Annotated in this window: 58 protein-coding genes (1 of these 58 running past the window's edge); 38 read left to right on the top strand and 20 right to left on the bottom strand. The window is 68.7% G+C overall.

Annotated features, from left to right (window positions below):
• The 3 genes from BST28_RS03975 to BST28_RS03985 form a co-directional block, all read left to right on the top strand.
• A partial coding sequence (locus BST28_RS03975) for an NlpC/P60 family protein (RefSeq protein ID WP_207570034.1) occupies positions 1-403 on the top strand: 403 nt, incomplete at its 5' end.
• Positions 404-434: 31 nt separating this feature from the next.
• The gene (locus tag BST28_RS03980) at positions 435-1,226 is read left to right on the top strand and encodes a hypothetical protein (protein ID WP_420093423.1); all 792 of its coding nucleotides are present in this window, start codon (positions 435-437) and stop codon (positions 1,224-1,226) included.
• Between the two features lie 10 nt (positions 1,227-1,236).
• The gene (locus BST28_RS03985; RefSeq protein ID WP_083080056.1) at positions 1,237-2,379 is read left to right on the top strand and encodes a glycosyltransferase family 4 protein; all 1,143 of its coding nucleotides are present in this window, start codon (positions 1,237-1,239) and stop codon (positions 2,377-2,379) included.
• Positions 2,380-2,384: 5 nt separating this feature from the next.
• On the opposite strand, the gene BST28_RS03990 is transcribed toward BST28_RS03985, so the two are convergent.
• The gene (locus tag BST28_RS03990; RefSeq protein ID WP_083080058.1) at positions 2,385-4,187 is read right to left on the bottom strand and encodes an AMP-dependent synthetase/ligase; all 1,803 of its coding nucleotides are present in this window, start codon (positions 4,185-4,187) and stop codon (positions 2,385-2,387) included.
• A 149-nt stretch (positions 4,188-4,336) separates the two neighbouring features.
• On the opposite strand from BST28_RS03990, the gene BST28_RS03995 reads away from it, so the two are divergent.
• From BST28_RS03995 to BST28_RS04015, 5 genes are all read left to right on the top strand, one after another.
• Positions 4,337-4,732: a hypothetical protein gene (locus BST28_RS03995; RefSeq protein WP_019737147.1), complete on the top strand. Its 396-nt coding sequence runs from the start codon at positions 4,337-4,339 to the stop codon at positions 4,730-4,732.
• A gap of 92 nt (positions 4,733-4,824) precedes the next feature.
• The gene (locus BST28_RS04000) at positions 4,825-5,262 is read left to right on the top strand and encodes an SRPBCC family protein (protein WP_019737148.1); all 438 of its coding nucleotides are present in this window, start codon (positions 4,825-4,827) and stop codon (positions 5,260-5,262) included.
• Entirely contained in the window at positions 5,259-6,545 is a 1,287-nt protein-coding gene (locus BST28_RS04005; RefSeq protein ID WP_083080059.1) for an ArsA family ATPase, read from the top strand. The genes BST28_RS04000 and BST28_RS04005 overlap by 4 nt, the downstream gene beginning before the upstream one ends.
• The gene (locus tag BST28_RS04010; protein WP_019737150.1) at positions 6,542-6,913 is read left to right on the top strand and encodes a hypothetical protein; all 372 of its coding nucleotides are present in this window, start codon (positions 6,542-6,544) and stop codon (positions 6,911-6,913) included. The genes BST28_RS04005 and BST28_RS04010 overlap by 4 nt, the downstream gene beginning before the upstream one ends.
• Before the next feature lie 142 nt (positions 6,914-7,055).
• Entirely contained in the window at positions 7,056-7,790 is a 735-nt protein-coding gene (locus BST28_RS04015) for a lysophospholipid acyltransferase family protein (protein WP_019737151.1), read from the top strand.
• Here BST28_RS04015 and BST28_RS04020 read toward each other — a convergent pair.
• Entirely contained in the window at positions 7,751-9,043 is a 1,293-nt protein-coding gene (locus BST28_RS04020) for a glycosyltransferase 87 family protein (protein WP_019737152.1), read from the bottom strand. The two genes, BST28_RS04015 and BST28_RS04020, sit on opposite strands and share 40 nt — an antisense overlap.
• Before the next feature lie 92 nt (positions 9,044-9,135).
• On the opposite strand from BST28_RS04020, the gene BST28_RS04025 reads away from it, so the two are divergent.
• The 3 genes from BST28_RS04025 to BST28_RS04035 are packed head-to-tail and all read left to right on the top strand — an operon-like array spanning position 9,136 to position 12,021.
• Positions 9,136-10,116 (top strand): hypothetical protein, encoded by a 981-nt coding sequence (locus BST28_RS04025; protein ID WP_083080061.1) that lies wholly within the window; start codon positions 9,136-9,138, stop codon positions 10,114-10,116.
• Positions 10,113-10,601, top strand: coding sequence for a polyadenylate-specific 3'-exoribonuclease AS (locus tag BST28_RS04030; RefSeq protein WP_029249217.1), 489 nt, complete (start codon positions 10,113-10,115; stop codon positions 10,599-10,601). Before BST28_RS04025 ends, BST28_RS04030 begins: the two co-directional genes overlap by 4 nt.
• Before the next feature lie 34 nt (positions 10,602-10,635).
• Positions 10,636-12,021, top strand: coding sequence for a class II 3-deoxy-7-phosphoheptulonate synthase (locus tag BST28_RS04035; protein ID WP_019737155.1), 1,386 nt, complete (start codon positions 10,636-10,638; stop codon positions 12,019-12,021).
• Positions 12,022-12,111: 90 nt separating this feature from the next.
• Here BST28_RS04035 and BST28_RS04040 read toward each other — a convergent pair whose 3' ends face one another.
• On the bottom strand, positions 12,112-13,281 hold the full coding sequence (locus tag BST28_RS04040) for a protein kinase domain-containing protein (RefSeq protein ID WP_019737156.1): 1,170 nt from the start codon (positions 13,279-13,281) through the stop codon (positions 12,112-12,114).
• Between the two features lie 53 nt (positions 13,282-13,334).
• Between BST28_RS04040 and BST28_RS04045 the strand changes: the two genes are divergently transcribed.
• Positions 13,335-13,739 (top strand): Rv2175c family DNA-binding protein, encoded by a 405-nt coding sequence (locus BST28_RS04045; protein ID WP_019737157.1) that lies wholly within the window; start codon positions 13,335-13,337, stop codon positions 13,737-13,739.
• 10 nt (positions 13,740-13,749) lie between these two features.
• On the opposite strand, the gene BST28_RS04050 is transcribed toward BST28_RS04045, so the two are convergent.
• Entirely contained in the window at positions 13,750-15,258 is a 1,509-nt protein-coding gene (locus tag BST28_RS04050; RefSeq protein WP_083080062.1) for an alpha-(1->6)-mannopyranosyltransferase A, read from the bottom strand.
• Positions 15,259-15,274: 16 nt separating this feature from the next.
• Positions 15,275-16,324, bottom strand: a complete 1,050-nt coding sequence (gene idsA2, locus BST28_RS04055; protein WP_019738349.1) for a bifunctional (2E,6E)-farnesyl/geranyl diphosphate synthase — start codon at positions 16,322-16,324, stop codon at positions 15,275-15,277.
• A 269-nt stretch (positions 16,325-16,593) separates the two neighbouring features.
• Here idsA2 and BST28_RS04060 point away from each other — a divergent pair, with 269 nt between their 5' ends.
• Positions 16,594-17,487, top strand: coding sequence for a mycobacterial-type methylenetetrahydrofolate reductase (locus BST28_RS04060; RefSeq protein ID WP_019738350.1), 894 nt, complete (start codon positions 16,594-16,596; stop codon positions 17,485-17,487).
• A gap of 11 nt (positions 17,488-17,498) precedes the next feature.
• On the opposite strand, the gene BST28_RS04065 is transcribed toward BST28_RS04060, so the two are convergent.
• Entirely contained in the window at positions 17,499-18,209 is a 711-nt protein-coding gene (locus tag BST28_RS04065) for an LppM family (lipo)protein (RefSeq protein WP_019738351.1), read from the bottom strand.
• Positions 18,206-18,847 carry a GNAT family N-acetyltransferase gene (locus BST28_RS04070; RefSeq protein WP_020425506.1) on the bottom strand — a complete coding sequence of 214 codons (642 nt, stop codon included), beginning with the start codon at positions 18,845-18,847 and terminating at the stop codon, positions 18,206-18,208. Before BST28_RS04070 ends, BST28_RS04065 begins: the two co-directional genes overlap by 4 nt.
• Positions 18,848-19,077: 230 nt before the next feature.
• Here BST28_RS04070 and BST28_RS04075 point away from each other — a divergent pair, with 230 nt between their 5' ends.
• The 17 genes from BST28_RS04075 (at position 19,078) to BST28_RS04155 (ending at position 38,536) form a co-directional block, all read left to right on the top strand.
• Positions 19,078-19,479, top strand: a complete 402-nt coding sequence (locus BST28_RS04075) for an SCO2097 family morphological protein (protein ID WP_019738353.1) — start codon at positions 19,078-19,080, stop codon at positions 19,477-19,479.
• Positions 19,480-19,777: 298 nt separating this feature from the next.
• A complete protein-coding gene (mraZ, locus tag BST28_RS04080; RefSeq protein WP_019738354.1) occupies positions 19,778-20,209 on the top strand; it encodes a division/cell wall cluster transcriptional repressor MraZ in 432 nt (143 codons plus the stop codon).
• Positions 20,184-21,389 (top strand): 16S rRNA (cytosine(1402)-N(4))-methyltransferase RsmH, encoded by a 1,206-nt coding sequence (gene rsmH / locus BST28_RS04085; protein WP_083080064.1) that lies wholly within the window; start codon positions 20,184-20,186, stop codon positions 21,387-21,389. Before mraZ ends, rsmH begins: the two co-directional genes overlap by 26 nt.
• A complete protein-coding gene (gene ftsL / locus BST28_RS04090; RefSeq protein ID WP_083080066.1) occupies positions 21,389-22,411 on the top strand; it encodes a cell division protein FtsL in 1,023 nt (340 codons plus the stop codon). Before rsmH ends, ftsL begins: the two co-directional genes overlap by 1 nt.
• The gene (locus BST28_RS04095; protein WP_083080067.1) at positions 22,408-24,411 is read left to right on the top strand and encodes a peptidoglycan D,D-transpeptidase FtsI family protein; all 2,004 of its coding nucleotides are present in this window, start codon (positions 22,408-22,410) and stop codon (positions 24,409-24,411) included. The genes ftsL and BST28_RS04095 overlap by 4 nt, the downstream gene beginning before the upstream one ends.
• A 132-nt stretch (positions 24,412-24,543) precedes the next feature.
• Positions 24,544-26,085, top strand: a complete 1,542-nt coding sequence (locus BST28_RS04100) for a UDP-N-acetylmuramoyl-L-alanyl-D-glutamate--2,6-diaminopimelate ligase (protein ID WP_083080069.1) — start codon at positions 24,544-24,546, stop codon at positions 26,083-26,085.
• Positions 26,082-27,587 carry a UDP-N-acetylmuramoyl-tripeptide--D-alanyl-D-alanine ligase gene (locus BST28_RS04105; RefSeq protein WP_083080070.1) on the top strand — a complete coding sequence of 502 codons (1,506 nt, stop codon included), beginning with the start codon at positions 26,082-26,084 and terminating at the stop codon, positions 27,585-27,587. The genes BST28_RS04100 and BST28_RS04105 overlap by 4 nt, the downstream gene beginning before the upstream one ends.
• Complete coding sequence (gene mraY, locus BST28_RS04110) at positions 27,587-28,666, top strand: phospho-N-acetylmuramoyl-pentapeptide-transferase (RefSeq protein ID WP_019738668.1); 1,080 nt, start codon at positions 27,587-27,589, stop codon at positions 28,664-28,666. Before BST28_RS04105 ends, mraY begins: the two co-directional genes overlap by 1 nt.
• A gap of 2 nt (positions 28,667-28,668) precedes the next feature.
• Entirely contained in the window at positions 28,669-30,123 is a 1,455-nt protein-coding gene (murD, locus tag BST28_RS04115) for a UDP-N-acetylmuramoyl-L-alanine--D-glutamate ligase (RefSeq protein WP_207570040.1), read from the top strand.
• Between the two features lie 5 nt (positions 30,124-30,128).
• Complete coding sequence (gene ftsW, locus BST28_RS04120; RefSeq protein WP_083080171.1) at positions 30,129-31,643, top strand: putative lipid II flippase FtsW; 1,515 nt, start codon at positions 30,129-30,131, stop codon at positions 31,641-31,643.
• Between the two features lie 4 nt (positions 31,644-31,647).
• Complete coding sequence (gene murG / locus BST28_RS04125) at positions 31,648-32,802, top strand: undecaprenyldiphospho-muramoylpentapeptide beta-N-acetylglucosaminyltransferase (RefSeq protein WP_083080072.1); 1,155 nt, start codon at positions 31,648-31,650, stop codon at positions 32,800-32,802.
• Positions 32,799-34,283, top strand: a complete 1,485-nt coding sequence (gene murC, locus BST28_RS04130) for a UDP-N-acetylmuramate--L-alanine ligase (protein ID WP_019738215.1) — start codon at positions 32,799-32,801, stop codon at positions 34,281-34,283. Before murG ends, murC begins: the two co-directional genes overlap by 4 nt.
• A complete protein-coding gene (locus BST28_RS04135; protein ID WP_083080073.1) occupies positions 34,280-35,227 on the top strand; it encodes a cell division protein FtsQ/DivIB in 948 nt (315 codons plus the stop codon). The genes murC and BST28_RS04135 overlap by 4 nt, the downstream gene beginning before the upstream one ends.
• Before the next feature lie 283 nt (positions 35,228-35,510).
• Positions 35,511-36,674 (top strand): cell division protein FtsZ, encoded by a 1,164-nt coding sequence (gene ftsZ, locus BST28_RS04140; protein WP_019735023.1) that lies wholly within the window; start codon positions 35,511-35,513, stop codon positions 36,672-36,674.
• A gap of 17 nt (positions 36,675-36,691) precedes the next feature.
• Positions 36,692-37,399 (top strand): peptidoglycan editing factor PgeF, encoded by a 708-nt coding sequence (gene pgeF, locus BST28_RS04145; protein WP_019735024.1) that lies wholly within the window; start codon positions 36,692-36,694, stop codon positions 37,397-37,399.
• A 120-nt stretch (positions 37,400-37,519) separates the two neighbouring features.
• Complete coding sequence (locus tag BST28_RS04150; RefSeq protein WP_029248770.1) at positions 37,520-38,173, top strand: cell division protein SepF; 654 nt, start codon at positions 37,520-37,522, stop codon at positions 38,171-38,173.
• Between the two features lie 72 nt (positions 38,174-38,245).
• Positions 38,246-38,536: a YggT family protein gene (locus BST28_RS04155; protein ID WP_019735026.1), complete on the top strand. Its 291-nt coding sequence runs from the start codon at positions 38,246-38,248 to the stop codon at positions 38,534-38,536.
• Between the two features lie 61 nt (positions 38,537-38,597).
• Here BST28_RS04155 and BST28_RS04160 read toward each other — a convergent pair whose 3' ends face one another.
• On the bottom strand, positions 38,598-39,392 hold the full coding sequence (locus tag BST28_RS04160) for a DUF2249 domain-containing protein (RefSeq protein ID WP_019735027.1): 795 nt from the start codon (positions 39,390-39,392) through the stop codon (positions 38,598-38,600).
• Between the two features lie 498 nt (positions 39,393-39,890).
• Here BST28_RS04160 and wag31 point away from each other — a divergent pair, with 498 nt between their 5' ends.
• Together wag31 and BST28_RS04170 are read left to right on the top strand one after the other, a co-directional pair.
• Positions 39,891-40,694: a DivIVA-like cell division protein Wag31 gene (gene wag31, locus BST28_RS04165; protein WP_083080075.1), complete on the top strand. Its 804-nt coding sequence runs from the start codon at positions 39,891-39,893 to the stop codon at positions 40,692-40,694.
• Between the two features lie 65 nt (positions 40,695-40,759).
• Positions 40,760-41,128, top strand: coding sequence for a hypothetical protein (locus BST28_RS04170; RefSeq protein ID WP_083080172.1), 369 nt, complete (start codon positions 40,760-40,762; stop codon positions 41,126-41,128).
• Here the strand turns inward: BST28_RS04170 and BST28_RS04175 are convergent.
• The 4 genes from BST28_RS04175 to BST28_RS04190 all read right to left on the bottom strand — a co-directional run bounded on the left by BST28_RS04175 (position 41,125) and on the right by BST28_RS04190 (position 43,797).
• The gene (locus BST28_RS04175) at positions 41,125-41,808 is read right to left on the bottom strand and encodes a phosphoribosyltransferase (protein WP_083080076.1); all 684 of its coding nucleotides are present in this window, start codon (positions 41,806-41,808) and stop codon (positions 41,125-41,127) included. The genes BST28_RS04170 and BST28_RS04175 overlap by 4 nt on opposite strands.
• A gap of 77 nt (positions 41,809-41,885) precedes the next feature.
• Positions 41,886-42,512: an NADPH-dependent F420 reductase gene (locus BST28_RS04180; protein WP_083080078.1), complete on the bottom strand. Its 627-nt coding sequence runs from the start codon at positions 42,510-42,512 to the stop codon at positions 41,886-41,888.
• A gap of 75 nt (positions 42,513-42,587) precedes the next feature.
• Complete coding sequence (locus BST28_RS04185; protein WP_083080080.1) at positions 42,588-43,013, bottom strand: nuclear transport factor 2 family protein; 426 nt, start codon at positions 43,011-43,013, stop codon at positions 42,588-42,590.
• Positions 43,014-43,062: 49 nt separating this feature from the next.
• Positions 43,063-43,797: an SDR family NAD(P)-dependent oxidoreductase gene (locus BST28_RS04190; protein ID WP_083080174.1), complete on the bottom strand. Its 735-nt coding sequence runs from the start codon at positions 43,795-43,797 to the stop codon at positions 43,063-43,065.
• Positions 43,798-43,939: 142 nt separating this feature from the next.
• Here BST28_RS04190 and BST28_RS04195 point away from each other — a divergent pair, with 142 nt between their 5' ends.
• Complete coding sequence (locus BST28_RS04195; RefSeq protein ID WP_083080081.1) at positions 43,940-44,539, top strand: TetR/AcrR family transcriptional regulator; 600 nt, start codon at positions 43,940-43,942, stop codon at positions 44,537-44,539.
• A 44-nt stretch (positions 44,540-44,583) separates the two neighbouring features.
• Here the strand turns inward: BST28_RS04195 and BST28_RS04200 are convergent, their stop codons facing one another.
• Together BST28_RS04200 and BST28_RS04205 are read right to left on the bottom strand one after the other, a co-directional pair.
• Positions 44,584-45,216, bottom strand: a complete 633-nt coding sequence (locus tag BST28_RS04200; protein WP_109560642.1) for a mycothiol-dependent nitroreductase Rv2466c family protein — start codon at positions 45,214-45,216, stop codon at positions 44,584-44,586.
• Positions 45,217-45,317: 101 nt separating this feature from the next.
• The gene (locus tag BST28_RS04205) at positions 45,318-45,950 is read right to left on the bottom strand and encodes a TetR/AcrR family transcriptional regulator (RefSeq protein ID WP_207570042.1); all 633 of its coding nucleotides are present in this window, start codon (positions 45,948-45,950) and stop codon (positions 45,318-45,320) included.
• 103 nt (positions 45,951-46,053) lie between these two features.
• Here BST28_RS04205 and BST28_RS04210 point away from each other — a divergent pair, with 103 nt between their 5' ends.
• Genes BST28_RS04210 through BST28_RS04225 form a run of 4 tightly spaced genes read left to right on the top strand, consistent with a single transcriptional unit; the run spans position 46,054 to position 48,322 of the window.
• Complete coding sequence (locus BST28_RS04210; RefSeq protein ID WP_083080084.1) at positions 46,054-46,593, top strand: carboxymuconolactone decarboxylase family protein; 540 nt, start codon at positions 46,054-46,056, stop codon at positions 46,591-46,593.
• Positions 46,594-46,646: 53 nt separating this feature from the next.
• Positions 46,647-47,294 (top strand): nitroreductase family protein, encoded by a 648-nt coding sequence (locus BST28_RS04215; protein WP_083080086.1) that lies wholly within the window; start codon positions 46,647-46,649, stop codon positions 47,292-47,294.
• A gap of 51 nt (positions 47,295-47,345) precedes the next feature.
• Complete coding sequence (locus BST28_RS04220) at positions 47,346-47,855, top strand: YkgB family protein (RefSeq protein WP_083080088.1); 510 nt, start codon at positions 47,346-47,348, stop codon at positions 47,853-47,855.
• Positions 47,856-47,884: 29 nt separating this feature from the next.
• Positions 47,885-48,322: a cupin domain-containing protein gene (locus BST28_RS04225; RefSeq protein ID WP_083080177.1), complete on the top strand. Its 438-nt coding sequence runs from the start codon at positions 47,885-47,887 to the stop codon at positions 48,320-48,322.
• Positions 48,323-48,546: 224 nt separating this feature from the next.
• Here BST28_RS04225 and BST28_RS23625 read toward each other — a convergent pair whose 3' ends face one another.
• The 6 genes from BST28_RS23625 to BST28_RS04255 all read right to left on the bottom strand — a co-directional run bounded on the left by BST28_RS23625 (position 48,547) and on the right by BST28_RS04255 (position 55,661).
• Positions 48,547-49,590: a hypothetical protein gene (locus BST28_RS23625; RefSeq protein ID WP_133054279.1), complete on the bottom strand. Its 1,044-nt coding sequence runs from the start codon at positions 49,588-49,590 to the stop codon at positions 48,547-48,549.
• Between the two features lie 353 nt (positions 49,591-49,943).
• Positions 49,944-50,687 carry a hypothetical protein gene (locus BST28_RS04235; RefSeq protein WP_083080091.1) on the bottom strand — a complete coding sequence of 248 codons (744 nt, stop codon included), beginning with the start codon at positions 50,685-50,687 and terminating at the stop codon, positions 49,944-49,946.
• Positions 50,684-51,265 (bottom strand): hypothetical protein, encoded by a 582-nt coding sequence (locus tag BST28_RS24565; protein ID WP_083080092.1) that lies wholly within the window; start codon positions 51,263-51,265, stop codon positions 50,684-50,686. Before BST28_RS24565 ends, BST28_RS04235 begins: the two co-directional genes overlap by 4 nt.
• A 1,191-nt stretch (positions 51,266-52,456) precedes the next feature.
• Positions 52,457-53,035, bottom strand: a complete 579-nt coding sequence (locus BST28_RS04245) for a carboxymuconolactone decarboxylase family protein (RefSeq protein WP_014382408.1) — start codon at positions 53,033-53,035, stop codon at positions 52,457-52,459.
• Between the two features lie 35 nt (positions 53,036-53,070).
• Positions 53,071-54,171, bottom strand: coding sequence for a zinc-dependent alcohol dehydrogenase (locus BST28_RS04250; protein WP_017205332.1), 1,101 nt, complete (start codon positions 54,169-54,171; stop codon positions 53,071-53,073).
• Positions 54,168-55,661, bottom strand: coding sequence for an acetyl-CoA acetyltransferase (locus BST28_RS04255; RefSeq protein ID WP_024445489.1), 1,494 nt, complete (start codon positions 55,659-55,661; stop codon positions 54,168-54,170). Before BST28_RS04255 ends, BST28_RS04250 begins: the two co-directional genes overlap by 4 nt.
• Before the next feature lie 84 nt (positions 55,662-55,745).
• Here BST28_RS04255 and BST28_RS04260 point away from each other — a divergent pair, with 84 nt between their 5' ends.
• Positions 55,746-55,877 carry the beginning of a TetR/AcrR family transcriptional regulator gene (locus BST28_RS04260; RefSeq protein WP_370474583.1) on the top strand. The gene runs 522 nt beyond the window's last position, so only the first 132 of its 654 coding nucleotides appear in the window; it begins with the start codon at positions 55,746-55,748; its stop codon lies off the right edge, out of view.

Below are 55,877 nucleotides of genomic sequence, written 5' to 3' on the forward strand. Positions count from 1 at the left end.
CCCCGGATTCCCGCCCCCCGGATTCCTGGCCCCCGAGGCTCCCGGTGGCGGAGGCGGTGGTGCGGCGACCGCGGTCCAGGCCGCGTTGACCCAGGTCGGGACGCCCTATGTGTGGGGCGGGGCCGCACCGGGCGGCTTCGACTGTTCGGGGCTGGTGATGTGGGCGTTCCACCAGGCCGGCATCAACCTGCCGCACTCCAGCCAGGCGCAGGCCAATGGCGGACAGCCGGTGGCGCTCTCGGACCTGCAGCCCGGTGACGTCCTGACCTTCTACTCGGATGCCTCGCACTCGGGCATCTACGTCGGTGACGGCATGATGATCCACTCGTCCACGTACGGTCAGCCGGTCCGGGTGGTGCCGATGACCTCCTCGGGCCCGATCCACAACGCTCGCCGTTACTGAGCCCCGGTGCCTTCGCCGGCTGCTCGCCGGCCTGCTGGCAACCGAGCTGATCGCCGCCGCCGCGGTGCTGATCGCCGCAGCCCCGCGGCCGGCCGATGCACCGGTGGTGGTGGGCGATCACCGCAGCGTGGTGACGGAGAATCACGACGGCCCGCGTGGTGATGCGCTGCTGGCCCGCGTCGAGGCCAACATCGGCGACGCCGTCGAGGCGGTCGAGGCGTTCTGGGGGACCGACTGGGCGCACCGTATCCCGCTGCTGGCCACCGGCTCGGACCGGCAGTTCGCCGCCGTGGCCGGCGGCGACACCGCGGCGGCCGATGCCGCGCAGTGGTCCGACGTCGCCGCGGTCGCGGTGGCCGACCGGGTGGATCCGGAACGCCGGCTGGTCACCGGCCAGCGGATCGTTTTCGCCCCGGGCGCAGACGCGATGAGCACCCCGGCGCTGCGAATCGTGTTGACCCATGAACTTTTCCACTTTGCGGCCCGAGCCGACACCGCCATCGACGCGCCGCGCTGGCTCACCGAGGGGGTCGCGGATTTCGTGGCTCGCCCGGCCCCGGCTTCGGCCAGCGCCCCTGCGGTCCCGCCGGCCTTGCCCTCCGACGCCGACCTGGACGCGCCGGGACCGCGGCGGGCGCAGGCCTATGACCGGGCGTGGGAGTTCGCGCGTTTCGTCGCCGACCGGTTCGGCGTCGCCAAGCTGCGCGAGCTCTATGCGTCCGCGTGCGGCCCCGGACATGTCGAGCCTGCCGTGGCGGTGGCCCTGGTGCTCGGCGTGGATCTACCGGACCTGCTCGCCAGGTGGCAGCAGTGGCGGGGCTAGCATCCCTGCAGTGAGCCGGGTCCTGCTGGTTACCAACGATTTTCCGCCGCGTCCCGGCGGTATTCAGTGCTATCTGGAAGAACTGGTGCGCCGCATCGCCGGATCCGGGCGCCACGACGTGACGGTGTATGCGCCGCAATGGAAGGGCGCCGACGCGTTCGACGACGCGGCGACATCCGCCGGCTATCAGGTGGTGCGTCACCCCGGAACGCTGATGCTGCCGGGCCGTGCCGTCGACGCCCGGATGCGCCGGCTCATCGCCGAGCAGGCCGTCGACACCGTCTGGTTCGGCGCGGCCGCGCCGCTGGCGCTGCTGGCGCAGCGGGCGCGCGCCGCCGGCGCCAGCCGGGTGCTGGCCAGCACCCACGGACACGAGGTCGGCTGGTCGATGCTGCCGGGGGCCCGCTCGGTGCTGCGCCGGATCGGGGAGACCTGCGACACCGTCACCTTCGTCAGCCACTACACCCGTGGCCGGTTCGCGTCGGCGTTCGGCCCGAACGCCGCGCTGGAACACCTGCCGCCCGGGGTGGACACCGACCGGTTCCGGCCCGACCCCGCCGCTCGCGCCGAACTGCGGGTCCGACACGGCCTCGGTGGGCGGCCCACCGTGGTGTGCGTGTCGCGGCTGGTGCCGCGCAAGGGCCAGGACATGCTGATCAGGGCGCTACCGGCGATCCGGCAGCGGGTGGAGGGGGCCGCGCTGGTGATCGTCGGCGGCGGCCCCTATGCCGAGACGCTGCACAAGCTGGCGGCAGAGCACGGGGTGGCCGACGCGGTGACGTTCACCGGCGGCGTCCCGGCCGCCGAGCTGCCGGCCTACTACCTGCTCGGCGACGTCTTCGCGATGCCGTGCCGCACCCGCGGCGCCGGACTCGACGTCGAGGGCCTGGGCATCGTGTTCCTGGAGGCCTCGGCGGCCGGGGTCCCGGTGGTCGCCGGCCGCTCGGGAGGCGCGCCCGAAACCGTGCTGGACGGCCGGACCGGGCGGGTGGTCGACGGCCGATCCGTCGCGGCGATCGCCGACGCCGTCAGTGCACTGCTCGCCGACCCGGACCGTGCCGCCGCGATGGGCGCCGCGGGGCGTGAATGGGTGATGGCCCAGTGGCGCTGGGACACGCTGGCCGGACGCATGGCCGACCTGCTGCAGGCCTGAGCCGTTCAGTCTTTGGTGTAGATCGACTCGATCGCGTCGGCGAACTTCTCGGCCACCACCTTGCGCTTGACCTTCATGGTCGGCGTCAGCTCACCGGTGGCCTCGGTGAAGTCGACCGGCAGGATCCGGAACTCGCGGATCGACTCGGCGTTCGACACCGCCAGGTTCGCCTGCTTGACCGCCGCCTCCACCTCGGCCAACAGGTCGGGGTCGGTGGTCAGGTCCGCGATGGTGGCGGTGTCGGCCTTGCTGTTGCGCTGCTTCCAGCCCTCGATGGCTTCCGGGTCGATGGTGATCAGCGCCCCGATGAACGGCTTGGCGTCACCGACGACCATCGCCTGGCTGATCAGCGGGTGGGCGCGCAATTGGTCCTCGAGCACCGCGGGGGCGACGTTCTTGCCGCCGGCGGTGACGATGATCTCCTTCTTGCGGCCGGTGATCTTCAGGTAGCCGTCGTCGTCGATGTCGGCCAGGTCGCCGGTCTTGAACCAGCCGTCGGTGAACGCCTCGGCGGTGGCCTGCTCGTTGCGCCAGTAGCCGCTGAACACCACCCCGCCGCGCACCAGCAGCTCGCCGTCATCGGCGATGCGCATGCTGTTGCCCGGCACCAGTTTTCCGACGGTTCCGACCTTCATGCCGCCCACCGGGTTGACGGTGATGGCGGCGGTCGTCTCGGTCAGGCCGTAGCCCTCGTAGATGGACAGCCCGACGCCGCGGTAGAAGTGGCCCAGCCGTTCGCCCAGGGGCGCACCGCCGGACACCGAGGCGCGGCAGTCACCGCCGAGCGCCGCGCGCAGCTTGTGATAGACCAGCTTGTCGAACAGGGCGTGCTTGGCGCGCAGCAGCAGCCCGGGTCCACCGCGGTCGGCAGCCTCGCTCCAGTCCACCGCGGTCTGCGCGGCCATCTCGAAGATCCGGCCCTTGCCGTCGTTGGCGGCGTTGCCGGCCGCGGTGTTGTAGACCTTTTCGAACACCCGCGGCACCGACACCACCACGGTCGGCTTGAACACCGAGAACATCGGCACCAGATTCTTGATGTCGCTGGTGAACCCGACCGTGACCCGGTTGGCGAAGGCCGCCAGCGTCAGGGCGCGGGCCAGCACGTGGGCCAGCGGCAAGAAGATCAGCAGGCGCTGGCCGGGGCAGAGCAGCGTCGGCAGCGCGGCCTTGGTGCCGAGCACCTCGTAGATCAGGTTGGAGTGGGTGAGCTCGCAGCCCTTGGGCCGACCGGTGGTGCCCGAGGTGTAGATCAGGGTGGCCGGGTCGGTGGCCCTCAGCGCCTCCACGCGTGCGGCCAGCTGCGCCGGGTCCTCGCCGGCGCCGGCCTCGGCGAGTTCGTCGAGCGCCTTGGCTCCCGACCCGTCGATGGTCAGCACCCGCCGCAGCGCGGGCAGGTCACCGGCGAGTTCGTCGACCATCTGGGAGTGGGCGTCGGTTTCGGCGAATGCGAGCACCGCGCTGGAGTCCTCCAGCACCCAGCGCACCTGCTCCGCCGACGACGTCTCATAGATCGGCACTGTCACCGCGCCGATCGACAGGATCGCGAAGTCCAGGATCGTCCACTCGTAGCGCGTCGCCGAGAAGATCACCACGCGGTCACCGGCCGCCACCCCGAGGGCGAGCAGACCCAGCGCCGCCGAACGGATGTGCGCGGCCGCGGTGGCGCAGGTGACGTCGGTCCACACCCCGTCGACGAGGCGCTGGAAGATGACGTAGTCGGGATGGTCGCGCTCGTGTTCGAAGACTAATGCGGCGACGTTGTCGTGCTCCTCGACGGTGAACGGCGCGGGAACACTGAACTCACGCATGCGATGACCTCTCTTGGCAGCCTGTCTCTATCCGCCCAGCCTAGTAGGCGCGCGGCGACCGATGTGACGGTGGTCACTGCCGGTGCAGCCGCGGCCGTTGCGCACCCGGTGCGTTCCGCGCCGAAGGCGTCATATGTGAAGCTGGGGCGATGAACAGTATCCAGGTTGCCGATGAGACGTTCATCGCCGCATCCGGGGCGCAGGTCGGCGCCGTCGTCGGGGACCGCTCGAGTTGGCGGCGCTGGTGGCCCGACCTGCAACTCCAGGTGGTCGAGGACCGCGCCGAAAAAGGCGTCCGATGGACTGTCGGCGGGCCGCTGACCGGAACCATGGAGATCTGGCTGGATCCGATGCTCGACGGGGTGATGCTGCACTATTTCCTGCACGCCGAGCCCACCGGCGTGACCGGCCGCCAGCTGGCCCGGCTGAACCTGCCCAAGATGGTCCACGCGCGCCGGGTTGCCGGCAAGCGGATGGCCTTCGAGGTGAAAGCCCGCGTCGAGCGGTCCCGGCCGGTGGGTGTCGCACCGGCCGCCGTGGGCTGACCCGGACTAAACAGGCGGACGCCCGGCGCGGCGAGGTACCGTCTCTGCCGAGGGCCGGTCGGCGGGCGCGAACGAGTTAGGGAAGTAACCAGGTGGCGGACAAGACAGCTCAGACCATCTTCATCGCGGCGGATCCGGGCACCGTGATGAAGGTGATCGCCGACATCGGCGCCTACCCCGAATGGGTCTCGGAGTACACCGAGGCCGAAGTGCTCGAAACCGACTCCGACGGCTACCCGAAGGTGGCCCGGCTGGTGCTGGACGCGACGGTGCTCAAAGACACCATGGTGCTGGAGTACGACTGGGCGCCGGACCGCCGCTCGGTGCGCTGGTGGCTGGTCTCCAGTTCGCTGCTGAAAGCACTCGACGGGGAATACCGCTTGACGGCCAAGGGATCCGGAACCGAAGTCGTGTACGAGCTGTCGGTCGACCTGATGATTCCGATGATCGGTCTGCTCAAGCGCAAAGCGGAGCGGCGACTGACCGACACCGCGCTGAAGGACCTGAAGAAACGAGCCGAGGCTGAGTGAGGCCGCCTGAACCAGCGCCCACAGCGCTCCCAGCGGCGCCGATCGGTCTGTTCGTCGGCAAAGGCGGCGTCGGCAAGTCCACGCTGGCCGCGGCTACCGCTGTCGCCGAGGCGCTCGCCGGCAACCGGGTGCTGCTGATCTCCACCGACCAGGCGCATTCGGTCGGCGATGTGCTCGGCGTGACGGTGGCGCCCAGCGGTGCCCGCGATCCCGTTTCGGTGGCGCTCGACGACGCCGGACCGGGCAGGCTCGACGTGCTCGCGCTGGACACCCTGGCCCTGCTCGAGGCGCACTGGAGTGAAGTGGTCGCGGTTCTGTCCGGGCGATTTCCGGAATCGGATCTGGGAAGCGTTGCGCCTGAGGAACTTTCGGCGCTGCCCGGTGTCCAGGAGGTGCTCGGCCTGCACGAGGTCGGCGAGCTGGCCGCCAGCGGCCGGTGGGATCGGGTCGTCGTCGACTGCGCATCCACCGCCGACGCGATGCGGATGCTGACACTGCCCGCCACGGTGGCGCTGTATGCCGAGCGAGCCTGGCCGCGACACCGCAGACTCAGCACGGCCGACGACCGATCGGCCGCCCTGGTCGCGCTGATCGAGCGGATCAGCCGGGCTGCCGAGCGCCTAGCCGCGCTGCTGACCGACGAGGCGCTGGTCGGGGCGCACCTGGTGCTGACCGCCGAGCGCGTGGTGGCGGCCGAAGCCGTCCGGACCCTGGGGACGCTGGCCCTGACGGGTGTGCGCGTTGATGAGCTGATCGTCAATCAGATTTTGTTGCAAGATGATTCGTACGTCTACACCGACCTGCCCGCCCATCCGGCGTTCGACTGGTACGCCGAACGGATCCGCGAGCAGCACGGCGTCCTCGAAGAACTGGATCGCACCATCGGCGACGTGGCGATGGTGCTGGTGCCGCACCTGGCGGGGGAGCCGATCGGGCCCAAGGCGCTGGCCGAGCTTCTCGAGGGCGCCCGCCGCCGGGACGGGTCGGCGCCGCCGGGGCCGGTACGCCCGGTGGTCGACCGGGAGTCGGGTTCCGGACTGGGGGCGGTGTACCGACTGCGGCTAGAGTTGCCCCAGGTCGATTCCGGTGCGCTGAGTCTGGGGCGGGCCGGCGACGACTTGATCATCGGTTCCGGCGGCACCCGACGCCGGGTCCGGCTGGCGTCGGTGCTGCGGCGATGCACGGTTGTGGACGCAACGTTGCGTGGCAGCGAATTGACGGTGCGTTTCCGGCCGGACCCGCAGCTCTGGCCGGTGAGCAATGACGAGGAGGTGCGACGTTGAGCGCTGGCGCGCACCCCGACCTGGGTGAGCTGGGGCCCGAGCTGCGCAAGCTCGCCCAGGCCATCCTGGACCGCCTCGACCCGGCGGTGCGGGCGGCGGCGCTGCTGGCGGCCTCCGGTGACGGTCCGGGCAAGTGCCAGCAGGTGTGGTGCCCGGTGTGTGCGTTGGCGGCGTTGGTGACCGGAGAGGAACATCCGTTGCTCGCCGTCATCGCCGAACACAGCGTGGCGTTGTTCGAGGTGATCCGGGCGGTGGTCGGTGAGACCGGTGCGGCACCGGGCCCGCCCGACGGCCCGACACCCGGCGGGGACGGCGGCGCGCCGGCCCGGCCCGGCTACCAGCACATCCCGGTCACCATAGAGAATTGAGGGCACTAAGCCCTTAAAACAAAGCAACCTAAGGAATTCCGGGGAATCGTCCGTGTGACGAATCACCGTGTGGCCGCGGCCACCCATGGTCGGTAAAGTTGGCGCGAACACGGCCGATGTTCGTGGGTAGGAGGGAGGGGCCATGTGGTATTGGCTGTTCAAGTACGTACTCTTGGGGCCCCTGCTGGCCCTGATCGGCCGTCCCAAAGTCGAGGGTTTGGAGAACATTCCCGAGGAGGGGGCGGCGATCCTGGCCAGTAATCATCTGGCCGTCATGGACAGCTTCTACCTGCCGCTGGTGGTCCGCCGGCGGATCACCTTCCTGGCCAAGTCCGAATACTTCACCGGCACCGGCATCAAGGGCTGGTTCACCCGCTGGTTCTACACCGCCGTCGGGCAGGTGCCCATCGACCGCACCGATTCCGACGCGGCGCAGGCTGCCCTGCACACCGCCGAGCGGATCCTCAAAGACGGCAAGCTGCTGGGCATCTACCCGGAGGGCACCCGTTCACCCGACGGCAGACTGTACAAGGGCAAGACCGGCCTGGCCCGGCTCGCGTTGCACACCGGCGTCCCGGTGATTCCGGTCGCCATGATCGGAACCGATGTGGTCAACCCGCCGGGGACCAAGATGCTGCGGTTCGGCCGGGTCACGGTCCGATTCGGCAAGCCGATGGACTTCTCCCGCTTCGACGGGATGGCCGACAACCGCTTCATCGAGCGGGCCGTGACCGACGAGGTGATCTACGAACTGATGGGCTTGTCCGGTCAGGAGTACGTCGACATCTACGCGGCCAGTCTCAAAAACGGTGCCCCGCAACAAGAGGGGGCGACGGCTCAGCCGGTCGCCCGATTTCCGGAAACCGCTGCAGGCTGATCCGGGCTCGTCCGGCGGCCGTGATTGAGACTCGCGCCGGCCGCGACGATCACCGCCACCGCCCACCACACATACGATGTCCCGGCCAGTTGACGCCACCACGCCGCGCCGGATTCGTGATGCTCGGGCAGTAATTCGATCGGGCTTCGCATCATTAGCGCCAAGCCGAGTGCGCTGAGTACACCCAGCGCGATCGCCCGGTGGCGGTAAGCCAGGACACCGGTCACCACCACCGTCGGCAGCATCCACACCCAGTGGTGTGACCACGACACCGGGGACACCACCAGCCCGAACAGTGCCACGCAGATCAGCGCCAGGATCGGCTCCCCGGCGCTGCACACCCGGCGGGCCGCCCACACCGTCAGTGCCAGTACCAGCAGGCAGCCCAGCAGCCACAGCGCCGAACGCAGCTGCTCGCTCAGCGGCAGCCGGGCCAACGCCCCGGCCAGGTTCTGGTTGGTGTTCAGCGTCGCCCCGCCGATGCGGTCGGTGTTGCGAACGGTATGCGTCCAGTACTGCCAGGAGTCGCTCCAGGCCAGCACGAAGCCCACCATGGTCGCCGCCAGAAACGATGCCACCGCGGTCACCGCGGCGCGGGTATCGCGGCGCAGCAGGAAATAGAGCAGGAACACCGCCGGCGTCAGCTTCAGCGCCACCGCCACCCCCAGCAGCGTGCCACGCGGCCAGGTGGTGCGGCGCGGCACGCAGTCGGCGATCACCAGCGTCATCAGCACCGCGTTGATCTGGCCGAAGTCGAAGTTGGCCCAGATCGGTTCGGCGTCGAGCCAGATTGCCGCCGCGACGATCGCCACGGCCACCACCGCCCGCCGCCACCAGGCCGGGCCGCTGCCGCGGCCGACGTCCCCGATGTCCAGGCCGGTGAGCAGGATGGTGATGGACACCACCAGCAGCAGCGCCGAGATGATCGTCAGCGCGGCGGTGCCCACCCCCAGCGACACCCAGGTGAGTGGGGCGAAGAGCACCGCGGCGATCGGGGGATAGGTGAACGGCAGCACCGTTCCATCGATCTGGGTGGCGAACCAGTCGTCGCCGTACAGCGGATGTCCGTCGCGCCAGGCCTGCGCAGCCATCCGGTAGACATCGACGTCGATGTGATAGGGCGTGCTGCCGAGCGCTCGCCACGTGGTGTAGCCCAGGGCCCCGATCGCCAGCAGGGTGAAGACCCACCAAACGGCCCAACCGCTGATGCCCCCGTGCCGACGGCCCGGGTCGGGCGGCCGAGATGTACTCATGTCGCCGCACAGCCTATCGGGTGGCCCGTTTCACCAAGCCGTACCGGCGGTGATCCGGGCGTTGTGTGCCGCGAGGGCGTACGTTGCAGTAGATGCTCGAATGGTTCCGCGATGACATCGTCAACCGCGGCAGACTGCCGTTGTTGTGTTGCCTGCTCGCGTTCCTGGTGACGTTCGTGGTGACCCGCTCCGTGGTCCGCTATATCCGCAGCACCGCCGGGCGCGTCGACACACCCCGGTGGTGGCGGCCGCGCAACGTGCACATCGGTTCCAAGCACATCCACCACGTGGTCTTCGGGGTCGTGCTGGTGATGATCGCCGGGGTCACCCTGGTGGCCGCGGGGCCCAACCAGCACCAGCCGATGTTCAGTGTCGCCGCGATCGGGTTCGGGATCGGCGCCGCATTGGTGCTCGACGAGTACGCGCTGATCCTGCACCTGTCCGATGTGTACTGGGAGGAGGACGGGCGCGCCTCGGTGGATGCGGTGTTCGCCGCCACCGCGGTCACCGGGCTGCTGGTGCTGGGGTTTCACCCGTTGACGTTCCTGCTGTCGCTGTGGCATGACACGTCCTCGCCGCTGATCCGCGCCGGGGTGTTCTTCAGCATGGTGATGGCGCTGCCGCTGGCGGTGGTGGTGCTGCTGAAGGGCAAGGTGTGGACCGGGCTGGTCGGGATGTTCTTCTTCCCGCTTTTGGTGATCGGCGCGATCCGGCTGTCGCGGCCGCACGCGCCGTGGGCCCGGTGGCGTTACCTGGCCCACCGTGAGCAGATGCGCCGCGCGCTGGACCGGGAACGCCAGCTGCGGCGCCCGGTGGTGCAGGCCAAGCTGTGGCTGCAGGACGCCATCGCGGGCCGGCCTCAGCTGCCCGATGACCGCGTCGTCGACGCCGAACTCGACCGTGAGGTGCGGGCCGCCTCGGCGCCGACGGAACCGATCATGATCGGACGGCCGAGAGTGCCCACCGGGCGGGCGCCCCAGCGCCCGGCGCCCAACCGTGCGGTCGCGGACCCCGCCGCGCCGACGGTGCCCTTTTCGGTCCGGCCGCCGAGAACCGGTGGTCCGTGGCGGTGAGGTACTTCTACGACACCGAGTTCATCGAGGACGGCCGCACCATCGAGCTGGTCTCGATCGGCGTGGTTGCCGAGGACGGGCGCGAATATTACGCGGTGTCCACCGAATTCGATCCGGCGCGCGCGGGGCCGTGGGTGCGCACCCACGTGCTGCCCAAGCTACCTTCCCCGGCATCGCAGGCGTGGCGCTCGCGCGCCCGGATCCGCACCGACCTCGAGGAGTTCCTGCGGGTCGACCGCGGCGATCCGATCGAGTTGTGGGCCTGGGTGGCCGCCTATGACCACGTGGTGCTCTGCCAGCTGTGGGGGACCATGCCCGATCTGCCGGCGCCGATCCCGCGTTTCACCCGTGAGCTGCGTCAATTGTGGGAGGACCGGGGTAAGCCGCGCCTGCCGCCGCGGTCGGCGGGTAGCCACGACGCGCTGGTGGACGCCCGTGACCAGTTGCGTCGATTCCGGGTGATCACTCAGACCGAACTGGCCTGATCAGTGCGGGTCCGCACCCGGCTACCATGGTCGGGTGAACTGGACCGTTGACGTACCCATCGACCAGCTGCCGGCGCTGCCGCCGCTGCCCGCGGACCTGCGCGAGCGTCTCGACGACGCGCTGGCCCGGCCGGCCGTTCAGCAGCCGAGCTGGCCCGCTGACCAGGCCAAGGCGATGCGCACGGTCCTGGAGAGCGTCCCGCCGATCACGGTGGCATCCGAGATCGTGCGGCTCAAGGGCCTGCTGGCCCAGGTCGCCCGCGGGGAAGCCTTCCTGCTGCAGGGCGGCGACTGCGCCGAGACCTTCACCGACAACACCGAGCCGCACATCAAGGGCAACATCCGCACCCTGCTGCAGATGGCGGTGGTGCTGACCTACGGCGCGTCGGTGCCGGTGGTGAAGGTGGCCCGCATCGCCGGCCAGTACGCCAAGCCCCGCTCGGCCGACGTCGACGCACTGGGGCTGAAGTCCTACCGCGGCGACATGGTCAACGGCCTGGCCCCCGATGCCGCGGTGCGCGAGCACGACCCGTCGCGGCTGGTGCGGGCCTACGCCAACGCCAGCGCCGCGATGAACCTGGTTCGGGCGCTGACCTCGTCGGGGCTGGCGTCGCTGGAACTGGTGCACGACTGGAACCGGGAGTTCGTCCGTACCTCTCCGGCGGGCGCACGCTATGAGGCGCTGGCCGGTGAGATCGACCGCGGACTGAAGTTCATGAGCGCCTGCGGGGTCGCCGACCGGGAACTGCAGACCGCCGAGATCTACGCCAGCCATGAGGCGCTGGTCCTCGACTACGAGCGGGCCATGCTGCGCATGGCCGACATCGAGGGCGAGCCGCAGCTCTACGACCTTTCGGCGCACTTCGTCTGGATCGGGGAGCGGACCCGTCAGCTCGACGGCGCCCACGTCGGGCTGGCCGAGGTGATCGCCAACCCGATCGGCATCAAGCTCGGGCCGACGACCTCGCCCGAGCTGGCGGTCGAATACGTCGAGCGGCTCGACCCGAAGAACGAGCCCGGCCGGCTCACGCTGGTCAGCCGGATGGGGAATAACAAGGTGCGCGACCTGCTCCCGGGGATCATCGAGAAGGTGCAGGCCACCGGTCACCAGGTGATCTGGCAGTGCGACCCGATGCACGGCAACACCCACGAGGCCTCCACCGGGCACAAGACCCGGCACTTCGACCGGATCGTCGACGAGGTGCAGGGCTTCTTCGAGGTGCATCACGCGTTGGGCACCCATCCCGGCGGCATCCACCTGGAGTTCACTGGGGAGGACGTCACCGAGTGTCTCGGTGGCGCCCAAGACATTTCGGACGCCGATCTGGGTGGCCGTTACGAGACGGCGTGCGACCCGCGGCTCAACACCCAGCAGAGCCTGGAGTTGTCGTTCCTGGTCGCCGAGATGCTCCGCGGCTGAAGGGCCGAGTCCCACCGCGAGCAGACATAGAATCGCACAGTTTGCCTGTAGGCGGTGCGACTCTGTGTCTGCTCGGCGAAGGGGAGGGGCCTACAGCATCGCGCCGACGTTGTTGCCCAGCGTCCAGGCGACCGCCGCCACCAGCCCGGTGAGCGCGAACACGACCGCCAGCCAGATCAGCACCATCCGGCGGGCGTGCTGGCGCTCCAGCACGAACCGGCTCAACTCGATCCCGGCGAATTGCCCTGTCACCAACTGATATCGGGTGTCGGTGTCGGTCACATCCGGCGCCTCGCGGGCCATGTGCAGCGTCGGGCGCGGGGGCGGTCCGCCGCGGTGGTGCGGCGCCGAGACGTGCTGGGCTGAGTTACGCGGCGCCGGGACCCGAAACGCCGGCAGCTCCAACCGCTCGGCGATCGCCTCCACCGCACGGGCCATCTCGAAACCGTCGGCGTACCGGTCGGTCGGGTCCAGCGCCGTGGCGTGGGCTATCAGATCATCGAATTCCCTTGGGACGCCGTCGATTGCCAAGCTGGGCGGCGGTACTTCGTGGTCCAGCCGCTGATAGGCCACGGCCAACGCCGAGTCGCCGGAGAACGGCGTATGACCGGTCAGCAGCTCATAGGTGAGCACGCCGACCCCGTAGACGTCGCTGGGCGGGCCGGCGTTTCCGTCGCGGACCTGCTCGGGCGACAGGTAGGCCGCCGTCCCCAGAATCACGTTCGTGGAGGTGATCCCGGCCGCCGCGATGGCCCGGACCAGCCCGAAGTCGACCACCTTCACGTCGCCGCCGTCGGAGATCAAGATGTTCTCCGGTTTGACGTCGCGGTGCACCAGCCCGGCGCGGTGCGCGATTCCCAGTGCCCCCAGCACCGGGCGCAGCACCGCGACGACGGCGTGCGGCGGCATCGGGCCCCGCTCGTTGAGCAGTTCCCGCAGCGTGCCGCCCTCGACGAGCTCCATCACCAGAAACGGCTGCCCGGGATCGTGCGGTGTCCCGAAACCCTGGTCGTACACCGCCACCAGCCCCGGGTCCTTCAGTCGGGCCACCGCCCGCGCCTCGAGCTGGAAGCGGGTCAGGAACTGCTGATCGCCGGCGTAGCGCAGGTCCATCACCTTCACCGCGACCGGGCGGTCCAGGCGCTCGTCGAGGCCGCGGTAGACCGTGGACGTGCCGCCGGTGGCGATGCGGGTCCCGACCCGGTACCGGCGGTCCAGCAGGGCGCCTTCCAGTGCGTCCGGGCCCCAGGCTGCAGTCACCTGGTCATGGTATGTGGGCGGGGGACTGCTCCGGCGGTTCTAAACTCAATGTCGTGAGCAGCATTCCGGCCGCCGACGACGTCCTAGAACCCGACGAACCGACCTTCGACCTGCCCCGGGTCGCCGAAATGCTTGGGGTGGCGGTCACCAAGGTGCATCAGTATCTGCGCGACAACCATCTGGTGGCGGTGCGACGCGGCGGTGCGCTGGTGGTCCCGCAGGTGTTCTTCAACGCCGACGGGGACATCGTCAAGAGCCTGCCGGGGCTGCTGGCCGTGCTGCACGACGGCGGCTATCAGCAGACCGACATCGTGCGCTGGCTGTTCACCCCAGATCCGTCGCTGTCGCTGACCCGCGACGGTGTGCGCGAGGCGGTCCCCAACGCCCGCCCGATCGACGCGCTGCACGCGCACCAAGCGCGTGAGGTGATGCGCCGGGCGCAGGCGATGGCGTACTGACCCCGGGTGGCTAGGCCTGGGCCGGTGTTTTGACGGCCCTCGACAGCCGGTACCACGCGAACAGCGCGCAGGCCGTCGCGGCGGCCACATGCAGCCACGAGTACATGCCGTGCGAGCCGTCCGGTTTGAAGATCACCATGATCCAGGTCGAGGCTGCGGCGATCGCGGCGATCGCCGCCGGTGAGCGGACCAGGGTGGCCGCCACCGCCAACGGCCAGGTGTAGTACCAGGGCAGCGCCGCCGGAACGAACAGCACCACGATGAGCATGGCCCAGGCGATCCCCGCCACCGCCGTGCGGTCGTCGCGGCGAGACCGCCACCACAGCCACGGCAGCACCAGCGCGATCACCACGATCCCGGTGATCCGCGTGATGTGCAGCACCGCATAGAAGTTCACCGGTGCGAACACCCCGCCCACGGCGTGGATCAGGTTGGCGGCCGCGGTCGGCACAGTGAGCCAGTTGATGATCTTGACGTTGCCCGCCAACAGCGCCGTCAGCCAGCCCAGACCCACGCCCGCCAGACTCGACAGCACCGCGAAGACGGCCACGACGATCAGCGTGGAGATGGCTGCTGCGGTGGTGAACGCCCGGGCCGCCGGGTAGCCGCGTTGTTCCCGCAACCGGCGCATCCACACCCACACCAGGAACGGCAATGCGATGACGGCGGTGGCCTTCACCGCCGCGGCCAGGGCCACCAGCGTGATGCCGGCCAGGTGGCGGCGCTCCAGGGTCAGGGCGATCCCGGCGATCACCAGGCCCACCATCAGCATCTCGTTGTGGACCCCACCCATCAGGTGGATGATCACCAGCGGGTTGAGCACCGCGAGAAACAGCGCCGCCGGGGCCGTGCCCCCGACCCGGCGGGCCACCCGCGGCGCGGCCCAGATCAACAGCGCCAGACCGGGCAGCATGCACAGCCGCAACAGCATGGTGCCGACCACGACGTTGTCGCCGACGAGGATCGTCACCAGCTTGGCGACCAGGATGAACGCCGGTCCGTAGGGGGCCGTCGTCGCCGACCAGATCGGACTGACGTCGTCGAGCAGCGGGTTGGGATTGAAGACCGGGCCGACCTGGTAGGGGTCGAATCCGTCGCGCAGCAGCGCGCCCTGGGCCAGGTAGGAGTAGGTGTCACGGCTGAATACCGGGACCGAGGCCAGCAGCGGCGCCAGCCAGAACCCGGTGGTGGCGATCAGCGTGTATTCGGTCACGGTGCCGTTGATCACCCGGCGGCCCAGGCCCAGCCACGCCGCCAGCATCACCGCGACTCCGGTCCACAGCAGCACCGAGGACAGCACCAGGCCGTGGCCGAAGCGCAGCCAGGACAGATGCAGCGACTCCAATACCGGGTCTTGGATCCGGGTGCTGCCGGCGCCCAGCCCGCCCAGGGTGATCAGCATGGCGCCCAGGCAGCCGCGCCACGCCGCCCCGGCCTGCTCGCTGGCGGCGAACCGCCACAGCCGGGAGCGGGCGTCGGTGGGCACGGCCGGGGCCGGTGGGGTGGTGGGCGTGGACATCGGCGCTCCGGGGTCCTCAGGCGGACCGGTCGGAGACCAGGCGGGCCAGGTCGGTCAGTCCGGCTTTGGCGACCTCGTCGATCGGCGCGGCCACCAGGGCGCTCATGGCGCGGCGGGTCAGCAGATCGATCCGGTCCTCGACGGCGGCCAGCGCGCCCACCGCCTCGATCACGTCGCACAACTCGCGGACCTGGGCGTCGGTCAGCGCGGTGCCCAGCGACGTGCGTAACCGATTGGCCGCCACCGCATCCGATTTGTCGGCCAGTTCCACGGCTTCGGCCACCAGCACGGTGCGCTTGCCCGAGCGCAGGTCGTCACCCGACGGTTTGCCGGTGACCGCGGGGTCGCCGAACACGCCCAGCACGTCGTCGCGCAGCTGGAAGGCCACCCCGAGGTCGGTGCCCAGTTCGTGGAACAGCGCCTGGATGTCGGGCCGGTCGGCCGCGGCTGCGACACCCAGTTGCAGCGGCCGCACCACCGTGTAGGAGGCGGTCTTGTAGGTGTTGACCGCCATCGCCGACGCGATCGACTCGACACCGCTGGCCTCGGCGACGATGTCGAGGTACTGCCCGCCCAGCACCTCGGTGCGGATGTCCGACCAGATCCGCCGCACCCGGCGCTGGGCTTCAGCGGGCAGGTCGGCGCCGGCGACGATGTCGTCGGCCCAGACCAGCGCCAGGTCACCGAGCAGAATGGCCGCCGATATCCCGAATTGTTCGGGCGCTCCGCGCCATCCGCGGCTGCGGTGCAACTCGGCGAACTTGTAGTGGGTGGTCGGGCTGCCGCGGCGGGTCGCCGACGCGTCGATCACGTCGTCGTGTACCAGCGCGCAGGCGTGCAGCAGTTCCAGCGCCGAGAACAGCAGCAGCTCGTCGTCGGTGGCATCGCGGCCGGTGATGGCTCGCCAGCCCCAATAGGCGAATGCCGGACGCAGCCGCTTACCGCCGCTGAGCACGAACTCCTCCAGGCCGGTGATCAGACCCTGGTAGTCGTCGCCCATGTAGGCGGTGTCGGTACGGCGGGTGCGCAAGTAGGAGCGCAGCTGCTCGGTTACCGCGCCGGCCAACTCCGGGGCCGACGGTGCGGTTGCTGCTGGTGCCTTGAAGCTCAGCGCGGCGCCCCTTTCTCGCTCGACCCGGGCCGGGACCCCCGGCGTGTGTTCAGCGTAGAGTGTGCCACCACGCCCGGGGGGGACTCAGGCAGGCGGCGCTCGCGCGATGTCGATAGGCTCAACGTTTGCGCCCATGTCGGCCGCACTGCCGCTCCTGTCCCCTCTGCAGAGGGCCGGCGAAGCCGGCCGCGGCCCGTTGACCGCCTTCGATGAGGAGCACCCTGGTGACCTTGAATACCGTCGCACTCGAGCTTGTCCCGCCGAATCTGGACCGCGGGCCCGAGCAGACGTGCGAGGAGGCACACAAGGTTCTGCGGTTCGCGGCCGAAGCCGGTATCGAAGGCCGGATCCGGCACATCTTGATGCCGAGCATGATCGCCGAGGACGACGACCGCCCGATCGAGATGAAGCCCAAGCTCGACGTGCTGGACTTCTGGAGGGCACTCAAGCCGGAGCTGCCGGGCATGGCCGGACTGTGCACCCAGGTCACCGCGTTCTCCGACGAAGCGGCGCTGCGTGGTCGGCTCGATGATCTGACCGTGGCTGGCATCGAGGGTGTCGTGTTCGTCGGCGTGCCCCGCACCATGGCCGACGGCGAGGGCTCCGGCGTACCGCCCACCGACGCGCTGGCGATTTTCCGCGACGAGGTGCCCAACCGCGGTGTCATCCTGATTCCGACCCGCACCGACGAGATCGGCCGGTTCAGCTTCAAGTGCGACCGCGGCGCGACGTTCGGGTTGACCCAACTGTTGTACTCCGACGCGATCGTGCCGTTCCTGGCCGAGTTCGCGCAACACAGCGACGCGCGCCCGGAGATCTTGCTGTCCTTCGGTTTCGTGCCGACGGTGGAGAACAAGGTCGGGCTGATCGACTGGCTGATCCAGGACCCCGGCAATGCGGCGGTGGCGGCCGAGCAGGCGTTCGTCAAGACACTGTCCGGCAGCGAACCCGAACAGCGGCGCAAGCTGATGCTCGATCTGTACAAGCGGGTCGTCGACGGTGTCGTCGATCTCGGCTTCCCGCTGAGCATTCACTTCGAGGCGACGTACGGGGTGTCGGCGGCCGCGTTCACGACCTTCGCGCAGATGCTCGACTACTGGTCGCCGGAGACGCCCTGAGCCGACCCGCCTCAGCCCGCGTCGTCGTGCGGGGTGCGCACGCGCGGTGAGCGGTCCCGGCCCGTCCAGGCGATCAGCGCCACCGCTCCGGCGGTGACGAACGTCGACAGCACCAGCCACAGGGCGGCGCGCGCGAATGAGCGGCTGCTGGGATCGGTGTAGCGCGCCTGCGCGGTCATGGTGCTCACCACGCCCGGCTTGAGGCGCCACTGCACCGTGTCGTCGCCGAGGCGTTCGCCGTTGGTGGAGGTCACCTCGCCGGGGAACGCGACGCTCAATTCGACGTCGGCCCCCGGGTCGCTGAGCGACGTGAGATCCACCCGGCCCTCCAGGATCACCAGATTGCCGGCGCGGCGCAGCGTCAGGTTCACCCCGGCCGCCTCGCGGTTCATCTCGGCCAACTGCGGCAGCTCGGCGAAGGTCAGGTCGGAGAACACCGCCTGCGAACCGACGTAGCCGTCCCGGTTGTAGCCGGAGATCGCGATCTTCTGGGCGAACGGCAGGTCGGCGTTGAGCCTGGGGCCGGTGTCGTTGTCGTTGCGGGGCTTGGCCGCCGCGATGATCTGACCCGAGACCTTGTCGTCGGGGGAGACGGTGATATTGGCCTTGATGCGCACGCACCCGACGGTGAGCGGGGCGGTGATCAGCAGCAGCCCCACCAGGGCCAGCAGTCGGCGGTAGGGGCTGAACCGGGATGAACGCCGAACATGCACGGACGTCATCGTGCCAGACCGGCCCGGCTCTGCGCTGCGGATGCCTGCTCCAAGGGCAGCGAACGCCCGAGGATCGCGAACGGCCGAGGGTCACCGGCGAAGTGGTGACCGCGGATGACGTCGACGAAACCCAGCCTGCGGTACAACCGCCAAGCGCGGTTGCCCTCGCCGCTGATCTCCGGTGTGGACAGCAGCACGTTGGCCTCGGCGCGGCCCGCGAGCAGCCGCCGCGCCAGCGCCTCACCGAGGCCGTTGCCCTGCGAGTGCGGCATCACGTGCAACTCGGTCAGTTCGAAGTAGCTGGTCATCAGGCGCGAGATGTCCGGGCGGGGCAGCCCGCGGCGCTGCAGGCCCAGCACTACCTGCTGCTGCCACCACTGGTCGGGTGCCCCGCAGTAGCCGTAGGCGATACCGAGCAGCTCGGCGCCGCTGGACTGCGCCGCCGCCGGGTCGCCGTCGGCGACCTCCGCGCACTCCAGGGCGGCCACCGCCTGCCAACCGCGGCGGCGGGTGTGATCCAGCCACATCGCGGCACGTTGATTCTCGGTGCCTGGCGGGTAGCCCATCGCGGTGACGTACACACGCAGCGCCTCGCCGAGACGGTTCGCCATGTCGTGCGGCGACAGGTCGATGAGCAATGTCGCCAACGTGCAGGTTCCTCTCCCGGTCGGTGGTGGGGGCGCGCCGCACCCATTATCCGGTTTCGGTTTCCCGGACGTCGGCGGTTGTGGATCGGCATCGCCGGAGCGCCGCTACAATCAGCTGACGAAGCCTGTGGTACACCGCAGGTCGACCTCGTATTATCAGTACTAGTTGCCCGCACAGTCCGTAGCCAGCCGTGGGCAGTGATTGAGCGGCCGTCGGCAAGGAGGGACGAATGCCACTCTCCGATCATGAACAGCGCATGCTCGATGAGATCGAGAGCGCCCTCTACGCCGAGGACCCGAAGTTCGCCTCCAGCGTTCGCGGTGCTGCTCTGCGTACCCCGACCACCCGGCGACGGGTGCAAGGAATGGCACTGTTCTTGGTCGGGCTGGTGATGCTGGTCTCGGGAATTCCGTTCTACGCGACCGTCAATCCCGGATTCCTGATCCTGAGCGTGTTGGGGTTCGTGGTCATGTTCGGCGGCGCGGTCTTCGCGATCACCGGCAACCACGCCGCCGGGGGCCGTGATGGTGTGGCCAAGGCCGGCGGGGGCCAGCAGCGTCGGGTCAAGGGCGGCAGCGGTACGTTCGCCAGCCGCATGGAGGACCGGTTCCGTCGTCGCTTCGAGCCGTAACACGCCACGTGTGAGGTGAAAGGGCAGCCGATCGGCTGCCCTTTTTTCATGGGCGCACCGCACCGGCGGGCGCTGCCGGGCCGCCGGCGGAGGCGGTCTGCCCCACTTCGCCCCACCCCGCTTTTGCGTCCATGACCAGGGCATTTCCCGGCGAGACGGGCTGTAGCCGCGCCCGTACCGCCGAAAAGCCACCCGTCGAGTGGGGAATGGGGGCCATTGCCGCCCTAGAAATGGTGCAGAGTGGGGGATTGTGGGGTATTGTGGGCTAACGTTGGTCGAGCGTGGTGGGAGGTAGCCGATGTTTCTCGGCACCTACACGCCCAAGCTCGACGACAAGGGGCGGCTCACACTGCCCGCGAAATTTCGCGACGCGCTGGCAGGAGGGTTGATGGTCACCAAGAGCCAGGACCACAGCCTGGCCGTGTACCCGCGGGCAGAGTTCGAGCAGCTGGCCCGCCGCGCGGCCAAGGCGTCGCGCAGCAATCCGGAGGCGCGGGCGTTCCTGCGCAATCTGGCCGCCGCCACTGATGAACAGCATCCCGACGGCCAGGGCCGGATCACCTTGTCACCGGATCACCGGCGCTACGCCAACCTGTCCAAGGACTGCGTGGTCATCGGCTCGGTCGACTACCTCGAGATCTGGGACGCGCAGGCATGGAGCGACTACCAGCAAACCCATGAAGAGAACTTCTCCGCGGCCAGCGATGAAGCACTCAGCGACATCATCTGAGGCCCGTGCCTCGTGGCCTCTGTCCGAACCGACCCTGACGTACTTCCCCAACGTCAGGTTCGCGCCGTCGGGCAGGGACCTCGAGGCAGGGACCCGGCGATCGCACGCGAAGCGGAGCCGAGTGCAGGTGTTCGACGGCAGGCTGCGCTGCCACTCGAGGGGAGGTGCCGCAGTGGCCGAGCAGGGCGAATTCGGGCATGTGCCGGTGCTGCTGGAGCGCTGCGTGGAACTGCTGGCCCCGGCGCTCACCCGGAAATCACCCGACGGTAGCGGCGCCGTCCTGGTCGATGCGACCCTCGGGGCCGGCGGGCACACCGAACGCTTTCTGACCGAGTTCCCCGGTCTGCGGGTCATCGGCCTGGACCGGGACACCACTGCGCTCGGCATCGCCGGTGCCCGGTTGGCGGGTTTCTCCGATCGGCTGAGCATGGTCCACACCCGTTACGACGGGATCAGCGCCGCGCTGGCCGAAACGGGTTTGGCCACAACGGCCTCTGTTGACGGGGTGCTGTTCGACCTGGGCGTATCGTCGATGCAGCTCGACCGGGCGGAGCGCGGTTTCTCCTACGCTCAGGACGCCCCACTGGACATGCGGATGGACCCGGAGGCCGAACTGACGGCCGCGGACATCGTCAACACCTATGACGCGGCAGCGCTCACCGACATCCTGCGCCGATTCGGCGAGGAACGCTTCGCCTCCCGGATCGCCTCGCACATCGTCCGCCGCCGGGCGCAGACTCCGTTCACCTCGACGGGGGAGCTGACCGCCCTTCTCTACGAGGCGATTCCGGCGCCGGCCCGGCGCACCGGGGGGCATCCGGCCAAGCGGACCTTCCAGGCCCTGCGCATCGCGGTCAACGCGGAGTTGGATTCGCTGCGCGGTGCCCTTCCGGCGGCCCTGGACGCCCTGGCGGTGGGCGGGCGAATCGCGGTGATGTCCTACCAGTCACTGGAGGACCGCATCGTCAAGCAGTCGTTCGCCGCGGTGACCACCTCGCGCACGCCGGTCGACCTTCCGGTCGAGTTGCCCGGCGACAAACCGAGTTTCATCACGTTGACGCGGGGAGCCGAACGCGCCCAACCGGATGAGATCGAACGCAACCCGCGGGCGGGTTCGGTCCGGTTGCGGGCCGTGCAGCGGGTTGCGGACGGGCCTGTTGCGGCATCGAGGGGGGATTGATGGCGACCAAGCGCACGCCTGCGGCGCGGCAGGGCGACCGCCGCCGCAGCCCCGAGGGCAAGACCCGTGCCGGGTCGCGGCGCGCGAACGAGGCGCCGCAGTCCCGGCGGACGCGCCGGCAGCATGCGACCGCGACCGCACCGGGGCGTGAGTCGCGGCCGCGGTCGGGGCCGCAGAAGGCGGCGCAACCGCGCCCCGACGCCCGGCCGGTACCGCCGAAGAACACCAAGCAGGCCAAGGCGCGGGCGAAGGCGCGCAAGGCCAAGGCGCCCAAGGTTGTACGGGTCCCGCTACGCGAACGGCTGATCACTCGGCTGGCCGCGATCGACCTGCGTCCGCGCACGCTGGCGGCCAAGGTTCCGTTCGTCGTGTTGATCATCGGTTCGCTGGGAATCGGGCTGGGCACCACGCTGTGGCTGTCGACGGATGCCGCCGAGCGCTCTTACCAACTGGGCAATATCCGGGAACGCAACCGGGTCCTGATGCAGCAGAAGGAAGCGCTCGAGCGGGACGTGCTGACCGCCGAATCCGCGCCGGCGCTGGCCGAGGCGGCTCGCGAGCTGGGCATGATCCCGACCCGAGACACCGCGCATCTGGTCCAGGACCCGGTCGGCAACTGGGTGGTGGTCGGCGTGCCCAAGCCGGCCGACGGTGTGCCGCCGCCCCCGCTGAACACCAAGCTGCCCGACGATCAGCCGGCCGCGCCGCCGGTCGAGGTTCCGGTCCGGGTGCCGCCCGCCGGGCCGAAGCTGGATCGCCGGCACCTGCCCGGCGCCGGTCTGCCCGCTCCGGCCGCACCTGCTCCGGCTGCACCCGGTGCGCCGCTGATCATTCCGGGCCTGCCGGGAATGCCCGGTCTGCCCGGTGCGACGCTGTCCGGGCCGCCACCGGGTCCGGCGCTCGACCTTCCGCCGGTCGCCCTGCCGCCGGAGGCCGCCCAGCCGCCGATCACGTTGCCGCCGCCGGATGTGCTGCCGCCGGAAGCCCCGCTGCCCCCGGCGGTTCCGGGAGCGGCGCGATGAAACGGCCGACGCGACGGACCGGCCCGGCGCGGCGCCCGGACGGCTCCATCAAGGCCGGCAGCCGCAAGACGGGCCGGGTAACCAAACCCGCGAAGCCGGCCAAACCGGCCAAAACCGGTAAGTCACCCAAAGTGACTCAGGCACCGGGACATTCGGCCCACGACCGTCGGACCCGGCCGGCCACGGAACTGGGCCTGCGCAGTGCGTCGTTCGTCTTCCGGCACCGCACCGGCAACGCCGTCATCTTCCTGGTGCTGGCCCTTGCCGCGGCGCAGCTGTTCTATCTGCAGGTGCCGCGGGCGTCGGGGCTGCGGGCCGAGGCCGCCGGACAACTCAAGGTCACCGATGTCCAACAAGCCATGCGCGGCGACATCATCGACCGCACCGGCGACAAGCTGGCGTTCACTATCGAGGCCCGGGCCCTGACCTTCCAGCCGATCAAGGTCGGCAAGCAACTCGAAGAAGCCAAGAAGAAGAATCCCGCCGCACCCGATCCGCAGCACCGGCTGCAGGAGATCGCCAAGGAGATCGCCGGTCGGCTCGGCAACAAGCCGGACGCGGCGACGCTGCTGAAGAAGCTGCGCAGCAACGAGACTTTCGTCTACCTGGCGCGTGCCGTCGAGCCGGCGCTGGCCGAGGCGATCACCGAGAAATGCCCGGAGGTGGGCAGCGAGCGCCAGGACCTGCGGCAGTATCCGGGTGGGTCGTTGGCGGCCAACATCATCGGCGGCATCGATTGGGACGGCCACGGCCTGTTGGGCCTGGAGGACTCGATGGACGCCGTGCTGGCCGGCACGGACGGTTCGATCACCTACGACCGCGGTTCCGACGGGGTGGTGATCCCGGGCAGTTACCGCAACCGGCACCGGGCCGTCAACGGCTCGACGATCCAGCTCACCCTCGACGACGACATCCAGTTCCATGTCCAGCAACAGGTTCAGCAGGCCAAGAACGTCTCCGGCGCCCGCAACGTCAGCGCGGTGGTGCTCGACGCCAAAAGCGGCGAGGTACTGGCTATGGCCGGCGACAACACCTTCGACCCGTCTCAAGACATCGGGCGCCAGGAGGACCGGCAGCTGGGCAATCCGGCGGTGTCGACGCCGTTCGAGCCCGGCTCGGTGAACAAGATCATCACCGCCGCTTCGGTCATCGAGTACGGGCTGAGCAACCCCGATGAGGTGCTGCAGGTCCCCGGATCGATCAACATCGCCGATGTCACCGTCAGCGACGCCTGGGAACACGGCGTCGCGCCCTACACCACGACCGGAATCTTCGGAAAGTCCTCCAACGTCGGCACCCTGATGCTGGCACAGCGGGTGGGGCCGGAGCGGTGGTTCCAGATGCTGGAAAAGTTCGGTCTGGGGCAGCGCACCGGCGTCGCGCTGCCGGGTGAGAGTGCCGGGGTGGTTCCGCCGGTCGATCAGTGGTCGGGCAGCTCGTTCGCCAATCTGCCTATCGGGCAAGGCCTGTCGATGACACTGCTGCAGATGGCCGGCATGTATCAGGCCATCGCCAATGACGGGCTGCGGATCCCGCCGCGGATCATCAAAGCGACCATCGCCCCCGACGGCACCCGCACCGAGGAACCCCGGCCAGAAGGCGTGCGCGTCGTCTCCGAGCAGACCGCGGCGACCGTGCGCAACATGCTGCGTTCGGTGGTGCAGCGCGACCCGACCGGCGTCCAACAAGGCACCGGGTGGCAGGCCGCGGTCGACGGTTACCAGATCGCCGGAAAGACCGGAACCGCCCAGCAGATCAACTCCGCCTGCGGCTGCTACTACGACGACGTCTACTGGATCACGTTCGCCGGGATAGCGCCCGCGGACAACCCGCGCTACGTCATCGGCCTGATGCTGGACAACCCGCATCGCGCCGCGGACGGATCACCGGGCACCTCGGGCGCACCGCTGTTCCATAACATCGCCGCCTGGCTGTTGCAGCGCCACAACGTCCCGCTATCGCCGGATCCCGGGCCTCCGCTCCTTCTGCAGGCGATGTAGCCGCCGTTGACCCGCAGGCGCGGCCAGAATGCGGATCGGCCACCCCGCGGTCCCCGCCCACCTGGGTAGTCTCAGGTCCGGTCCTGACGACCCGGCCGCAGCGGATGGAGGTGATCGGCGGTGTCTGCCGCAATGCGCCCTGACGTCGGCGCAGGAACGCCGCTGGCGGCGCTGGCCGCCCGGATCGGGGCGGTCGCGGCAACCGGTGATGTGGTGCCGGAGCTGGCGATCACCGGGCTGACCCTGCGCGCCCAGGACGTCCAGCCCGGCGACCTGTTCGCGGCGCTGCCCGGTGCGACGACCCACGGTGCGCGGTTCGTGGCCGAGGCGATCGCCCGCGGGGCGGCCGCGGTGCTCTCCGACGGGTCCGGGGCCGCCGAGATCGCGGACAGTGCAACGGCGCCCGACACCCCGGTGCTGGTGCATCCGGCTCCCCGCAGCGTGCTCGGCGACCTGGCGGCAGAGGTCTACCGGCATCCCTGCGAGCGGCTCACGGTCATCGGGGTCACCGGGACGGCCGGAAAGACCACCACCAGCTATCTGGTCGAGGCCGGGTTGCGGGCCGCCGGCCGGACCTGCGGCCTCATCGGCACGGTGGGTGTGCGCATCGACGGCGCCGACCTGCCCAGCGCGCTGACCACCCCGGAGGCGCCGGCGCTGCAGGCGCTGCTGGCGGTGATGGCCGAGCGCGGGGTGGACACCGTGGTGATGGAGGTGTCCAGCCACGCGCTGACGCTGGGCCGCGTCGACGGGACCCGCTTCGCGGTCGGCGCGTTCACCAACCTGTCCCGGGACCACCTGGACTTCCACCCGACCATGGCGGACTACTTCGAGGCCAAGGCGCGGCTGTTCGACCCGGCCTCCCCCTTGCACGCGGCCACGGCGGTGATCTGTGTCGACGACGAGGCCGGCGAGGCGATGGCGGCGCGTGCGACGGCGCCGATCACGGTCAGCGCGACCGGCCGGCCGGCGCAGTGGGGCATCGAGCAGGCAGACAGCGGGACCGGCGGCCTGGCCGGCCGACAGTTCGTCGCGGTCGACCCGGCGGGGGTGCGCCATCCGGTCGGCATGGGGTTGCCCGGCGACTACAACGTCGCGAACTGTCTTGTGGCGCTGGCGATCCTCGACGCGGTAGGGGTGTCACCGGCGCAGGCCGCACCCGGTCTGCGTGATGCCCGGGTGCCGGGCCGAACCGAGCCGGTCGACCGCGGCCAGGACTTCTTGGCGCTGGTCGATTACGCGCACAAGCCGGGCGCGTTGGCCGCGGTGCTGGCGACCCTGCGCGCCGATCTGCGCGACACGGCCGGGCGGCTGGCGGTGGTGTTCGGGGCCGGCGGCGACCGCGACCACGGCAAGCGCGGCCCGATGGGCCGGATCGCCGCGCAGTGGGCCGACCTGGTCGTCGTCACCGACGACAACCCGCGCGGAGAGGACCCGGCCGATATCCGGCGCGCGATTCTGGCCGGCGCCGCCGAGGGTGCCGCCGAGGTGGTCGAGATCGGTGACCGGCGGGCCGCGATCGAGCACGCGGTGCGCTGGGCGCGCCCGGGCGACGTCGTGCTCGTCGCCGGCAAAGGCCACGAAACCGGGCAGACCGCCGGCGGGCGGACCCAGCCCTTCGACGACCGGGTCGAGCTGGCCCAGGCGCTGCAAGCGCGCGAGGAGCACCGGTGATCGCGCTGACCCTCGCGGAGATCGCCGCGATCGTCGGCGGCCGCCTCGCCGACATCTCACCAGAGCAGGCCGCCCGCACCACCGTGACCGGCACGGTGGAGTTCGACTCCCGACGCGTCACCGCCGGCTCGCTGTTCCTGGCGTTACCCGGGGCGCGCGCCGACGGCCACGACCACGCCGCCGCGGCGGTGGCCGCCGGTGCGGTGGCGGTGCTGGCGGCCCGTCCGGTCGGGGTGCCGGCGATCGTGGTGAGCCCCGCGGAACCGGTATCGGCCAGCCGGTCGGGCGCGCTCGAGCACGACGACGCCGTCGGGTCCGGTGCCGCGGTGCTGGGTGCGCTGGCCGACCTCGCTGCGGCGGTGTCGGCGACGTTGGTGGCCAAGGGATTGACGATCATCGGTGTCACCGGCTCGTCGGGCAAGACCTCCACCAAGGACATGCTGGCCGCGGTGCTGGCGCCGCTGGGGCAGGTGGTGGCGCCACCCGGTTCGTTCAACAACGAGCTGGGACATCCCTGGACGGTGCTGCGGGCCGATGAGAACACCGACTTCCTGGTGCTGGAACTTTCGGCGCGGCACCGGGGCAACATCGCGGCGTTGGCCGCCATCGCCCCGCCGCAGGTGGCGGTGGTGCTCAACGTCGGGACCGCGCATCTGGGCGAGTTCGGCTCCCGCGAGGCGATCGCCGAGACCAAAGCCGAGCTGGCGCAAGCAGTTCCGGAATCCGGCGTGGTGATCCTCAACGTCGACGATCCGGCGGTGGCCGCGATGGCCGACAAGACCGCAGCCCGGGTGGTGCGGGTCGGCCGCACGGCCGGCGCCGACGTGTGGGCCGGGCCGGTGGTGCTCGACGCGCTGGCCCGACCGCGCTTCACCCTGCACGCCGGCAGCGTCGAGACCGAGCTGCAACTCGGGGTCTCCGGGGACCACCAGGTCTCCAACGCACTGTGTGCGGCCGCGGTCGCGCTGGAGTGCGGCGCCACCGGTGCGCAGCTGGCCGACGCGCTGGCCGGTGCCGGACCGGTCTCGAGGCACCGGATGCAGGTCAGCACCCGCTCGGACGGGGTGACCGTGATCGACGACGCCTACAACGCCAACCCGGATTCGATGCGGGCCGCGCTGCAGGCGCTGGTTTGGATCGCCCGCGGCGAGGATCCGGCGATGCCGAGCCGGCGCAGCTGGGCGGTGCTCGGGGAGATGGCTGAGCTGGGCGAGGACGCGATATCCGAGCATGACCGCATCGGGCGGCTCGCGGTGCGCTTAGATGTCTCTCGTCTCATTGTCGTCGGAGTAGGGAGATCGATGGGCGCGATGCACCATGGCGCGGTCATGGAGGGGTCCTGGGGCGCCGAGACCACCGCGGTGGCCGACGTCGACGCCGCCCTCGCCCTGTTGCGTGCCGAACTGCGGCCCGGCGACGTGGTGTTGGTCAAGGCCTCCAACTCCGCCGGGTTGACCACCCTGGCCGACGCTTTGATCAGCGATGATGCAGGGGATCGCTGATGATCATGATCCTCGTCGCGGCCGGTGTCGCGCTGCTGGTCGCGATCTTGTTGACCCCGGTGCTGATCCGGCTGTTCACCAAACAGGGATTCGGGCAGGAGATCCGCGAGGACGGGCCGCCCAGCCATCACACCAAGCGCGGCACCCCGTCGATGGGCGGTGTGGCGATCGTGGCCGGGATCTGGGCCGGCTACCTGATCGCTCAGCTGGCCGGCCTGGTCTTCTACGGAACCGGACCCACCGCGTCCGGGCTGCTGGTGCTGGGGTTGGCCACCGCGCTGGGCGCTGTCGGCTTCGTCGACGACCTGATCAAGATCCGCCGGTCGCGCAACCTGGGCCTGAACAAGACCGCCAAGACCGTCGGGCAGGTGACCGCGGCGACGCTGTTCGGTCTGCTGGTGCTCGGGTTCCGCAACAGCTCCGGACTGACCCCGGGTTCCCAGCAACTGTCCTACGTGCGCGAGATCGCCACCGTCACCCTGCCTGCGGCGGTGTTCGTGCTGTTCGTCATCCTGGTCGTCAGCGCCTGGTCGAACGCGGTCAACTTCACCGACGGCCTGGACGGGCTGGCCGCCGGGTCCATGGCGATGGTCAGCGCCGCCTATGTGTTGATCACCGTGATGCAGCACCGCAACGCCTGTGCCAGCGCGCCCGGACTGGGCTGCTACAACGTCCGTGACCCGCTGGACCTGGCGCTGATCGCCGCCGCGACCGCCGGCGCCTGCATCGGGTTTTTGTGGTGGAACGCCGCGCCGGCCAAGATCTTCATGGGCGACACCGGCTCGCTGGCCCTGGGCGGGGTGATCGCCGGACTGTCGATCACCACCCGCACCGAGATCCTCGCGGTGGTGCTCGGTGGGCTCTTCGTCGCCGAGATCACCTCGGTCGTCGTGCAGATCCTGGCGTTTCGCAGCACTGGGCGCCGGGTGTTCCGGATGGCGCCGTTTCATCACCACTTCGAGCTGGCCGGCTGGGCCGAGACCACCGTGATCATCCGGTTCTGGCTGCTGACGGCCATCGCCTGCGGGTTGGGCGTGTCCATGTTCTACGGCGAGTGGTTCACCGCGGTCGGCGGGTAGAGGTGCTGACCGTGCTGGAACCCGGTGCGCGGGTGCTCGTCGCCGGCGCCGGGGTGACCGGCCGGGCCGTGCTCGACGCCTTGGCGCCGCTGGGGCTGGAGCTGACGCTCTGCGACGACGACCCGGCGGCCCTGTCGCGCTACGCCGGGTACACGACGCTGAGCCCGGCCCGGGCCGCTACCCGCATCGGGGACTACGCCCTGGTGGTCACCAGCCCCGGATTTCCGCCGAGCACCCCGGTGCTGGCCGCCGCGGCCGGCGCCGGCGTACCGATCTGGGGCGACGTGGAATTGGCCTGGCGGCTGGACGCGGCTGGCCACTACGGGCCACCGCGGCGGTGGCTGGTGGTCACCGGAACCAACGGCAAGACCACCACGACGTCGATGCTGCACGCCATGCTGACCGCGGCGGGCCGACGCGCCCAGTTGTGCGGCAACATCGGCAGTCCGGTGCTGGACGTGCTGGGGGAGCCGGCCGAGCTGCTGGCCGTGGAGTTGTCCAGTTTCCAGTTGCATTGGGCGCCGTCGCTGCGTCCGGAGGCCGGCGCCGTGCTCAACATCGCCGAAGACCACCTGGACTGGCACGGCAGCATGGCCGCCTACACCGCCGACAAGGCGCGCGCGCTGACCGGCCGGGTGGCGGTGGCCGGGATGGACGACGCCCGCGCGGCCGCCCTGCTGGGCGCGGCCCCCGCCGCGGTGAAGGCGGGCTTCCGGCTGGGCGAGCCGGCCGCCGGCGAGCTCGGGGTCATCGACGGTGTGCTGGTCGATCGCGCTTTCGCCGACGAGGTGGCGCTCGCGCCGGTGGCGTCCATTACGGTGCCCGGACCGGTCGGCACGCTCGATGCGCTGGCCGCGTCCGCCCTGGCCCGCAGCGTGGACGTGCCGCCCGAGGCGATCGCGGAAGCGCTGGCGTCGTTTCAGGTCGGCCGGCATCGTGCGGAACTGGTTGTCGTCGCCGACGGCGTCAGCTACGTCGATGACTCCAAGGCCACCAACCCGCACGCCGCCGAGGCGTCGGTGCTGGCCTACCCGCGGGTGGTCTGGGTGGCCGGGGGGCTGCTCAAGGGCGCCTCGATCGACGAGACGGTCGCCCGGATCTCCGGGCACCTGGCCGGGGCGGTGCTGATCGGCCGGGATCGCGGCGCGGTTGCCAAGGCGTTATCACGACACGCACCGGATGTCCCCGTCGTACACGTTGTGACAGGCGAGGATATTGATATGGGTGATACTGCCGTGTCTCCAGTTACTCGTGTGACACAAGTAGCTGATGGGTCTGATGATTCGCTGAGCTCTCGTGTGATGACGGCGGTGGTGGCCGCTGCCCGCGGCCTGGCGCGCCCCGGCGACACGGTGCTGCTGGCCCCGGCGGGGGCATCGTTCGACCAGTTCTCCGGGTACGGAGCCCGGGGTGATGCGTTCGCGGCCGCCGCGCGAGCCGCGGCAGGGTCGGTGTGATCGGCGTGCTCGGCGTGCTGGACCGGCTGCGGCGGCGGCCCGATGCCGCCGCGGGCGCGGCCTCCGCCGACGAGGCCACGGCGGCCAAGCCCGTGGAGAAGACGGCCCAACCGCGCACCCGATTCGGCGCCTGGCTGGGCCGCCCGATGACCTCGTTTCATCTGATCGTCGCCATCGCCGCGCTGCTGACCACGCTCGGGCTGATCATGGTGCTGTCCGCCTCGGGGGTGGAGTCCTACGGGCTCGACGGCTCGGCGTGGCGGATCTTCGGCAAGCAGGTGCTGTGGACGGTGATCGGGCTGTTCGGCTGCTATGTGGCGCTGCGGATGCCGGTACGGTTCATGCGCCGCACCGCTTTTGCCGGCTACGCGTTCACCATCGTGCTGCTGGTGCTGGTGCTGATCCCGGGCATCGGCACGCTGTCCAACGGGTCCCGGGGCTGGTTCGTCATCTACGGCTTCTCCATGCAGCCCTCCGAGCTGGCCAAGATCGCGTTCGCCATCTGGGGCGCACACCTGTTGGCGGCCCGCCGCATGGAGCGCGCGACGCTGAGCGAGATGCTGGTCCCGCTGGTGCCTGCCGCGGGGGTGGCACTGGTGCTGATCGTCGTGCAGCCCGACCTGGGCCAGACGGTGTCGCTGGGCATCATCCTGCTGGCGCTGCTGTGGTACGCCGGGCTGCCGTTGCGGGTGTTCACCACGTCGCTGGCGGCCATCGTCGCCGCCGCCGCGATCATGGCGGTGACCGAGGGCTACCGCTCCGACCGGGTGCGGTCCTGGCTGGACCCCGACGCCGACATCCAAGGCGCCGGTTATCAGGCCCGGCAGGCCAAGTTCGCGCTGGCCAACGGTGGGATCTTCGGCGACGGGCTGGGCCAGGGCACCGCCAAGTGGAACTATCTGCCCAACGCACACAACGACTTCATCTTCGCGATCATCGGCGAGGAGCTCGGCTTCATCGGCGGGTTCGGGTTGCTGGCCCTGTTCGGCCTGTTCGCCTACACCGGCATGCGCATCGCCAAGCGCTCCGCGGACCCGTTCCTGCGGCTGCTGACCGCCACCACCACGATGTGGGTGATCGGCCAGTCGTTCATCAACGTCGGCTACGTGATCGGGCTGCTGCCGGTCACCGGAATCCAGCTACCGTTGATCTCTGCCGGCGGAACCTCCACGGCCACAACATTGTTCATGATCGGAATCATGGCCAACGCGGCCCGCCACGAGCCGGAGGCGGTCGCGGCGCTGCGCGCCGGCCGGGACGACCGGATGAACCGGATCCTGCGGCTGCCGCTGCCCGAGCCCTACGCGCCGACCCGGATCGAGGCGCTGCGCGACCGGCTGCGATCCCGGCCGCAGCCGGCCGGACGCCAGCGCACCACGGGCCGGGCTCCGGCCCGGTCGGCCGAGCGCCGAGGTGCGGGCCGCGCAGGGCAAAATGGAGGCGGCCGACGCCGCGGGGCGGTGTCGGCCCAACGGCGTCCGACCGGCGGGCGCGCACGCGCATTGGAAGGTCGGCGTTAGGGGAGTGAACGACTCGGTCAGCAAGCCGGACCGCGGTGCGCCGATATCGGTCGTCCTGGCCGGTGGCGGTACCGCCGGCCACGTCGAGCCCGCGATGGCCGTCGCCGATGCGCTCAGCGCCCTGCAGCCCGGCGTCCGGATCACCGCGCTGGGCACCGCCCGCGGTCTGGAGACCAGGCTGGTGCCCGCGCGCGGTTACCACCTGGAGTTGATCACCCCGGTGCCGCTGCCCCGCAAGATCAACGCCGATCTGGCCCGGTTGCCCGTGCGGGTGCTGCGGGCGGTCCGGCAGACCCGGGCGGTGCTGCGCGCCGTAGGGGCTGACGTGGTGATCGGCTTCGGCGGCTATGTGGCACTGCCGGCGTATCTGGCCGCGCGCGGCATCGGCCGGGGCCGGGTCCCGGTGGTGATCCATGAGGCCAACGCGCGCGCCGGGTTGGCCAACCGGGTCGGGGCCCGGGGCGCACAGCGGGTGCTCTCGGCGGTGGCGGATTGCGGGCTGGCGCACCCCGAGGTGGTCGGGGTGCCGGTCCGGTCGACGATCACCACGCTGGACCGGGCTGCGCTGCGGGCGCAGGCCCGCGCCCATTTCGGCTTCGCCGACGACGCCCGGGTGCTGCTGGTGTTCGGCGGCTCCCAAGGCGCCCGGTCGATCAACCAGGCCGTGGCCGGGGCCGCCAAACACCTTGCCGCCGCCGGTATTTCGGTGCTGCACGCGCACGGGCCGAAGAACACCCTGGAGCTGCCGGCACCGGCCGACGACGACCCGCCCTATGTCGCGGTGCCCTACCTGGACCGGATGGATCTGGCGTATGCGGCTGCCGACCTGGCGATCTGCCGGTCGGGGGCGATGACGGTCGCCGAGGTGTCGGCGGTCGGGCTACCGGCGGTGTATGTGCCGTTGCCGATCGGCAACGGGGAGCAGCGGCTCAACGCACTGCCGGTGGTCAACGCCGGCGGCGGGGTGCTGATCGAGGATGCGGCGTTGACACCGGATGTCGTGGCGAGCACGGTCGCCGGATTGCTCACCGACGAGACGCGTCTGGCGGCGATGACCAGCGCGGCCGCCCTGGCCGGGCACCCCGAGGCCGCGCGGCGGGTGGCAGAGGTGGCTCTCGATATCGCGGTGGCCCGTCGGTCGGCCAGGAGTGGCGAATGAGCGCCCAGCAGCTGCCGCCGGAGCTGAGCCGGGTGCACATGGTCGGCATCGGGGGAGCGGGGATGTCCGGCATCGCCCGCATCCTGCTGGACCGTGGCGGCCTGGTGTCGGGGTCGGACGCCAAGGAGTCGCGCGGGATTCACGCGTTACGGGCCCGCGGCGCGCAGGTCCGGATCGGCCATGACGCCTCGGCCCTGGATCTGTTGCCGGGCGGGGTCACCACCGTGGTCACCACCCACGCGGCGATCCCCAAGACCAACCCCGAACTCGTCGAGGCCCGCCGCCGCGGCATCCCGGTGGTGTTGCGGCCCGCGGTGCTGGCCAAGCTGATGGCCGGGCGCACCACCTTGATGGTCACCGGCACCCACGGCAAGACGACGACCACCTCGATGCTGGTGGTCGCGCTGCAGCACTGCGGGCTGGACCCGTCGTTCGCCGTCGGCGGCGAATTGGGTTCGGCCGGTGCCGAAGCCGGCACCAACGCCCACCACGGCAGCGGGCCGTTCTTCGTCGCCGAGGCCGACGAGAGCGACGGCTCGCTGCTGGAGTACACCCCGAACGTCGCGGTGGTGACCAATGTCGAAGCCGATCACCTCGACTTCTTCGGCAGCGCCGAGGCCTACACCCAGGTGTTCGACTCGTTCATGGAGCGCATCACCCCGGGCGGGGCGGTGGCGATCTGCGTCGATGATCCCGGCGGCGCGGCGCTGGCCGATCGGACTGCGGCACAGGGGATCCGGGTGCTGCGCTACGGCACCGAGTCCCCGGGGCGCCGGGAGCTGGCCGGGTCCTTGTTGAGCTGGGAGCAGCAGGGCACCGGCGCGGTCGCGGAGATCGCGCTGGCCGGATCGACTCACCGGGCCGCGATGCGGCTGGGGGTGCCGGGCCGGCACATGGCGCTCAACGCGTTGGGCGCCCTGCTGGCGGCGATCGAGGTCGGTGCCCCGTTGGACGCGGTGCTCGACGGCCTGGCCGGGTTCGACGGGGTGCGGCGCCGGTTCGAGTTGGTCGGGTCGGCGGGTACGGGTGATTCGGTGCGGGTCTTCGACGACTACGCACACCATCCCACCGAGATCGCCGCGACGCTGACCGCCGTGCGCGCGCTGCTGGCCGAGCGCGGGACCGGGCGCAGCCTGGTGGTGTTTCAGCCGCATCTGTACTCGCGGACAAAGGCTTTCGCGGCCGAGTTCGGTCGCGCCCTGGACGGGGCGGACGAGGTTTTCGTGCTCGACGTCTACGGTGCACGCGAGCAGCCGTTGCCCGGCGTGAGCGGGGCGAGTGTTGCTGAGCACGTGAGCGTGCCGGTGCACTACCTGCCGGATTTCGCCGCGGTGCCCGAAGCGGTGGCCAAGGCTGCCGGTCCCGGCGACGTGATCGTCACCATGGGCGCCGGCGACGTGACCGTGCTGGGCCCGGAGATCGTGACCGCGCTGCGGTCCCGGGCCGACCGGACCCTTCCCGGCCGTCCGGGCGTGCTGTGACCGAGTCGCCCGAAACCCCGGACGTTCCCCCGCAGGACCCGGTGGACGCCGGTGAGCCGCACGCCGCCGCAGACGCCGCAGACGCCGCCGAACCCGAATCCGGCCAGCAGGCCGAGGAACCGGCGGAGGTGGAGGGCCCGCGACGGCGGGCGCGGCGGGAACGGGCCGAGCGGCGCGCCGCTCAGGCGCGCGCCGAGGCGATCGAACAAGCCCGCCGGGAGGCCAAGCGGCGGCTGCGGGCAGGCTCGGCCGAGCCTGCCAAAGGTGTTCCGCGCGGCACCGTGCGGGGCCTGAAGATGGTGCTACTGACCTTTCTCGCACTGGTGGTGGTGATCGGGCTCGGGCTCATCTTGTACTTCACGCCGGTGATGTCGGTGCGTGAGATCGAGGTGACCGGGATCGCGGCGGTCTCCCGCGAGGAGGTGCTCGACGTCGCCAAGGTGCAGCTCGGCACCCCGCTGCTGCAGGTCGACACCGGCGGTGTCGCGGAGCGGGTCGCCACGATCCGGCGGGTGGCCAGCGCCCGGGTGCAGCGGCAGTACCCGTCGGCGCTGGGCATCTCGGTAATCGAGCGGGTCGCGGTGGTGTACAAGGACTTTCCGGATGGTCCGCATTTGTTCGACCGGGACGGCGTCGACTTCGCGACGGCGGCGCCGTCGACGATGCTGCCGATCTTTGACGTCGAGAACCCCGGGCCGACGGATCCGGCCAGCCGGGCCGCACTGCAGGTGATGACCGCGCTGGCGCCCGAGGTCGCCGGCCAGGTCAGCCGGGTGGCCGCCCCGTCGGTCGCCTCGATCACCCTGACGCTGGCCGACGGCAGGGTCGTGGTCTGGGGCAACACCGACCGCACCGCGGAGAAGGCGCAGAAGCTGACGGCGTTGCTCACCCAACCGGGCCACACCTACGACGTGTCGAGTCCGGACCTGCCCACCGTCCGCTAGCGCCGGACCCCTGCGGTCCGTGCCCGCCGCCGAGACGGAAATCTTGCTCGCCGGAGCTGCGCGGGCCGGGATCACCGCGGGCGCCAAGAAAATTCGCCCGGCGTGTCCCTGCGTGTCTGCGCCGGTGACAGCCTCGGCGGCCCTACTGTGGCGGTTGCGTGGAACAACTTGACATAACTCTAAGCCTTTGGTTGAGGTTGAGGGTTTGCCGGAAGGCAACGCGGGGAGTTCTGCCGACAGGCCCCAGAGAGGAATCCAATCCCACCAGGGAGGAAGACGAACGATGACCCCACCGCACAACTATCTGGCCGTCATCAAAGTCGTGGGTATCGGTGGTGGCGGAGTCAACGCCGTCAATCGGATGATCGAGCAGGGCCTCAAGGGCGTCGAATTCATCGCGATCAACACCGACGCGCAGGCATTGCTGATGAGCGACGCCGACGTCAAGCTCGACGTCGGCCGCGAGTCCACCCGTGGCCTCGGCGCCGGCGCCGACCCCGAAGTGGGCCGACGGGCCGCCGAAGACGCCAAGGACGAGATCGAGGAGCTGCTGCGCGGCGCCGACATGGTGTTCGTCACCGCCGGGGAGGGCGGCGGCACCGGCACCGGTGGTGCACCGGTGGTCGCCACCATCGCCCGCAAGCTCGGCGCGCTGACCGTCGGCGTGGTCACCCGGCCGTTCTCCTTCGAGGGCAAGCGGCGCGGCAACCAGGCGGAACTGGGCATCGCCGCGCTGCGGGAGAGCTGCGACACCCTGATCGTGATCCCCAACGACCGGCTGCTGCAAATGGGCGACGCCCAGGTCTCGCTGATGGACGCGTTCCGCAGCGCCGACGAGGTGCTGCTCAACGGTGTCCAGGGCATCACCGACCTGATCACCACCCCCGGATTGATCAACGTCGACTTCGCCGACGTCAAGGGCATCATGAGCGGCGCGGGCACCGCGCTGATGGGCATCGGGTCGTCCCGCGGCGACGGCCGGGCGCTCAAGGCCGCCGAGATCGCGATCAACTCGCCGCTGCTGGAGGCCTCGATGGAGGGCGCCCAGGGCGTGCTGATGAGCGTCGCCGGCGGCAGCGACCTGGGGTTGTTCGAGATCAACGAGGCGGCCTCGCTGGTTCAGGACGCCGCGCACCCCGAGGCCAACATCATCTTCGGCACCGTGATCGACGACTCGCTCGGCGACGAGGTCCGGGTGACGGTGATCGCGGCCGGCTTCGACTCGGCCGGGTCCGGGCGCAAGCCGGTGACCGGTACCACCGGTCAAGCCCGGCACGCGGTGGCCCCCGGGCAGGCCGGCAAGGTGACCTCGTCGCTGTTCGACCCAGTGGACGCCGTCAGCGTGCCGGCGCCCACCAACGGCGCGACGGTCAGCGTCGGCGGCCGCAATGGTGACGACGGCTGCGACGACGACGACGTCGACGTCCCGCCGTTCATGCGCCACTAGCTTCGGGGCCTCGGGCGGTGACTTTTCGCGTCCGGCGGGTGACGACCACCCGGGCCGGCGGCGTCTCGGCGGCTCCGTTCGACAGTTTCAATCTGGGCGACCACGTCGGCGACGATCCGGCGGCGGTGGCGGCCAACCGCGCCCGGCTGGCCTCGGCCACCGGCCTCGGTCCCGGCCGCCTGGTGTGGATGAACCAGGTGCACGGCGTTCGCGTGGAGCTCGTCGACGGGCCCCGCGACGCCCCGCTCGAGGCGACCGACGCGCTGATCACGAACGTTCCGGGTCTGGCGATGGTGGTGGTGACCGCCGACTGCGTGCCGGTGCTGATGGCCGATGCCCGCGCGGGGGTGGTCGCTGCCGTACACGCCGGGCGGGTCGGCGCGCAGCACGGCGTGGTGGCGTGTGCCGTGCAGGGCATGCTCGCGGCGGGCGCACAACTCGGCAACATCTCGGTTCTGCTGGGCCCGGCGATCAGCGGCCCGCACTATGAGGTGCCCCCGGCGATGGCCGACGAGGTCGAGGCGGCGCTGCCCGGCAGTCGCACGCTCACCTCGGCCGGTACGCCCGGATTGGATCTGCGAGCCGGAATCGCTCGGCAATTAAGGGAATTGGGCGTCGAAGCGATCGATATCGACCCGCGCTGCACGGCGGCCGACCCGAATCTGTTCAGCCACCGCCGCGACGGGCGCACCGGGCGGCTCGCATCGCTGGTGTGGCTGGAATAAATGCGTTGCGCCTGTCCGCGTGTCGTTGCCGGTCCAGCGCGCACTCGGCCGTTACCGTCACCGTAACTAGTCACTTCAGTCACACCTTCATCACAGTCATCATCAGAGAAGGGTCCAATGATGAGCACACTCCACAAGGTCAAGGCCTACTTCGGGATGGCTCCTATGGAGGACTACGACGACGACTACTACGACGACGGCGATGACCGCGCCGCGTCGCGCGACTACTCACCCCGGGCGGAGCGGTTCTCCGAGGATGTCTTCGACCGGGTCGCCGGGCGTCCCGACGGCCGCTACGACGATCGATTCGACGACCGCGACTACGACGACGTTCCGGGCGGCTACCGGGGCGGCTACGACGCCGAGGTCCGGGACCCGCGCTACCGGCCCCGCGAGTTCGAGCGCTCCCGCTTCGCCTCGCTGCGCGGCTCGACCCGCGGCGCGCTGGCGATGGATCCCCGCCGGATGGCGATGATGTTCGACGAGAGCAGCCCGCTGTCGAAGATCACCACCTTGCGCCCCAAGGACTACAGCGAGGCGCGCACCATCGGCGAACGGTTCCGGGACGGCACCCCGGTGATCATGGACCTGGTGTCGATGGACAATGCCGACGCCAAGCGCCTGGTCGACTTCGCGGCCGGCCTCGCCTTCGCCTTGCGCGGCTCGTTCGACAAGGTCGCGACCAAGGTGTTCCTGCTGTCGCCGGCCGATGTCGACGTGACGCCGGAGGAGCGCCGCCGGATCGCCGAAACCGGCTTCTACGCCTATCGGTAGGCTTGGTCGACAGTCGGGCCGGTCAGCGCGATGCTGATGCGGGCACACCCTCGTCAGTAAGGTCGCATTCCGTTGGCGCTGTTCTTCACGATTCTCGGCATCGCGCTGTTCGTCTTCTGGCTGTTGCTGATCGCGCGGATCGTCATCGAGTTCATCCGCTCGTTCAGCCGGGACTGGCACCCGCGCGGTGCCACGGTGGTGATCCTGGAGCTGATCATGAGCATCACCGACCCGCCGGTGAAACTGCTGCGGCGCCTGATCCCGCAGTTGACCATCGGCGCGGTGCGCATCGACCTGTCGATCATGGTGCTGCTGCTGATCGCGTTCGTCGGGATGGAGCTGGCGCTGCAGCACGCCGCGTGAGATATCCCGCCTGAGTGGCGGAGGCGGCCCGGCGACGAGCGCCGGGCCACCCCGACCGGGACTAGACCCGGGTCAGCCGCAGCCGCCAGGCCTCCGGCCCACGCTCCTCATAACCCACCGCGATCCGGCCACCGCTGCGCTCGGCGAGCTGGTGCAGCAGCGGGATCGGGTCGTGCGGCGCCACCAGGATCATCGAGCCCCCGACCGGAACGGCGTCGAAGGCACCGAACACGGTCGCGTGCCGGATCGCGTGCGGAATCTCGCGCACGTCGAGCTCGGGCATCTCCTCGTTCTCCTCGCCGCAGCCGCATCCGCCGTGGCCGTGGCCGTGGCCGTGGGCGGCCGGAGCGGGTTGGGCCGGCGGAAGTTCGGACGGGATCGCCGGCAGTTGGGCGGCCAGATCGGCCAGCGAGACCCCGCTGGCCTCGGCGAGTGCGGGCAGCAGTAGGTCGGCGACCTTGCCCAGCAGCGCCTCCAGCAGCACGCGCAGCGCCTCGACGTGCGCGGCGATCTGCACCCGCTCGGTGTCGCGGGCGATGCGGGCCGCGGCCTGCTCGATCAGCTGGGTCTCACCGAGCAGACCCTCGACCAGCAGCCGCGAGCGCTCGACACCGGACGAGGCGGGGTAGATCAGCTCCACGGCGGCCCGCAGTTGAGGGCGCACCCCCTGGTCGATGAAGGCCTGTACCGCCCGGTGGGCGTCGTCGAAGGCGGGGCCGGCGGTACCGACCGCGGCGAACACCGCCGCTCCGAGCGCGGCTTGGCGGCCGAGCAGCTCGGCGTAGCGGGACCGCACATCATCGACCGCCGCCGAATCCGCCGCGCTGGTCGCCACGACCACGTCATTGGTTGTCATACTGGGTGTCCTTCCGATTGGTCATACCCGGCGTCGGCCTGCGGCCTCTTGGCCGTCAATATTTACGGGCCGGTGTTGTGAATAATACGGCGCGGGGGTGCCGCCCGATACCCCGCGCCGCTGCGGGGACACCCCGAACGACGCGGATCCTCGACCCGGCTGTGCCGCAGCGAAATACGCGGCGCTCACCGGCCGGGCACCCGACACTTTGCTGCCCTCGGCCCGACGGGATAACGGCGCCCCCGCCCGCCCCGGCGGGGGAGGTCCTTGCTCGGGGCGCGGCTTACCGACGGGGACGGGTGATGGGCCTCACCGGTTGTGTTTGCCGAAGCGTGATTTCTGTGGCAGCAATTTGAAATTCACTCTTAATATCATTCTCATTGCCGGGCTCAGCGTCTGATGTGACAGGATGGACGGCAGTTACTACACGGCTAGCGTATTCCCGGTCGACCTACACTTGCCCGATCGGTGCTACCTACCTGACCAAGGGGGCAGACGATGCCACTAACACCGGCAGACGTTCACAACGTCGCGTTCAGCAAACCGCCGATCGGGAAACGCGGCTACAACGAGGACGAGGTCGACGCCTTTCTCGACCTGGTTGAGGCCGAGCTGACGCGGCTCATCGAGGAGAACGCCGACCTGCGTCAGCGGGTCAGCGAGCTCGACCAGGACCTGGCCGCGGCCCGCGCCGGTGGGGGTCAACAGGCCACCACCTCGATCCCGGTCTATGAGCCTTCGCCCGAGCCGGCGGCGCACCCGCAGCCGGTGGCACAGCCGGCCGCGCCGGAGCCGGTCCCCGAGGACCAGCACCTCAAGGCGGCGCGGGTGCTGAGCCTGGCCCAGGACACCGCCGACCGGCTGACCAGCACCGCCCGGGCCGAGTCCGAGAAGCTGATGGCCGACGCCCGCGCCAACGCGGACCAGATCCTCAGCGAGGCCCGGCAGACCGCGGAGACGACGGTCGCCGAAGCCCGGCAGCGGGCCGACGCCATGCTGGCCGACGCGCAGACGCGATCGGAGACACAGCTGCGGCAGGCCCAGGAGAAGGCCGACGCGCTGCAGGCCGACGCGGAGCGCAAGCACTCCGAGATCATGGGCACCATCAACCAGCAGCGCACCGTGTTGGAAGGCCGCCTGGAGCAACTGCGTACCTTCGAGCGCGAATACCGCACCCGGCTCAAGACCTACCTGGAATCTCAGCTCGAGGAGTTGGGCCAGCGCGGCTCGGCGGCACCGGTCGACACCAGCGCAGCCAGCGACGGCGGCGGCTTCAACCATTTCAACCGCGGCACCAACTGACCCGTCGGAATCGAGCCGGCACGCGCGGAATCGAGTAATCTGCTCGTCGGGTGGGAGGTGAATCGATGCTGATCATCGCGCTGGTATTGGCGGCAATTGGACTTGCTGCGTTGGTATTCGCTGTGGTCACCAGCAATGCGCTGGTGGCATGGGTGTGTATCGGTGCGAGCTTGCTGGGCGTGCTGTTGCTGATCGTGGACGCGCTGCGGGAACGCCGGCGCATTCGCCCGCCGGCCGCACCGGAGGCGGTCGAGCCCGACGGCGACTCCGAGACCGTCGTCGACGCCGGTGACATCGAAGACGTCGAAGACGACGAAGTCGTGGCCGAGGCTTCCGATGCGCCGGAGACCGCTGACCCGGAGGCCGTGGAGGACTACGACGGCGTGGCGGTCGAGGAGACCGCCGAGGACCCCGTCGCGCACCCGGCCGACTAGCCGGCAGCGGTCGTCGGCGTGGCCAGCAGGTCGCGCACTTCGTCGTCGGTGACCTGACGAAAGTCGGCATAGCTCTGCCCGACGGCGTCGAAGCGCTCGGGCATCGACGCGCACACCACGTCGTCGGCCTCCTGGGCGATCTTGCGGCACGCTGAAATCGCGCCGACCGGTACCGCGACGACGGTCCTGGCCGGTTCGGCCGCCTGGACCGCCCGCACGGCCGCCAGCACACTCGCGCCGGTGGCGATACCGTCGTCGACCAGGATCACCACCCGGCCGCGCAGGTCGACGGCCGGCCGATCACCGCGGTAGGCGTGTTCGCGCCGGCGCAGTTCGGCCGACTCGCGTTCGATCACCGACTGCAGCGCCTCGCTGCTGATTCCCAGGTCGGCGACCACCTGATCGTTGACCACCACCTGACCGCCGCTGGCCAGCGCGCCCATCGCAAGTTCCGGCCACTGCGGCACCCCCAACTTGCGGACCAGGAACACATCCAGTGGCGCCTGCAGCGCGGACGCGACCTCCCAGCCGACCGGGACCCCGCCGCGGGCCAGGCCCAGCACCAGCAGATTTTCGGCGTCACGGTAATCGGACAGGTACCCGGCCAGTACCCGGCCGGCGTCGCGACGATCGCGGAACGTGCGCGCCGGCATCGGGTTCAAGCGTGCCGGTCGAGTCATCTCCCCATCGAGCCTACGACTCGACACCGGAGATGGGTCGGGTCTTTCGATTGACGCTGTCGTGAGCGGCCTGCGGCTCAGCGGGGAAATTCGGTGGCTCCGAGGGCGACCTCCCAGTGCCCCACCCCCTGGCGGGCGAGGCCCATCATCAGCAGGCCCGCCCCCTCCAGCCAATGCGCCATGTTCAGGCCGCCGACGTCCAGCGGGCGCAGCCCGAGGCTCTTGACGAACTCCGCAACGCTCGCCTTGGCCTGTGCATCATCGCCGGCCATGAAGACATCCAGCGGCAGGCCCCGCTCCAGCACATGCCCGAAGAGGGTGTTGAACGCCTTCACCACGCCGGCGCCGGCCGGGACTGCCTTGGCAACTTCTTGTGCGACCGAGGTGTTGTCGGGGATGGCCAGCCCGTCGGCCGCGGAATTGAACGGGTTGCTGATGTCGACGATGACCTTGCCCGCCAGGGCATTACCGTACTGGGTGACGACCGGAACGACACTGGCATACAACAGGGCCACGATGACGATGTCGCCGGCCGGTACGGCGCCGAACTCTCCCGCCGTGGCATTGCCGCCGAGCGCCTCGGCCAGGTCGGCGGCCCTGGAATGATCGCGGCCGATGATCTCCACGGTGTTGCCGCCTGCGATTGCCAACGCGCCGATGGTGCGGGCCATGTTTCCGGTGCCGATGATGCTGATGCTGTTCATGAGGTGGTCTCTCTTTCGGTGTTTTCCAGATACCGGCTTGTCCGGGTCAGGGGAGGGGCGGTGCGGCCACGATCGTCAGTCGCCCATGGTGCGTAGTGCCCAGGGCTGCATGCCGAGGACTTGGGCGAGGTGGCCTTGCATCTCGACGGCGGATGGCAGCGGACGCCACCAGATGGTCACCTCGGCGATCTTGCCGTCGGCGTCGAGTAGGAAGTAGTCCGTTCCGTCGACCGCGGTGTCGCCGATTGGCAGCCGGAAGTACGCGGCGTGGTGACTCGGGCCGCTGAGGACCTCCTGGTAGGTGAGGTCGGTCGCCAAGGCGCTGACGGTCTGGATGGCCTCCACCACCGCCTCGCGGCCGATCAGCGGTTCATCGCCGAGTGGGCCGTTGAGCACCACGTCCTCGGCGAGGTGACCGGCGATGGTGTCGTGGTCCGCGCCCCCGTGCATGCCGTCTATGAAGGACACGACGGCGGCGCGGTGTTGGGCGAATTCGGTCATTGCTACTCCTCGTTGTGGGCGTGACCGTGGATGCCGATGTCTGTCCTGCTCAGATCGCCGCGGTGCCGCCGTCGGCGACCAGCTCCATGCCGTTGACGTAGCTCGAGTCGTCGGAGGCGAGGAAGAGTGCGACCGTCGCGATCTCCTCGGTGCGGCCCATCACTCCCCGCGGGATCAGCGATTCGAATTGCCGTTTGGCGTCTTCGTCGAAGAGCTCCTCCTGCTTGGCGGTGGCAACCTGGCCGGGGGTGAGCACATTCACCCGGATCCGCCTGTCCTTCAACTCGGCCAGCCAGACCCGGGCCCAGGCCTGCTGGACGGCCTTGCTCCCGGCGTAGACGCTCCACCCGGGAAAGCCCTTGAGCGACGCGTTCGACCCGGTCATCAGGATCGAGCCGCCGTCGTGGAGCAGCGGCAGGGCCTTCTGCACGGTGAACAGCGTGCCGCGCGCGTTCAGCCAGAAGGCGGCATGGAAGTGCTCCTCGGTGATCTCTCCGAGCTTTGCCTGCTCACCCATGCCGGCGCTGGCCCACACCACGTCGATCGCGCCCTTTTCCCGCCGGACGGTGTCATACAACCGGTCGAGATCGTCGAGGTCGGCCGCATCGCCTTGCACGGCCGTCACATTCCGGCCGATCAGCCTGACCGCGTCATCCAGCGCGTCCTGGTGTCGGCCCATGATGAACACATGAGCCCCTTCGTCGACGAACAACTTGGCGCCGGCCAACGCCAAACCCTTTGAGCCGCCGGTGATTACCGCAACCTTGCCGTCAAGTTTCCCCATGATCACTCCCGTTGAATCGATGTCTGTCCCGAACCACTCGAAAAAGTTATGTACACCGAGCAGTGTGCTTAACGTAACGGACCGCCGGCCGGAGCGCAAGCTATGTACACCGATCGTTACCAACCGGCCCTATACTGCAGGCATGACGGAGCTGGAGAAGGGCCCGCAACGGGTGCGGCGGGGCAGGGGCGCGCGCGAGCGGATTCTGCGTGCGTCACAACAACTCTTCCGCGATCAGGGCATCAACGGCACCGGGATGGACCAGCTGTGCGCCGTGGCCCAGGTGTCCAAGCGCACGGCCTACCAGCACTTCGCCGGCAAGGATGAACTGATCGCCGAATACCTGCGCCGATTCGATCCCGACGTCACGGCCGGGGTGTTCGATCGCACCGACTTGAGCCCCCGCGAAAAACTCCTCGCGGTTTTCGAGGTGCCCGCGTCCGGGACCGGGGGGGTCACGCCGCTGTGCCCGTTCATCGCGGCGGCAGTGGAAATCCACGACCCGCACCACCCGGCATCCCAATGTGCCCGCGACTACAAGACCACCATCGCCGCGCGGCTCGCCGAAACCGCCCGCGAAGCCGGTGCCATCAACCCCGAACAGCTCGGGGAACAACTGGCACTGCTACTCGATGGCGCCTCGGCCCGCACCCGAGTGCTCAACAGCGAGTCGTTTCCGACCGCGGCCGCGATCGCCGCCGTGCTCATCGACAACGCCATTCCTGAGACAACCCGGCGGTAATCGATTCGTCGTGCTGCGCTGTCAGCGGCAGAACCTGTTCGCGCTCAGTCGAATTCTGGATCTTCGTGGCGCGTGCGCTTGAGCTCGAAGAAGTGCGGATAGGCCGCCAGGGCGACGATGCCGTCCCACACCCGCCCGGCGTCCTCGCCGCGCGGTATGCGCGACAGGACCGGACCGAAGAACGCGACATCGTTGACGTGGATGGTGGGGGTGCCGACGTCGGGGCCTACCTTGTCCATGCCCGCGTGGTGGCTTGCGCGCAACGCCTCGTCATAGTCGGTAGAGGTCGCCGCGTCGGTCAGATCGGGATCGGCGCCGACCTCCGCCAGGGCCTCGGCGATGATCTCGGCGGTGTCCGACCTGCCCTGGTCGTGGATTCGGGTGCCCATCGCGGTATAGAGCGGTAGCAGGATGTCGTCGCCGTGTCGCTGTGCGGCGGCGATCAGCACACGCACCGGTCCCCAGCCCGTCGTCAGCAACTCGACATACCGCTCGGGCAGATCTTCCCGCCCTTCATTGAGTACGGCGAGGCTCATGACGTGAAACCGGCACTCGATATCACGCACCTTCGCCACCTCGAGGATCCAGCGGGAAGTGATCCAGCACCAGGGACAGACCGGGTCGAACCAAAAGTCTGCGCGGTCCTTGCTGACGGCTGCGGGGGCAACGCTGGGCATGAGCATCTCCTGGGGTCGGGGCGTGCTACCGAATTTGCGGGCCGCCAGGCCCACTCAACCCCAACAAATATTGGGCTGTCAAGCCCAATATTTCGCAGGCGCTAAGTCGAGAGCATCTGGATGTGGTCGATAGCGGCGTGCAGGGCGTTCTTGAGCGGGGTGACATCCCGCTGGACCTGGCTGAGGAGCATGCCGCCCTGGAACGCCGACAACAGCAGGTCGGCCAGCTGTGCGGGGTCCGCGTCGGCGCTGATGCGGCCGAGATTCTGCATGCGCTCAAGCCCGTCGCGGAAGATGTCCCTCCACTGCATGAACGCCCGGGCCAGCTCGTCGTGCACCTCCAGGTCTGACTTGAGGATCTGGCTCGCCAGGGATCCGAGGGTGCAGCCGTCCCGGTAGGCGCTGTCGTGGGTGACGTAGTAGTCCACCCAGGCACGAAGCGCATCCACGGTGTCGAAGCCGGCGAACTGCTCGCCGCCATAGAAGTCCAGGACGCGCTCGGCCTGCCACTCGATCACCGCCAGGACGAGGCTTTCCTTGGTCGGGAAATAGTGATTGAGCTGGGACCCGCTGACTCCGGTGACGTGGCGGAGCTGCTGGTTGTTCGTTGCGGCGACGCCGTGGGTGTGGATGAGCTCTGCGGCGTGCTCGAGGATTCGCGCCCGTGTCGCCTCACCTTTTTTGGTGAGCTTGCGGGGCTCTTGGACTGCGGTTTTACCGGTCATGGTCACCATCATACCCAAAATGGGCTTGACAACCCAGTCTGGGAAGTGTTCACTCTGGGACTGGGCTAGACAGCCCATAAAATTTATCCCAGCTACTGGAGGTTGATCCGCCATGTCACGCCTGACCACCCCCGCATCCGACGAGATCGCCGCCGACACCCAGCGGGTTCTGGCCAACGTCGGCAAACAGTTTGGGTTCGTTCCGGACATGTTCACGCTGCTCGCGTCGAATCCGGCGGTCCTGGACGTCGTCTTGTCTCTGCAGGGCAGCTTGGCCCGAGTTCTCGACGCCAAGACCCGCCACACCATTGCGCTGGCGGTGTCAGCGGCCAACGGCTGCGATTACTGCCTGGCGGTGCACTCCTTCGTCTCCACCGAGCTCGGTGGCATGGCGGACGACGACGTCGAACTGGCGCGCTCCGGTGGCTCGATCGACCCCAAGCGGGCCGCCGCCGCGCACTTCGCCCAGCAGTTGATTGAAACCCGGGGGAGGGTCAACGACGCCGACCTGGCCGCCGTGCGAAGCGCCGGGTACAGCGACTCGCAGATCCTGGCGATCATCACTGTCGCCGTCCAGGCCCTGCTGACCAACTACATCAACAACGTCAACCAGACCGTCATCGACATCCCCACCGCCGGCACCCCCGCGTGAACCAGGCCGCCGGCGCCTATCACTGAAACCTTCTGCGAAGAAAGTGAATTGACATGGACCTCGACAACCTCATGAGCAAGCACCTCACGAGATACTTCGACGCCAGCAAGACCATCCCCGCGCAATCCCTGCAGCAGCTGCTGCGGTTCCTGCGCTCGACGCCGTCATCGGTGAACGTGCAGGCAAGCCGCTACTACGTACTCGGCACGCCCGAAGGCAAGGAGCGGCTCGCTGCCAATCTGGGTGAGCGATTCCTCGACAACGGCAGCAAGATCCGAAACGCTTCGCACGTCATCATCTTCACCACTCGGGCCGATCTGCCCGACCGCCACCTCGATGACGTGTTCAGCAAAGAGCGGGCCGATGGCCGGTTTCCCGACCCCGCCAAGCAGGCGCACTGGGAATCGATGACCCGCGACTTCCTCGACCTTCGCACCTACGGCTACAAGGATCTGTCCCACTGGATGGAGAAGCAGGCCTACCTGGCGTTGGGGATGACGGTGATGGCGGCCGCCGAGCTGGGATTCGACGCGACGCCGCTGGAAGGCTTCGACCCGGCCAGCGTCGATGCGGCATTCAAGATCCGGGAAACCGGATACACCACCACGGTGCTGCTGGCCCTGGGCTACCCGGACGTCACGAAGACCTACAGCAACCCGATTTCACGTCTCGACCACGATCGACTCTTCACCTTCGTCTGAACCGCAGCCGCGTCGATTCATCTGACCGTATTACTCGAAAGGTATCGAAAAATGTCCACCAAAACCGATTTGACCGCAATCTGCCGCAGCAACGCCCCGATCGTTAATGATCTGGCGCATATCGTCGCTCGCTATGGGCTGGCTATCGTCATCGGCTGGATCGGGATATTCAAGTTCTGCTCCTACGAGGCGCTCAACATTGAACCCCTGGTAGCCAACAGTCCCTTCATGGGTTGGGTGTACAGCGTGTTCAGTGTCGGGACGTTTTCATCGCTGCTGGGCGTCGTGGAGATCACCACCGCCGTGTTGCTGGTACTGAAGCCCTGGTTTCCGCGGCTTTCGCTGATCGGAAGCGCGTTGGCGATAGTGCTTTTCGTCAGCACTCTGTCGTTCGTTCTCACGACACCGGGCGTGGCCGAGGAGGCGGCCGGTGGATTCCCCCTGCTGTCCATGACCGGCCAATTCCTGATTAAGGACATCGTGCTGCTGGGGGTGTCTATTCTGACCCTCGGCGACGCCATGAAGGCGATCGCTCACCGCGCAGCACCGGCGCGGGCGTGAATTCCCACATGCGAAGGGACGTCAGCAAAATGCGTGCAAAAGCCTTGCTCGCGGTGGCAGCCGCCGTACTGGTGGCCGGGTGCACCAGTACGGCGCCGGATACCGCTCAGGCCGCTCCAAAGTCGGTGGTCCGTCAAGTATTTGACGAGCCGACCAATGTCCCGGGAAAGTCCTTGGTGGGTGTGAACGTCAGCTATCCGCCGGGGGCCAAGAACGCCGCGCACCACCACGCGCGGTCGGCCTTCATCATGGCCTACGTGATGTCCGGGCTCGTCCGCAGTCAGGTTGAGGGCGAGCCGATGCGCGTCTACCACGCCGGCGAGACCTGGAAGGAAGCCCCTGGGGCACATCACCTGGTCAGTGAGAACGCCAGCACCACCGAGCCGGCGGAACTGCTTGCGGTGTTTCTGGTCGACACGGGCGACAAGCCCCTCACTACCGACGACGTCCCGGCTGCAGGTGGCTGACGCGGCAGCCTCGAGATACTGACAGCCCCGGCACAGGCCGGGGCTGTCAGTGTCTGACGATCCGACTCAGGTGTCACCTATGACGCGACTCATCACACATTGTGTCCGAGGGGGGAGCTGGTCACTTGCGACACGCGTTGAGGGCCTTTGAATTGGGCCGTTGACCAGCGTCTCCTCACCGCGCGCCCTACCCCTTCGACTACCAAGCTGTACCTCGAAGGCACTCAAGATGCTGCCGGATTTGCGGGCGCCGTCGGTGGATTCGCCTCGCCCGTCCGCTTGATCATCACATCGAGTGTTGCCATCGACGCAAGTTCAGACCGAACAGCTATGCGCCAGATGCCGAACTCGTCGATGCTGGGAGTGAGGGCGACCGTGAAAGGAATTCGCACGAGATCGCCCGTCCGCTCCACCCCTACAGCCACGCTCACCGTCGTTCGCACCTCCCCGTTCGGCGAGATCACCTCGTAAATCACGGTGTACTCGCCAACCCCGACACCACCGGCCTCGAACAGAGTGCAAACGGGAAACGTCACAGTCGCCGGGAGATTGAGCACCGAAACGCTCACCCAACCAGCGTCAACGAGCGTTGCAAGGTTACTCGGTTGAATCCGGACGTAATCCGCCACCAGGAGTGTCGAGACACCTAGTCGGTCGCTCGTCAGGCGGATACCCGAGCCCGCGAGGCCACCCTTGCCGCCCTCAGCTCTCAGCACGACCTTTCCGTCGAACTCAACGGTCGTATCGCCACCGGGCGCGCCATCGATTCCCGCGATATAACCACGTCCTTCGGTTCCTTTTCGCGGAGGGGGCTCGACCGTGCCAGGCATCAAAACGCCGCCACCGCCACCTCCCGCTCCCGGAAATTTTCCCGGTTGGCCGGCGAGTTCAATTCTCGGAATTTCACCTTCACCGCCACGTCCGCCAATCGAAGTGCCGGTACCAACGACACCACCCCCGCCACCTCCGCCGCCGAGAAGTCCTCCGGACCCACCGATTTGGATCGTGTGCGCCTGCAAGCGGATGTTTGCGTTGGAATCAGAGGCCTCGATGACTTCTCGGGCCTCGTCGTCGGTCAGTCGGTACCCCACGGTCACGGAGTCGGCAGCGTTGACGGCTAGGTCGTACTCGGCTATCTGCGCCCGCTTCCACTCACGCAAGAGGGACGCTGGGTATTTATGAACGAGCGGCGGGTCATCGATCTCGTATGAGTGGTTGGTACACAGGAGCACAAGATTTTCTTCACTCCGATTCTCATCGCCACTCATGTCTCCGTTCCAACGCGGGCCGCCTTCCCTGCGTGCGCAGATGTGCGCGACACGCGAGTTGAGGGTTCGGGCAGTTCCGCTGGCATCAACTCGGTATAGCGGCTCGTTGCACGAAGGCTCCGCGCACCGTATGGCATTGCCATAGAGCTGTTTGATGGTCGCCGTCGTTGGCTCTGGGTGGGTCACCGGCATGACCGCAGACTAGCGGTCAGCACTGACGATTCTAGGGAAGGCAAAACAAGCAAGGGTCGATCTGTCGGCTTGCTCTGCCGGCCGAAGGTGGCTGACCTCAGATTGCTCATCGAGTCTGCTCGGATGATGGCGGGGGAGAAACTGCTGTTGCGGCCTTCGCGTCAGGGGGAAGGCAGGGCGACGTGGCGCCGCAGCAGGGCACGTATGCGGGCTGGCATCATGGTCGGCGGGCTGGCGATCATCCGGGCGGCCACGCGTGCTGCATCGCCACGCTCGCCACGCCGGGTCGTCTTGGGATCGTCCATGTGCCATTCCGCAGCGAGGTATTCGGGCTGGGTCGCGACTATCTCCAGTAGAGTCCCGATGTCCTGGAGGTCGTGCTCGACGGCGCGGACTGTGCGTGCCAGCATTTTCAGTACGAACGCGGCTTCGACGTCGGGGACGGGTATCTCAAACCCGATGGTGTCGCCGTTGGTAAGCCGGGCGGCGACTGCTACCCGGATGGGGTTCAGCGCCAGCGCCAACCGCAGCCCCGGCGCCCCGTCGAACGCCCGCTCTCCGATGAGTCGTCGGCCCGGTTTGGCCTCGGTCGGGACCAGTAGGTCGATTGCCTGATCACCGCGTACGTAGCGGTTGCCCAACTCGGGCGTGTATCCGAGGTGGGTGAGCTGGTCGTGAAATCCGCCTTCGGAGGCCACATTGACGTCGATTCCGGTGTCGGCGTCCGAGGTCAATCGAGGCGTGCCCGGCACGTTGTAGATGTGGCGCAGCAGCCTGACCATGTGACCGCCGATGATGAGGTACTCGCGGTCGCCGGCAGCCGTGGCCACGTCGCGAAGGGCAAGCATGCCGTGGTCGTCGGCTGCCGCGGTGCATGCTAGGACGACCGATACCGGTGCGGTCATCTGGCCGCGATCCAGTTAGCGAGCCGATCCGGGGCGCCGTCACCAAGGTCTGCGCCAGCAGTGAGGTCTTTGAGTACCACTATCGGGTCCACGGTCGGCAGGCTGAAGTGTTCGCCATCGCAGGTTCGATGCCACCAGGCCGCGGTCGTCCAGACGGTCGGGTCGGCCGGAACCCGTAGCGTCAGCGTCGCTTCGTCGGCGGTGGACTCCACCAAGTCAGAGACGGACAAATCGATCAATTCCTCGGAGTAGACGAGGCCTCGGGTCGGTATCCGCCAGGGCCGCAGCGCATCCGCGGCGACTTCGCCGCCAGTGAGGATTCGCACTGTCAGCTCGTGACCGAGCTTGATGGCGCTGCGGACCTGCTCTACTACAGGCTCCATGCCATACCAGTAGGTTTCGACAAGTCCGTCGTCGGCGGGGATCGACGCGAGCGCGGCGAGGCGCTCACGTCTGGCGTCTTCGGGCATGGGGGTCTTCGGCAGGGGATCTTTCTCGGCCATCTGGGACACCGCCTGCTGACTTATTCCGACCGCCGCGGCGATGTCGCGCTGACGCAGGTGTTCACGCGTCAGCACGCAGACTCGCTCCACGGCGTGTCGCCGTCGCCGTCGCTGGCTTACTGCGCGAAGTTGATGTCCCGCTGTGGGGGTTCGGTAGACTTTCCCGGAAAGCACTAGTTCACCGGTATCGCCGATGCTGAGATCGACTGCGCCATCGTCTAGGAGCGCAGAGCGAGCTTCGTCTGTAATGGTTTCGCAGATGACCAGAAGTCGGTGGCTGGGATGGTGGCGACGATGCTCACGTACCGGTGCTGGGGACGCTAGTCGTACGGTGACCAAGAACTCCGCTGTAACTGTGTGATCTCCGAGGCGGTAGGTGACGCTGTGAGCGTCACCCGTTACGACAGGGACACCTGCGTCGGCTAGTCGCGCGGGGACCGAGATTGATTTCACTCCACTACACTATCAAATAATATTCGTCAAACAAGTTATTAAGCAGAAATCGGAGTTTGCTTGTTTGACGATGTGGTTAGAATTTGGTAGTTGCCCTGGCTGCGGCCTGCGGTCCCCTGCAGTTGGTGATGGGTCCGCCGCCGCGTACGACATGTTCAGATCGTTCCATAGACGCCGTAGGCGAAGACGCCGGAACGATCACTGGCCTGGCCATATCGCCGGGGTTACGTCTTTTGCGCGTCGCAACGCAGTTCCCACGGAGTGCAAGCAGTTCCCGAAGGTCATGGGACTGTGCTCACCGCTGGCGAAGCCCGCCAGTTGGCGGGGGCGCACATGAATGACGATATCGAGGCGGCTCTAAGGGTGGGCTGCCATGTGTGCGACGCGCTTCCGCATCAGTGGTGCCACTCGGTGGATGGCGTCAGCTAAATGCACGCGACGCGCCTGGAGAACGTGAATCTGATGGAAAAGATGCGCGCCGCCGTAGAGGCCGCGCGATAGTCGGAACAGTCGAACGGTCGCGACCTTGGCTTGAGCACATAGAGGTCCAACGCAGTCAGCCGCCGACCGTGTCCGGTGTTCATGGACCAGCAATAACCAAGATCCGTAGTCACGTGTCGGTGAACCACGACATCCGGTCGAAACCAGCAAACGGAAAAGCCCGCTCCGATGTATTTCAGGGCAAGCTCCGAGAATTGCTTAGCTAACCTAAAAGTTGTGTCCGAGGGGGGACTTGTCCGTCTACGACACGGGTCGTGGTCTGGCGATTGGGGCGCTGACCGCTTCGGTCAAGCACCGGTCCACGTTTTTCGCTCAATCGCAACCCTGAGGAGCTCGCCCATCGGGCGGCCAGCCGTCGGTACCGGACTCAAGCGGAATATTCAGAGATCGAAGCAGGATCGAAAAGAGCCGCCAATTGGCGATTGCTCCGACAAGTTCGACCAAAACGGCGTGATCGCTATTGAATGCCTTCTGGCACCCAGCCCAGTTTTCCTCGGAGATGACCCCGTCGCGTACCACATCATCGGTCGCTGCGAGGACCGCACGCTCGACTGGCCCGAGGCTTTCGGAATTCTGCCAGTCGCGCACCGCCAGGAGATCATGCTCAGGCACGCCGAGCAGTGTGGCGATTCGCCAATGTTGAGTCCATTCGTATTCGGAGCCAGTAATCCAGCCGATGCGCATGATGACCAGCTCGCGTAGCCGCGCGTCAAGGGAACCGCGGAAGAGTAACGCGTCTAGCAGCCCATACAGCGCAACCGCCACACGCGGCTGATGAAGTGCCACGCGGAATACCGACAGGTCTGCCAACTCTTCGGGCAACCCACATTCGGCAGCTCGCAGCTGGGCCTGCTCACGGTCGAGCATCGGTACGCGTTCCGCCATGGTCACGGGTGGCCCTCTCTGTTGAACCTCTGCCCACGCCGTTAGGGCGTGGGCAAAAAGACGTTGTGCAGCGCCCCACTTGATCGGGCACTTTCATCTGCAAGCGAAGTGAGCAGCTGCGCGAGCCCAGCGAATCCGGTTGATTCTCTGGTGATCCGGTCGAACGGCCAGCGGCCCAGGGCGAGAATCTCGAGGGCTGCCCGGTGGGCGGGATACTCCACGCCGAGTGCGCCTACGACGTGTAATTCTTTATAGACCAACAAGTCTGGTTCAAACCGGGGCGTGCCGCCTCCTCCACGGGTGCCGGCCACCACAATTGTGCCGCCGGGCCTGGCAAGGCCGACGGCATCGGCGAACGCGGAGGGTGCTTTAGCGGTGACGTCGACGACCACGTCGGCAAGCCGTCCGCCTGTCTCACGCTGGAGCGCGGTCACTGCATCGTCCTGCGATACATCGATGGGCAGGTCGACACCGAATGATCTGGCTATGGCCAGTCGTTGTTCGTCGCGTGGGCCTACGCCGGTCATCGCGACGAACGCGGCTCCCGCCTCTTTGGCCGCCACCGCCGCACAGATTCCGCGGATGCCGGGCCCCAGGATCGCTACGACGTCCCCGGCCTTGGTGTCGGGAAGAGTCGCCCCCCACTGGATACCGGCCCCGAGAGGGTTGAACAACGTGGCGAGAACGGGGTCCATGTCTTCGGCAATCGGGAGCAGCATCGCGTCCCACGGAAGCTCCACATGGGTGGCGTATCCGCCCCATAAGCCCGCGCCGACCTCCACGTCGACAAACCCGAACATGGTGGCGATGCCGTTCACCGCGCACCGCCGGTATTCGCCGCGGCGGCACTCGGGGCAGTCTCGGCAGGACCGGAACACCTCAACGGCCACGCGCTGGCCGGCTTGTACACCCCAGCGTTGGCCAGCCGCAGCGCCAACATGTTCGACGATGCCGACGATTTCGTGCCCTGGAACGAATGAGAAGCCGGCAGGCAGGTGTCCGGTGAATTGTTCGTGATCTGTTCCGCACAGACCGCATGCTTCAACTCGCAGGATCGCACCCCGGTCGCCGACGTCGGGGATGGTCATCTGGCGCCGCTGCAGACTCCGCGGTCCGGTCAGCACCATCGCCTCGGCGATCATGGAAGCTCGAACCCGGTGAACGACCCTGTGTTTCGGAGGCACACCGTTTTACCTACGTACATTTCCGCGCCCATCGCCTCGGCGATCTGCGGATCGTCGCTGCGTGCGACGACTCTTTGCCCGTCGGACAGGTGCGCGATGATCGGAGTCCATCGAGGTTGGCCGTCTCGGTCGTAGACGACGGTGTATCCGTCGACTGTCGCGCAACCGGTCGCCTCGTCGGCGCCTGCGACGGCCAGCCGCGATGAATCGATTTGAGCTTGTTCGACCGCCGTGTCGAGCAGTCGCCACCCGGCTGGTGGCGGGGTGGCCGACCACACACCGACCGAATGCTTCGTCGAATACCACCCGAGGCCGGTGACGAGTCCGGCATCGGTTGGGTCGCGTCGGCACCGTCGGACCATCTCCACGATCGAGTGGCTGACGTAATTGTTTCCGGGACCGCCGTGATAAGGCAGGCCTCCGGTTACTGTGAGGCCTCTGTCGTCGAGGGGGTCCAAGTCGAGAGCCTCGGCAGCCATCTCAATTGCCGACGGGAAGCAGGAGTAGAGGTCGAACCACCGGATGTCGTCGGTGGTCAACCGGCCCGCATCGAGAGCCTTCCGTGCCGCTACCTCGATACCCGATGAGCGGCTGAGGTCCGGCCGTTCCACGGGGAAGTACACGTCGTTGCAAGTCGCTGCTGACCAGGGAAAGACCCAACGATCGCGCGCGACGCCTAATTCGTCCGCCACCTCGGCCGCCATGAGAATGAAGGCGGCAGCCATGTCGACGGACATGATGCTGTTGAGCAGCTTGGGATAGGGCAAGCAGACCATGCGGTTTTCCGCGGTGACTTCGCTGAGTTCGGTGGCACTTCGTGCGCGTGGGAACCAGGCCTGTTCCGGATGGCGTGCCGCCTCGGCTGTGAACGGGGCCATCAGCGTGCCCAGCCACTCCCGTTGAGCATCGAAGTCGCGGCCGTGGCGCGCGGCGATCGCGGACTCGAAGATGGGATACACCTCGTGCGGCCAACTCAGACCCACCGACAATTCGGCTTGACTCAGCCCGGGGCGGGCGTCGCCCAGGGATTCGTCGTCGGAGCGGGGTGGGGGCGGCGAGTCGAGAAGTGCCCCGCCCTGAAGCTTGCGTGCGGAATGCCCGCTCTCCGCCCCGACGACCAGGACGACATCTGCACGGCCTTCGCCTATTTCGCCACCCAACACTTCGACGAGATACTGCGGGGTGTTTCCGCCGACGGGACAGCTGATGCGGCGGGCGGGACTGATGTGCATCGCTTCGGCGATCCTGCTGGCGGGATTGTCGCGCGGTATGACCAGGATGCCCGGAGTCGCGACGGTGTCGATGCGCCGCTCGACCGGGCGACTTGCGTCTTTGACCGCGCGGCGTGCGGCTTCTACCGCCAAGTCGATCGGGTCCACGAAGTCGTTCCCGCGATGGGTAACTTCGCCCACGCCGACGACAACCGGGGTACGCGCTTCTACCAACATCGGCATCGGCATCCGCTCAGGGCCACGGGGCTGACTTGAGACATAACTGCGATGGTGTCATGTGCGTGGGCAAGTCACAATGGTGTGCGCTCGCGGCATACTGGCTGTGTGTCGACGAGGTTGTTGAGATGGGGCGCCGCCGCGCCGACAGATCGTGGGTCCGCTCGCGACCGGTTGCTCGATGCTGCCGAGCGGTGCCTCGAGAGTTGCGGTGTG

Origin of the sequence: Mycolicibacter kumamotonensis (assembly GCF_002086285.1) — a bacterium.
In the GTDB taxonomy this organism is placed as follows: domain Bacteria; phylum Actinomycetota; class Actinomycetes; order Mycobacteriales; family Mycobacteriaceae; genus Mycobacterium; species Mycobacterium kumamotonense.

What these genes read in the sequence shown, in the direction of transcription:
- BST28_RS04185 (WP_083080080.1), bottom strand. Translation starts at nt 43,013, where the DNA reads ATGACCGAATTCGCCCAACACCGCGCCGCCGTCGTGTCCTTCATAGAC.
- BST28_RS04100 (WP_083080069.1), top strand. Translation starts at nt 24,544, where the DNA reads ATGCGCCCTGACGTCGGCGCAGGAACGCCGCTGGCGGCGCTGGCCGCC.
- BST28_RS04020 (WP_019737152.1), bottom strand. Translation starts at nt 9,043, where the DNA reads ATGAGTACATCTCGGCCGCCCGACCCGGGCCGTCGGCACGGGGGCATC.
- BST28_RS04195 (WP_083080081.1), top strand. Translation starts at nt 43,940, where the DNA reads ATGACGGAGCTGGAGAAGGGCCCGCAACGGGTGCGGCGGGGCAGGGGC.
- BST28_RS23625 (WP_133054279.1), bottom strand. Translation starts at nt 49,590, where the DNA reads ATGAGTGGCGATGAGAATCGGAGTGAAGAAAATCTTGTGCTCCTGTGT.
- BST28_RS04075 (WP_019738353.1), top strand. Translation starts at nt 19,078, where the DNA reads ATGCCACTCTCCGATCATGAACAGCGCATGCTCGATGAGATCGAGAGC.
- wag31 (WP_083080075.1), top strand. Translation starts at nt 39,891, where the DNA reads ATGCCACTAACACCGGCAGACGTTCACAACGTCGCGTTCAGCAAACCG.
- BST28_RS04175 (WP_083080076.1), bottom strand. Translation starts at nt 41,808, where the DNA reads ATGACTCGACCGGCACGCTTGAACCCGATGCCGGCGCGCACGTTCCGC.
- mraZ (WP_019738354.1), top strand. Translation starts at nt 19,778, where the DNA reads ATGTTTCTCGGCACCTACACGCCCAAGCTCGACGACAAGGGGCGGCTC.
- BST28_RS04205 (WP_207570042.1), bottom strand. Translation starts at nt 45,950, where the DNA reads ATGGTGACCATGACCGGTAAAACCGCAGTCCAAGAGCCCCGCAAGCTC.
- BST28_RS04215 (WP_083080086.1), top strand. Translation starts at nt 46,647, where the DNA reads ATGGACCTCGACAACCTCATGAGCAAGCACCTCACGAGATACTTCGAC.
- BST28_RS04150 (WP_029248770.1), top strand. Translation starts at nt 37,520, where the DNA reads ATGAGCACACTCCACAAGGTCAAGGCCTACTTCGGGATGGCTCCTATG.
- BST28_RS04220 (WP_083080088.1), top strand. Translation starts at nt 47,346, where the DNA reads ATGTCCACCAAAACCGATTTGACCGCAATCTGCCGCAGCAACGCCCCG.
- BST28_RS04200 (WP_109560642.1), bottom strand. Translation starts at nt 45,216, where the DNA reads ATGCCCAGCGTTGCCCCCGCAGCCGTCAGCAAGGACCGCGCAGACTTT.
- BST28_RS04255 (WP_024445489.1), bottom strand. Translation starts at nt 55,661, where the DNA reads ATGTTGGTAGAAGCGCGTACCCCGGTTGTCGTCGGCGTGGGCGAAGTT.
- BST28_RS03995 (WP_019737147.1), top strand. Translation starts at nt 4,337, where the DNA reads ATGAACAGTATCCAGGTTGCCGATGAGACGTTCATCGCCGCATCCGGG.
- BST28_RS04095 (WP_083080067.1), top strand. Translation starts at nt 22,408, where the DNA reads ATGAAACGGCCGACGCGACGGACCGGCCCGGCGCGGCGCCCGGACGGC.
- BST28_RS04160 (WP_019735027.1), bottom strand. Translation starts at nt 39,392, where the DNA reads ATGACAACCAATGACGTGGTCGTGGCGACCAGCGCGGCGGATTCGGCG.
- BST28_RS04180 (WP_083080078.1), bottom strand. Translation starts at nt 42,512, where the DNA reads ATGAACAGCATCAGCATCATCGGCACCGGAAACATGGCCCGCACCATC.
- BST28_RS04025 (WP_083080061.1), top strand. Translation starts at nt 9,136, where the DNA reads ATGCTCGAATGGTTCCGCGATGACATCGTCAACCGCGGCAGACTGCCG.
- ftsZ (WP_019735023.1), top strand. Translation starts at nt 35,511, where the DNA reads ATGACCCCACCGCACAACTATCTGGCCGTCATCAAAGTCGTGGGTATC.
- ftsL (WP_083080066.1), top strand. Translation starts at nt 21,389, where the DNA reads ATGGCGACCAAGCGCACGCCTGCGGCGCGGCAGGGCGACCGCCGCCGC.
- BST28_RS04065 (WP_019738351.1), bottom strand. Translation starts at nt 18,209, where the DNA reads ATGACGTCCGTGCATGTTCGGCGTTCATCCCGGTTCAGCCCCTACCGC.
- mraY (WP_019738668.1), top strand. Translation starts at nt 27,587, where the DNA reads ATGATCATGATCCTCGTCGCGGCCGGTGTCGCGCTGCTGGTCGCGATC.
- BST28_RS04190 (WP_083080174.1), bottom strand. Translation starts at nt 43,797, where the DNA reads ATGGGGAAACTTGACGGCAAGGTTGCGGTAATCACCGGCGGCTCAAAG.
- murC (WP_019738215.1), top strand. Translation starts at nt 32,799, where the DNA reads ATGAGCGCCCAGCAGCTGCCGCCGGAGCTGAGCCGGGTGCACATGGTC.
- rsmH (WP_083080064.1), top strand. Translation starts at nt 20,184, where the DNA reads ATGAAGCACTCAGCGACATCATCTGAGGCCCGTGCCTCGTGGCCTCTG.
- BST28_RS04250 (WP_017205332.1), bottom strand. Translation starts at nt 54,171, where the DNA reads ATGATCGCCGAGGCGATGGTGCTGACCGGACCGCGGAGTCTGCAGCGG.
- BST28_RS04235 (WP_083080091.1), bottom strand. Translation starts at nt 50,687, where the DNA reads ATGACCGCACCGGTATCGGTCGTCCTAGCATGCACCGCGGCAGCCGAC.
- BST28_RS04015 (WP_019737151.1), top strand. Translation starts at nt 7,056, where the DNA reads ATGTGGTATTGGCTGTTCAAGTACGTACTCTTGGGGCCCCTGCTGGCC.
- BST28_RS04170 (WP_083080172.1), top strand. Translation starts at nt 40,760, where the DNA reads ATGCTGATCATCGCGCTGGTATTGGCGGCAATTGGACTTGCTGCGTTG.
- BST28_RS04050 (WP_083080062.1), bottom strand. Translation starts at nt 15,258, where the DNA reads ATGTCCACGCCCACCACCCCACCGGCCCCGGCCGTGCCCACCGACGCC.
- BST28_RS04210 (WP_083080084.1), top strand. Translation starts at nt 46,054, where the DNA reads ATGTCACGCCTGACCACCCCCGCATCCGACGAGATCGCCGCCGACACC.
- BST28_RS04225 (WP_083080177.1), top strand. Translation starts at nt 47,885, where the DNA reads ATGCGTGCAAAAGCCTTGCTCGCGGTGGCAGCCGCCGTACTGGTGGCC.
- BST28_RS03990 (WP_083080058.1), bottom strand. Translation starts at nt 4,187, where the DNA reads ATGCGTGAGTTCAGTGTTCCCGCGCCGTTCACCGTCGAGGAGCACGAC.